The sequence below is a fragment of the Pseudomonas sp. TZ252 genome, from assembly GCF_056110345.1.
Genome location: NZ_CM148566.1, coordinates 2846765 through 2901541 on the forward strand (window position 1 = coordinate 2846765; position 54777 = coordinate 2901541).

A 54777-nucleotide genomic window follows, 5' to 3' on the forward strand; every position below is an offset into this window, starting at 1 on the left:
ATGAAGACGTGGGCTTCCTTGACGTTGCTGGCGTCGCGCGGAATCGCGAAGTTGTCGATGAACAGCCGGATGCCTTCCTTCGGATAGACGTATTCGAGGCTGGCGCGTTGGGCGTGGGCGCGGTGGAAGGCGCCGTTCCACTGCTGGTGCATGGCGACCTCGCCGGCGGCCATGCGCTCGATGGTGCCGTCGCTGTTGTACATGGCCAGCGCCGGCTTTTGCCTGAGCAGCAGGTCGAGGACCTTCTGCGCTTCCCTGGCGTCCTCGGTGCATTCGTCGATGCCGAGGTAGTAGGTGGCGGGAATGAACAGTTCCTCGATGGAGTTCAGAGCCACCACCTTGCCTTTCAGCTCGGCTGGTGGTTCGAAGAACGGCTTCCAGCTTTCTTCCAGCCTGCCGCCCGGCACCTTCGCCGTATCGTAGCTGTAGCCGGTGGTGCCCCAGAGATAGGGAATGCTGTAGTCGTGGCCGGGATCGAAGCCAAGGGTCCGGAAGTTTTCCTTCAGATTGCCCAGGCTCGGCAACTGGCTCTTGTCGAGCTTTTGCAGCAGCCCCTCCTTGACGAATATTTCTATGAAACTGTCCGACGGCACCACCACGTCGTAGGCGCCGCCACCGGCCTTGAGCTTGGCCAGCAGCGTCTCGTTGCTGTCGTAGGCGTCGAGGGTGGCCTTGATCCCGGTGTCCTTCTCGAACTTCTTCAGTAACTCCGGCGGGTAGTAGTCCGACCAGTTGGCGAAGTGCAGGGTGCCTTCGGCGCGAGCCTGGCCGCCCAGGGCTAGACCGGCGGCGAAGAGCAGGGTGAGCGGTGTGCGGTAGGTCATGATGGACTCCTGGCGATCTTCTGTTTTTTCTTCGTGGAGGCAGGTTCTCAGCGGCGGCGTTGGCCGAGGTAGTACGACAGGGCGACGAAGGCGATGGAAATCATGAGGATGATCGAGGAAATCGCATTGATCTTCGGGGATATGCCCATGCGGATGGAACTGAAGATGTACACCGGCAGGGTGGTTGCGCCGGCGCCGGCGACGAAATAGGTGATGACGAAATCGTCCATCGAGATGATGAACGCGAGCATCGCCCCGGACAGCACGCCGGGCATCAGCAGCGGCAGGGTGATTTTCCAGAAGGCCTTCCACGGCGAGGCGTAGAGGTCGGCGGCGGCCTCCGCCAGGCGCGGGTCCAGGCCCTCCAGGCGGGCGCGGATCGGCAGGTAGGCGAAGGGGATGCAGAACACGATGTGGGCGATGAGGATGGTGAACAACGACAGCTTCAGGCCGATGAAGGAGAAGAACATCAGGGTCGCCACCGCGGTGACGATCTCCGGCACCAGCAGCGGCAGGCCGAGAACGCCGTTCATCAGGGTCTGCCCGCGGAAGGCGCGACCGCGCATGCCCAGCGCGGCGAGGGTGGCCAGGACGGTCGAGGCCAGGGTGGCGAGGGTGGCGACGAGCAGCGAGTTCTTCGCCGCGCGGAGGATTTCCGGATCGTTGGCCACCACCGCATACCATTTCAGGCTGAAGCTCTCCCAGAGCGTCGCCGACTGGCCGCTGTTGAAGCTGAGCACTACCAGCACCAGGATCGGGATGTAGAGGAAGGCGAAGAACAGCCAGGCGGCCTGGCGCACGCCGCTGAAGGTCCAGAGTGGATTGCGGCCGTTCATGGCTGGCCTCCGCCGGCGTTGGCCCGGAAGCGCAGGTTGTAGATCAGCATCGCCAGCAGGACGAAGGCCAGCAGGGCGAACGAAAGGGCGGCGCCGAACGGCCAGTTGTGCGCGGTACCGAATTGCAGCTGGATCAGGTTGCCGATCATCAGCGCCTTACCGCCGCCGAGCAATTCCGGAATGATGTAGCTGCCCAGGGCCGGGATGAATACCAGGATGCAGCCGGCGACTATCCCCGGCATCGCCAGCGGCACGATCACCCGGCGCAGCGCTTTCCAGCGGTTGGCGCCGAGGTCGAATGCCGCCTCCACCAGGCGCCAGTCCATCTTTTCCAGGCTGCTGTAGATCGGCAGCACCATGAACGGCAGGTAGGTATAAAGGAGGCCGATGATCACCGCGTTGTCGGTATAGAGCAGCCCCAGCCCGGTGTCGGTCAGGCCGATGCCTTGCAGGCCGGCGTCCACCAGCCCGCCGTTGCGCAGCAGCAGGATCCAGGCGTAGACCCGCACCAGCAGGTTGGTCCAGAACGGCACGGTGACCAGGAACAGCAGCAGGTTGCGCCGGCGTTCCGGTTGCAACGCCAGGTACAGCGCGGTGGGGAAGCCGAGCGCCAGGCAGCCGAGGGTGGTCAGCAGCGACAGCCAGAACGAGCGCTGGAAGATGCCCAGGTAGTCGGCGTTGAACACCAGGCTGTCGTCCAGGTCGCGTTCCCAGAGGAAATTGAGGTAGGCCTCCAGGCTGTGCTGGCCCCATTTCACTCCGCCGTAGTCGCCGGATTGCTGGATCGACACGGCGAACATGATGCCCAGCGGGATCACCAGGAACAGCACCAGCATCAGCATCGCCGGGCTGCTCAGCAGCAGGCGCCGACGCAACTGCCGGCGTTCGGCCGACTGTTGCGCGGTAGGTCGGCCGGCGGTGCTCATTCGGCGAGCACCCGGATGGCGGCGGCGGGAATCCGCACCCGCACCTTCGCCCCCGGACTGTGCGGGCAGCGTGCGCCGTCGCGGTTCTGCTGGCGCACGCGGAAGCCCGGCTGTCCGGCCACGTTCAGGTGGTAGACGGTATCGGTGCCGACATAGACGATGTTTTCCAGCACGCCTTCCAACTGGCCGTCGGCGGCCAGTTCGGTGCGCTCCGGGCGGATCGCCAAGGTCACAGCGCCGCTGCCCGGGGTCGTCGCGGCCAGCCGCTGGCCGTCCGCCAGGCGCACGCCGTCGGCGTCGGCCTGGCCCTCGAGGAAGTTGGTTTCGCCGATGAAGTCGGCGACCGCCCGGTTCAGCGGCGCCTCGTAGATGTCGCTGGGCGTGCCGACCTGCAACACCTTGCCCTTGCTCATCACCGCGATGCGGTCGGACATGGTCAGCGCTTCCTCCTGGTCGTGGGTGACGAAGATGAAGGTGATCCCGGTCTCGTGCTGCAGGCGCTTCAGCTCGATCTGCATTTCCTTGCGCAGCTTCAGGTCCAGCGCCGACAGCGACTCGTCGAGCAGCAGCACCTTGGGCCGGCTGGCCAGCGCGCGGGCCAGGGCGATGCGTTGCTGCTGGCCACCGGACAACTGGTCGGCGCGGCGCTTGCCGACCTCCGGCAGCTTCACCAGGTCGAGCATGCGGCTCACGGTGGCGTCGATCTCGCTGCGCGGGCGGCCCTGCATCTCCAGGCCGAAGCCGATGTTGTCGGCGACGCTCATGTGCGGGAACAGCGCATAACTCTGGAACACCGTGTTGACCGGGCGGCGGAACGGCGGCAGGCCTTCCATGTGTTCGCCATAGAGGCGGATGCTGCCGGAACTGGGCTGTTCGAAGCCGGCGATGAGGCGGAGGAGGGTGGTCTTGCCGCAGCCGGAAGGGCCGAGGAGGGTGAAGAATTCGTTGGCGTGGATATCCAGGGACACATCGTCAAGGGCCTTCAGGCCTTGGCCGGGGGTACCGAATTCCATGCAGATCCGCTCGATGGCTATCGCGCTGGTCATGCTGAATTCCATGCAGTCAAGCAGTTGTTATTGTTGAGGTTTTGCGGTTTCTGGGGCCCGCTTCACCTGCTGCGGTTCGATAATGACCGGGGCGCCGCGGGCGCAGAACGATAGATGCGGCCAATAAGGGATCGAACAGGCCAATCTGGTGGCGCTGGAAGAAGACTGCGGATGCTCTCTTGTCGTCTCTTTCGGACAGGAAACTCGGACCTGTCCGAGTCGCCCGGGCGGCTGGCTGACTTTAAGCTTGGCTTCAGCCTGGAGCCGTAGCTTGCGTAGGAAAGGTCGGGCGCAGCCCGTTTCCATACAGCGTACAGGCTCTATGCTATGACTATCCACGCCCAAACTCCCGAGCCGTTTTCCATGTCCCGAGCTTTCACGCCTCGCCGTCTGCTGCTGGCCGTCCTGCTGGTCGCGCTGTCCGCGCTGGTCCTTCTCGGCCAGAGCTTCCGGGTCTTCGACCGGGCCTGGTTCGCCGTCCAGGAGTGGCGTCACGCCGATGCCTGGAAAGAGCGCTCGATATGGCTGCCGGACTACCGCGTGCGGATCGAGGCGCAGCCCATCGAGGGGTTGAACGACGACGTTTCCGCGCTGACCTTCGATCCCGACCGGCGCACCCTGTTCACCGTGACCAACCAGCCGGCGCAGATCATCGAGCTGTCCTTGCAGGGCAAGGTACTGCGGACCATCCCGCTGACCGGCTTCGGCGACGCCGAGGCCATCGAGTACATCAGCCGCGGCGTCTACGTGATCACCGACGAGCGCCAGCAACGCCTGGTCAAGGTGCGCCTGGAGGACGACACGCGCTTCATCGACGCTGCCGATGCCCAGCAGCTTTCGCTGGGTATCGGCCTCAACGGCAACAAGGGTTTCGAAGGGCTAGCTTACGACGCCGAGGGCAAGCGCCTGTTCGTCGCCAAGGAGCGTGACCCGGTGCGCATCTACGAGATCCACGGTTTCCCCCACACCCAGGCGGACAAACCGTTCGCCGTGCACGTGGTGGACGACCCCGGGCGCGACAAGCGCCTGTTCGTCCGCGACCTGTCCAGCCTGCAGTTCGACGAGGGCACCGGGCACCTGCTGGCGTTGTCCGACGAGTCGCGTCTGGTAGTCGAGCTGGACACCGACGGCGAGCCGGTCAGCACCCTGTCGCTGCTGCGCGGCATGCACGGCCTGAAGCGCAGCGTGCCGCAGGCCGAGGGCGTGGCGATGGACGACCGTGGCGTGCTCTACCTGGTCAGCGAGCCGAACCTGTTCTACGTGTTCAGCAAGGACGAGCCGGCGCAGCCCTGACGCGGCCTACGGGGACGGCAGGAGCGTCCCCTGGCCCGCTCAGAACTGCCAGTTCACCCCGAGCGAATAGCCCGCCTGGTTGCCTTCGCTGTGGGCGAAGCGGCTGTTGGCTTCGGCGAAGACCCCGAGCTGCTCGGTGATCGCCAGTTGCGCGCCAAGCTGGGCGCGGCCGAAATCCTTGTCCACGCCGCCCATGTCGGCGACCCGGACACGCCCGTCGCCGCGGCTGGTCAGGTCCATGTCGTCCAGGCGTCCGTCCGCCAGCTCGCGGACCCAGCGCAGGCTGGCGTAGGGTTGCAGGCGCATTCTCGCGCCCAGCGCCAGCTCGCCGCGCAGGCGCCAGCCGAGACTCGCCTCCAGCGAGTCGTAGTCCTGCTTCTCGTAGCCGAGTGCGGTACGCAGGGCCTCGTCCTCGCGGAAGTCGTCGATGCGGTAGTGCATGTAGTCGAGGCCGGCCAGCGGCCCGCTCCGCAGTTCGCCGAAGCTGAAGTCATAGCCGCCTTCCAGCCGGGCGCCCCAGGACCAGGCCGAGGTGTCGCCCGACAGACGCTGGTCGAGCAGCACCGGCCCGCCGGCGGCCTGGAGGTAGACCGAACGCTTGCTGTCGTAGCGGGTATGCCCGAGGTTCAGCTCGCCGGCCAGCCATTTCGGACCGCCGTCGTTGTACAGGCCGAACAGGCCGAGCTGCCAGGTGTCGCCCTCGATGCGCCCACCATGGTCCAGCTTGTCGCGGCTGCGCTGGAAGGCCAGGCTGCCGCCGAGGGTCAGGGCCTCGCTGTAGCGGTAGTCGCCGAGCAGATGCACGCCGGCGCGCCTGGACTCCGGATTGCCAGGCATGTCGAAACCGCTGTCCGGCGAGACCTCGCCCTCCGCGCCCACCTCGCCGTCGAAGCTGCCTACCGGCCGGTTGCTGCCGAGCAGGGTCAGCCAGCGGCGGTCGTGCAGGCGGGTCAGTGCCTGATGCTGGCGCTGCAACTGGTCTTCCATCTGCCGCGCCAGGGCGCCGCCGGAGGCGGTGGAGGCCAGCAGGTCGGCGTTGGTCAGCTCCAGCACCAGGCGCGTCAGCAGGCGGGAAAAGTTGCGCATGCGTTGCTCGATGCGCTCCTGGCCGAGGGCGTTGGTCAGTACTTCCTTGTTGTCCTCGGCCGGGTCGTGCCAGGTTGAGCCGCCGGGAATCGCCGGGTTGTCGGTCTGCTCGTAGCCGTCCAGGTCGCCCAGTTCCCAGTTGGTCGCCTCGATGAACAACACCGGGATGTCCATCCCGTTGAAGCTTTCGCCGTCGCTGCAGCAGCCGGTACCCGCCGGGTATTCGGCGTTCAGGCCGGGGTTGGTGAACAACGGGATGTCCAGCTCGCGGGCGATGCGCAGGATCTGTTCGCGGTAGGCGCCGAGGGCCGGGCTGGACACGCTGTTGGAGCCGGCATGGGCGTACATCTTGTCGCCGGTGACCAGGCTGTCGAGGTTGATCATTCCCAGCAGGTTGGCGCGCTGGCTGGCGTCGAGGGACTCGACGTAGGCACGCGAACCGCGCAGGCCTTCCTCCTCGGCGCCGAAACCGACCACCTCGAGGCCGTTCTCCAGGGCGATGCCGCCGAGGTTGCGGGCGATCTCGGTGAGCACCGCCGCGCCCGAGGCGTTATCGTCCAGGCCCTGCAGGGTCGGGCGACCGTAGTAGGTGTCGTAGTGCGCGCCGAGTACCAGGAACTTCCCGCTGCTACCGGGCGCCGAGGCGATGACGTTCTGCGAACTGCGGTTGCCGGCCCAGGTGAAGTCCTGGCGACTGGTCTGGTAGCCGAAGCCCAGGCGCGACTGCATCAGTTCGCTGGCGCCGGCGAAGCTGGCGGTGCCGCGATAGCGGCCCGGGTAGTCGGTGATCAGGCGCTCCAGGGTCTCCCCGGCGTATTCCCCGTATTGGTAGGCGTTGGCGCCCAACGACAGCGCGGCACATCCCAGGCCTACAGCGACAGCTAATGGTTTGAACACGGCACTTTCCTCTGTGTCGGTACGATGGTGCATCGAATGATGCTCGCGCCGCGGAAAGCAGGATGCGGACCGTTTCATGTCCCGGTGGCACGAAGTGACGCCTGGTCGACCTGCGGTGTCGCCAGGTTGTAAGAAGCGTCGCTCCTGGCGATGGGCGGGAAGCTTCGTGCTGGACGTAGTGTTACCGGCGATGGCCGGTACTGGGGCGTGACTTCCCGTTTCGGGGCTTGGTAACCGCGAGCGGTCGATTTACAGTGCTCGCCCTGCCGATCTCCTGGATACCCGTCGCATGAACATTTTCCGCGAAGCCCTGCTCAACCGTCGCCTGAAGAAGGCCCTGGCACGTCACGGTTGCCGCATGGCCAGCGGGGTCGAGACGCTGCGCGACGGCACGCAGGTGACGCTGGAGCCGAACGTGAAGCTGGGCAAGGCGAAGATCCATTCGCCGGCACTGGAGGTCGGCGCCTATACCGACGTGGTCAGCGGCTGCGAGTTCTTGGAGGTGGCCAGCATCGGCCGCTTCTGCTCGATCGCCACCGGGGTGGTGATCGGTCAGCCGCGCCGCTCGCATCCAATGCACTGGCTGAGCACCCACGCCTTCACCGCCAATCCGAAGCTGTTGCGCAAGCCGTTGCAGCCCGAGCGCGAAGCGACCCCGGCGCGGATCGGCCACGATGTATGGATCGGGCGCGACGCGCTGATCCTCGATGGGGTGGAGATCGGCACCGGCGCGGTGATCGGCGCGCAATCGCTGGTCAATCGCGACGTGCCGCCCTACGCGGTGGTGGCGGGCTCGCCGGCGCGGGTGCTCCGCTATCGCTTCGCGCCGGAGCTGATCGAGCGACTGCTGGCGAGTCGCTGGTGGGAGTTGCCGCTGGACGTGCTCGGCGAATTGCCGCTGGACGATCCGCAGGCCTGCGTCGAGGCGCTGGAGCGTCGGCCGCCGCAGGCGCGCCAGGAGGCGCGGCGCTTGCGCATCCGGCACAAGCCGTTCGCCATCGAATGGCTGTCCTGAGGCCCGCAGCCGCCGCCGGCGTCGACGGCGGCCAGGGCTGGGTCAGCTTTCGTCGCTGAGACCGGCTTCCGGCGCTGCGCGCTTCACCGACTGCACGCCGGCTTCGGCGTTGGCCTGGCTGGCATAGAGCTGGCTCTGGCCGACGACCTGGCCATTGGTGGCCTTGAGTACGAAGTGGAACTTGCCGTTGCTGGCCGGCTTGACCTCGAAGGCACCGTCGCGCTGGGAGTTCTTGCGCACCGACTCGATGCCGCCGAGCGCCGAGTCCTTGGCCTTGTACAGTTCGCTGGTGAGAATGATCTCGCCGTTGGCGGCATGCAGGTTGAAGTGGAACTGGCCGTCTTTCGCTTTCTTCAGATGGAATTTGGCTGCCATGTCTAGCTCCTTGTTCACAGGGTGAGGCGGATCGCAACGGACCAGCCGTCTGCTGAGACACAGCGTAGCCGCTTTTGTTGCAGTGTCGCCCCGCTCCGGTCATCGGCCTGGGGCGAGCGGGCTCAGGCCTTGAGGGTCTTGACGCCTTCGGCGGTGCCGAGCAGCAGCAGGTCGGCCGGGCGGGCGGCGAACAAGCCGTTGGTGACCACGCCGACGATGGCGTTGATCTTCTCTTCCAGTTCCACCGGGCTGTCGATGCGCAGGTTGTGCACGTCGAGGATGATATTGCCGTTGTCGGTCAGCACGCCTTCGCGGTAGACCGGATCGCCGCCGAGCTTCACCAGTTGGCGGGCGACGTGGCTGCGAGCCATCGGGATGACCTCCACCGGCAGCGGGAACTGGCCGAGGATGGGCACCAGCTTGCTGGCATCGGCGATGCAGATGAAGGTCTTGGCCACCGCGGCGACGATCTTCTCGCGGGTCAGCGCGGCACCGCCGCCCTTGATCAGCTCCAGGCGCTCGTTGCTTTCGTCGGCGCCGTCGACGTAGAACTCCAGCTCGCTGACCGTGTTCAGCTCGTAGACCGGGATGCCATGCTCCTTCAGGCGCTTGGCGGTGGCCTCCGAACTGGCTACTGCGCCGTCGAACTCGGCCTTGTGGCGGGCCAGGGCATCGATGAAGAAGTTGGCGGTGGAGCCTGTGCCGACGCCGACGATGCTCTTGCTGTCGAGGTGCGGAAGAATGTGGTCGACGGCGGCCTGTGCCACTGCCTGCTTGAGCTGATCCTGGTTCATCCCGGGTGCCTGTCTGGTTGCCTGGCCGGCCGTCCCGGCGGCGCAGGCGGAGGGTGCGCGCGGCCGGGGCGGCCCGGCGGGTTTCCGGCACGTCCTGTGCCGCTGCGATACGAAGGGACGAATTATAGCGGCCTGGCGTCCTCCGGTCTTGCCCCGGATGACCGGCAGTCGCGGTGTTTTCCTGCGGCGCGCCGGTAGTCCGCCCGGCGGGCCTGGAGTAGACTCCGGGCTTCCGTGAAGTCCGCCGAACCGCCTCCGATGCTCGAACAATACGTCAAGAAGATCCTCACCTCGCGCGTCTACGACGTCGCGGTGGAAACGCCCCTGCAACCCGCCCGCCAGTTGTCCGAACGCCTCGGCAACCAGGTCCTGCTCAAGCGCGAGGACCTGCAGCCGGTGTTTTCCTTCAAGATCCGCGGCGCCTACAACAAGGTCGCGCAGCTCACCGAGGAGGAGAAGGCCCGCGGGGTGATCGCCGCCTCGGCCGGCAATCACGCCCAGGGCCTGGCCCTGGCGGCCAAGCGGCAGGGGATCAGGGCGGTCATCGTGATGCCCAAGACCACCCCCGAGATCAAGGTCCAGGCGGTGCGCGCCCACGGCGCCAAGGCGGTGCTGCACGGCGACGCCTTCCCCGAGGCTCTGGCCCACGCGCTGAAGCTGGTCGACGAGAAGGGCTACACCTTCGTCCATCCCTACGACGATCCGGACACCATCGCCGGTCAGGGCACCGTGGCCATGGAGATTCTCCGCCAGCAGCCCGGCCGCCTCGATGCGATCTTCGTCCCGGTGGGCGGTGGCGGACTGGTCGCCGGCATCGCCGCCTACGTCAAGTACCTGCGTCCGGAGATCAAGGTGATCGGCGTCGAGCCGGACGAGTCGAACTGCCTGCAGGCGGCCATGGCCGCCGGCGAGCGGGTGGTGCTGGGCCAGGTCGGGCTGTTCGCCGACGGCGTGGCGGTGGCGCAGATCGGCCAGCACACCTTCGACATCTGCAAGGACCACGTCGACGAAGTGATCACCGTCAGCACCGACGAGATCTGTGCGGCGATCAAGGACATCTACGACGACACCCGCTCGATCACCGAGCCGGCCGGCGCGCTGGCGGTGGCCGGGATCAAGAAGTACGTCGAGCGCGAGCGCGCCGAGGGGCAGACCCTGGTGGCGATCGACTCCGGCGCCAACGTCAACTTCGATCGCCTGCGGCATGTCGCCGAACGCGCCGAACTGGGCGAGCGCCGCGAAGCGATCATCGCGGTGACCATTCCCGAGCGGCCGGGCAGCTTCAAGGCCTTCTGCGAGGCGGTCGGCAAGCGCCAGATCACCGAGTTCAACTATCGCTACCACAGCGGCAGCGAGGCGCACATCTTCGTCGGCGTGCAGACCCACCCGGAGAACGACCCGCGCGAGGCGCTGGTGGCCTATCTGCGCGAGAAGGGCTTCCCGGTCCTCGACCTGACCGACAACGAACTGGCCAAGCTGCACATCCGCCACATGGTTGGCGGCCATGCAGTGAAAGTCAGCGACGAGATGGTGTTCCGCTTCGAATTCCCCGAGCGGCCCGGCGCGCTGTTCAACTTCCTCACCAAGCTCGGCGGGCGCTGGAACATCTCGATGTTCCACTACCGCAACCATGGCGCGGCCGACGGCCGGGTGGTGGCCGGGTTGCAGGTGCCGGAAGACGAGCGCCACCTGATCCCGCAGACCCTGGAGGCGATCGGCTATCCGTACTGGGACGAGACCGCCAACCCGGCCTACCAGCTGTTCCTCGGCTGACCCGCGGCGGCTCGCCGACACGGGCTGCTAAGCTTCACGGGCAGGTGATCTCCTTCCTCGGGAACTGAGCCCGCCCCCGGCGCCTCAAACGGGCCGGGAACACGGACAAGGATGCGCTGATGGAACATTTTCTCCAGATCAAGATTCTCCACGGAGTCGCCACCGTGCTGCTCTTCGGCGGCCTGCTCGGCCTGGCGTTCTACGCCTGGCGCAGCTGGCGGACGGGCGACGCGGCGCGGGTCGCGCGCGGTTTCAAGCGGGTCCGCCTGATCGGCTGGCCGCTGCTGGGGCTCAGCCTGCTGGCCCTGCCGGTCAGCGGCTGGTGGCTGGTGCACCTGGCCGGCTGGCCGTTGGGCCAGAGCTGGCTGCTGTTCGGCGCCTGCCTCTATCTGCTCGGCTGCATCTTCTGGCTGGTCCTCGCCGGCCGCCTGGCGCGGGTCCAGCACCAGGCCGGCGCCGCCGAGACGGCGGGGGCCGCGCTGGGCGAGCAGACCCTGCGCGAGATCAAGGTGGGCCTGGTCATGGCCCTGCTCGGTGCGGCCAGCTTCATCGCGGTGGCGGTACTGATGGTCAGCAAGCCGCTCTGAAACGCCAACGAAATGGACTTCACCGGCCTTCGCCGGTTCTGTAGGAACGCATGCGTATTCTGCTGGTAGGCGCGGGAGGTTTCGTCGGGCGGCACCTGCTCCCGGCGCTGCTCGCCGCCGGACACGAACTGCTCCTCACCGCGCGCCGCCCGCCGGTCGATGCGCCTGCCGGCGTACGCTGGCTGGCGCTCGACCTGGAGCGGCTTGCGGAAAGGCCGGACAGCTTCGCCTGGCCCGCCGGGGTCGACCTGCTGATCAATGCCGCCGGCACCATGAGCCTCGACGAGGCGAGCATGGCTCGCGTCCAGGACAGCGGCGCGCGAACACTCTTCGACCTCGCTGCAGCCCATGGGGCGAAGGTCCTGCAGATTTCCGCGCTGGGCGCCGGTGCGCACCCGGACGTGGCCTTCCTCGCCAGCAAGGCGGCGGCCGACCGCCACCTGCTGGAACTGGGCATCCCGGCGCTGGTGCTGCGCCCGTCCCTGCTGCTGGGGCCGGGCGGCGCCAGCAGCGCCTGGCTGGAACGCCTGTCGCCGCTACCGCTGATTCCCTTGCTGGACAATCGCGCGCGCCTGCAACCGCTGCATGTCGAGGACCTGGTCGGCGCGGTGCTGGCCTTGCTGCGCCGCTGGCCGGAGCGGGCGCAGGTGATTCCGCTGGTGGGTCCGCAGGCGCTGACCCAGGGCGAGCTGCTGGACGAGCTGCGCCGCGCCCAGGGTTGGCCGCGCGGCCGCTATGCGGTGCCGCCCGCGGCGCTTCTCGATGCGTTGGGCGGGCTTGGCCGGCGTGCTGGCTGGCGGACACTGAGTCCATCGATGCTGAAGCTGGTGCGCCACGACAACCTGGCCGACCCGGCACTCCTCGATGCGGCCTGCGGCTATCGTTGCGCGCCGCTGGCCAGTCGCCTGCTCGGCTGGCCGCAGGCGGCACGCAGCCTGGCGGCGCTGATGCGGCCGCTGATGCTGGCGGCCCTGGTGCTGATCTGGCTGGGTACCCTGGTCGCCTGCCTGGGGCCGGGTTACGGTTGGGGCCTGCGGATCCTCGGCGAGGCCGGCATCCACGGCTGGCCGGCGAGCCTGGCGGTGATCGCCGGGGCCCTGCTCGACGGTGCGCTCGGCGTCGGCCTGCTGCTCCGCCGCTGGCGCCGGCGCGCGCTGCTGGCGCAGTTCTGGCTGATGCTTGGCTACAGCCTGGCGATCAGCCTGATCCTGCCGCACTACTGGTACGACCCCTACATGGCGGTCGGCAAGAACATCGTGCTGATGGTGGCCACGCTCTGGCTGCTGGGCGACGAACCTCGAGCCAGGGAGGCCCGTGGATGAACCTTTACCTGCTGCTGAAAACCCTGCATATCCTTTCCTCGACCATTCTCTTCGGCACCGGCCTGGGGTCGGCCTACTACGCCCTGCGCGCCTGGCGCAGCGGGCAGTTGCCGGTGATCGCGGTGACCTTCCGCCACCTGGTCGCCGCCGACTGGCTGTTCATCGCCACCACAGCGGTGTTCCAGCCGCTCAGCGGCCTGGCCATGGTGCATGTCGCCGGCTGGTCGCTGGCCCAGGGCTGGTTGCTGTGGAGCCTGGGCCTCTACGTGTTCGCCGGGCTCTGCTGGCTACCGGTGGTGTGGTTGCAGATCCGCGTACGCGACATGGCCGAGGCGGCCTTGCGCGAGGCGCGGCCCATCGAACCGCTGGCGTACCGCTACATGAACGCCTGGTTCATCCTCGGCTGGCCGGCCTTCATCGCCTTCATGGTCATCTTCTACCTGATGGTCAACAAGCCGGTCTGAGAGTCCCCTCGGCGCAACCAGAGCAACGCCAGGACCAGGAACGCCAGGGAGCCGCCCCAGTACAACCAGGCGAAGCCGCCGGGCCGCTCCAGCAGGAGGAAGGCCAGGGCCGGGCCCAGCGCGGCGCCGAGGTCCTGGACGATGGAATAGCGGGTCATGAAGCCGACCACGTCGCCGGCGCGGGCGACGTCGGCGGCGAGGGCGTCGGTCAGGGTGGTGAGGGCGGTGGCGACCAGCATCACCAGCAGGGCGATGGCCAGCCAGGCGAGAATGGGCAGCCTGCTGGAAAGCAGGCCGAAGCCCATTGCGCCGACCAGTAGCGCAGCCACGTAGAAGCGCCGACGCCCGCGCGGGCCATCCGACCAGGCACCGAAGCGCCCGGCCAGCCAGGGCTCCCAGGACCAGCGCAGGGCCTGGATGATCCCGGAGAGGCCGGCGGCGCTGAGCGCCAGGCCGAGCAGGCTGACCTCGGTGCCGAAGCTGCGGGCGATCAGCGCGCTCAGGGTGGCGGCGAGTACGCCCTGGATCAGGAGCGCGGTGGCGAAGCCGCTGAGGATCACCAGGCCGCGCGGCGGCGGGCGCCTGGCGACGCTGGTGGCTGCCGTTGCGGCGGAGGTCCGCGCATGTCCGGCGGGATTCTCCGGCAGGTCGAAACCCTTCGCCAGCAGCGGCAGGCCGAGCAGTGCCAGGAACGCGAAGGACAGCGCCAGCGCCGGCAGGCCGAGGACCGGCACCAGCAGCCCGCCGAGCAGCATGCCGACCAGGCTGCCCAGGCGGTAGAGGCCATTGTACAGGCCCATGGCGCGGCCGCGCTGGTGGTCGGCGGCGCAGTAGACCACCGCCGAGAGCCCGCCGATGCGGAAGAACGACCAGCCGATCCCCCACAGTCCGCGCAGCAGCACCCAGGCCAGGAAACCGCTGGCCAGGCCGTAGCCGGCGGTGCTCAGCACGCCGATGACGACCGCCAGGAGCAGGCCGGTCTTCAGTGCCAGGTGCTTGTACAGGCGGCCGATCAGCGGATTGAAGGGCAGGCGGATCAGGCGGTTGATCGACAGCAGCACGCCGACCTGCCAGAGCGCCTCCAGGCCGACCTCGTGCCAGTAGATCGGCAAGGCGATATAAAGCATCGAATCGCCGGCCAGGCATAGCGCGGTGACCAGGGCGACGATCACGACCGGCCGCAGCGAGCCGGGAGCGGGGGCTGTGTGGGGCATCCTGGGGCCGCCGTGGCGCCGCCCGTCGGACGGCGCGCTTGTCAGTGGGTCAACGCAGGGAAATGATCGGCCAGCCGCGTTTTTCCGCCTCGGCGCGCAGGCGCGGATCGGGGTCGACGGCCACCGGCCGGCTGACCTTTTCCAGCAGCGGCAGGTCGTTCAGCGAGTCGCTATAGAAGCTGGCGCCTTCCAGGTCCAGGCCGTTCTCGTCGAGCCAGCGTTGCAGGCGCACCACCTTGCCGCCCTGGAAGCAGGGCACGTCGAAGGTCTGCCCGGTGTAGCGGCCGTCGCGCATCTCGCACTCGGTGGCGATCAGGGTCTCCACCCCGAGCCGTTCGGCGATCGGGCCGGTGACGAAGCGGTTGGTGGCGGTGATGATCACCAGCCGGTCGCCGGCGGCGCGGTGCTCGGCGAGCAGCGCCTCGCCCTTGGCCAGCACGATCGGCTCGATCACTTCCTGCATGAACTGGCGGTGCCAGGTTTCCAGCTGGGCCATCTCGGTGCGACCGAGGATCGCCTGGGTGAAGGCCTGGTAGGCAAGGACGTCGAGCTTACCGGCGACGTAGTCGGCATAGAAGGCGTCGTTGCGCGCCTGGTATTCGGCGGCGTCGACCAGGCCGCGCTGGCACAGCCATTCGCCCCAGCTATGGTCGCTGTCGCCGGCGAGCAGGGTGTTGTCGAGATCGAAAAGGGCCAGACGCACGGGGTGACTCCATCGGTTGGCGGGTGGCGGAAGGGCCGTGAGAGCCTTTTGCGAAGGCTCCCACCGGGCCTTGGGAAAGCCCCTAGCCTACCGGCTTTTGCCGGCCCTGTATCCTCCCCGCACGAGTCGCAAAGCCGCGCGTTGCCGCTATCACAAGCTTTATGGAACAATGCGGGCACATGCGATTTCGAGGATGTCCCAGCGTGATCGATTCCGATGGTTTTCGCCCGAATGTCGGCATCATTCTCGCCAACGAGGCGGGGCAGGTGCTGTGGGCGCGGCGTATCAATCAGGAAGCCTGGCAGTTCCCGCAGGGAGGCATCAATGATCGCGAAACGCCGGAAGAGGCGCTGTATCGCGAGTTGAACGAAGAAGTCGGGCTGGAGGCCGGGGACGTGCGCATCCTGGCCTGCACCCGCGGCTGGCTGCGCTACCGTTTGCCGCAGCGCCTGGTGCGGACCCACAGCCAGCCGCTGTGCATCGGCCAGAAGCAGAAATGGTTCCTGCTGCGGCTGATGTCCGACGAGGCGCGCGTGCGCATGGATATCACCAGCAAGCCCGAGTTCGACGGCTGGCGCTGGGTGAGTTACTGGTACCCCCTGGGACAGGTGGTGACCTTCAAGCGCGAGGTCTACCGCCGCGCCCTGAAGGAACTGGCCCCGCGCCTTCTGGCGCGGGACTGAACACGGAGACAAGGCCCCGAGCATGCTCAACACGCTGCGCAAGATCGTCCAGGAAGTGAACTCCGCCAAGGATCTGAAGGCGGCGCTGGGCATCATCGTGCAGCGGGTCAAGGAAGCCATGGGGACCCAGGTCTGCTCGGTGTACCTGCTCGACACCGAGACCCAGCGTTTCGTCCTGATGGCCACCGAAGGCCTCAACAAGCGTTCCATCGGCAAGGTCAGCATGGCTCCCAGCGAAGGCCTGGTCGGCCTGGTCGGCACCCGTGAGGAGCCGCTCAACCTGGAGAACGCCGCCGCCCACCCGCGCTACCGCTATTTCGCCGAGACCGGCGAGGAGCGCTACGCGTCGTTCCTCGGCGCGCCGATCATCCACCATCGGCGGGTGATGGGGGTGCTGGTGGTGCAGCAGAAGGAGCGCCGCCAGTTCGACGAAGGCGAGGAAGCCTTCCTCGTCACCATGAGCGCCCAGCTCGCCGGGGTCATCGCGCATGCCGAGGCGACCGGTTCGATCCGCGGCCTGGGCAAGCTCGGCAAGGGCATCCAGGAAGCCAAGTTCGTCGGCGTGCCCGGCGCCCCCGGGGTCGGGGTGGGCAAGGCGGTGGTGGTGTTGCCGCCGGCCGACCTGGAAGTGGTGCCGGACAAGCAGGTCGACGACATCGACGCCGAGATCGCCCTGTTCAAGCAGGCCCTGGAGGGCGTTCGCGCCGACATGCGCGCGCTGTCGAGCAAGCTCGCCAGCCAGTTGCGCAAGGAAGAACGCGCGCTGTTCGACGTCTACCTGATGATGCTCGACGATGCCTCCATCGGCAACGAGGTCAAGCGCATCATCCGTACCGGCCAGTGGGCCCAGGGCGCCCTGCGCCAGGTGGTGATGGAGCACGTGCAGCGCTTCGAGCTGATGGACGACGCCTATCTCCGCGAGCGCGCCTCCGACGTCAAGGACATCGGTCGCCGCCTGCTCGCTTACCTCCAGGAAGAACGCAAGCAGAACCTGACCTACCCGGAACAGACCATCATCGTCAGCGAGGAGCTGTCGCCGGCGATGCTCGGCGAGGTGCCGGAAGGGCGCCTGGTCGGCCTGGTCTCGGTGCTCGGCTCGGGCAACTCGCACGTGGCGATCCTCGCCCGTGCCATGGGCATCCCCACGGTGATGGGGGCGGTCGACCTGCCGTACTCCAAGGTCGACGGCATCGACCTGATCGTCGATGGCTACCACGGCGAGGTCTACACCAACCCCTCCGCCGAGCTGGTGCGCCAGTACAGCGACGTGGTCGCCGAGGAGCGCGAGCTGAGCAAGGGCCTGGCGGCCCTGCGCGAGCTGCCCTGCGAGACCCTCGACGGCCACCGCATGCCGCTCTGGGTCAACACCGGCCTGCTCGCCGATGTCGCCCGCGCCCAGGAGCGTGGCGCCGAGGGCGTGGGCCTGTACCGCACCGAAGTGCCGTTCATGATCAACGACCGCTTCCCCAGCGAGAAGGAACAGTTGGCGATCTACCGCGAGCAGCTCAGTGCCTTCCACCCGCTGCCGGTGACCATGCGCACCCTGGATATCGGCGGCGACAAGGCGCTGTCCTACTTCCCGATCAAGGAAGACAACCCGTTCCTCGGCTGGCGCGGCATCCGCGTCACCCTCGACCACCCGGAGATCTTCCTGGTCCAGACCCGCGCCATGCTCAAGGCCAGCGAAGGACTGGACAACCTGCGCATCCTGCTGCCGATGATCTCCGGCACCCACGAGCTGGAAGAGGCCCTGCACCTGATCCACCGCGCCTGGGGCGAGGTGCGCGACGAGGGCGTGGACATCGCCATGCCGCCCATCGGCATGATGGTCGAGATTCCCGCCGCCGTGTACCAGACCCGCGAGCTGGCCCGCCAGGTCGACTTCCTTTCGGTCGGTTCGAACGACCTGACCCAGTACCTGCTGGCGGTCGACCGCAACAATCCGCGGGTCGCCGACCTCTACGACTACCTGCATCCGGCTGTGCTGCATGCGTTGAAGAAGGTGGTCGACGATGCCCACCTGGAAGGCAAGCCGGTGAGCATCTGCGGCGAGATGGCCGGCGATCCCGCGGCTGCCGTGCTGCTGATGGCGATGGGCTTCGACAGCCTGTCGATGAACGCCACCAACCTGCCCAAGGTGAAGTGGCTGCTGCGCCAGATCACCCTGGACAAGGCCCGGGACCTGCTCGGCCAGTTGCTCACCTTCGACAACCCGCAGGTCATCCACAGCTCGCTGCACCTGGCGTTGCGCAACCTCGGCCTGGGTCGCGTGATCAACCCGGCGGCTACCGTCCAGCCCTGATTTCCCGCGCGCCGGACGCTTCGTCGTGCGGCGCTTACGCTTTCCCCGCAAGCGTATAGACTGCCTGCCATTCGGTAGAGGCCACTGGCCAGTCGAACGTGCGAGGGATTGCCGCAAAATGGACGAACGGGCGTCGAAGCCGCCAGGTCTTCTTCCGCTGTCACGCGAAGACCTTGAGAAAACCCTGCGATATGCCCTGGAGATCGTCAGCGACGGGATCTGGGACTGGAACATCGCGACCAACCAGGTCAGCCGCAGCGCCGGCTGGTACCTGATGCTCGGCTATCCGCCGCATAGCCTGCCGGAGAGCGTGGAGACCTGGAAGAGCATCATCCATCCCGAGGACTATCCGCGGGTGATGGCCAGCTTCCAGGCCTATCTCGACGGCGAAAGCCCGGAATACTGCGAGGAATACCGCTGCCGCACCTACAGCGGGGATTACCTGTGGATCAGCGATCGCGGGCGTTTCGTCGAGTTCGACGAGCGCGGCGAGCCGCGGCGGATGATCGGTGCGCACCACGAGATCCATCAGCGCAAGCTGGTCGAGCTGGAGTTGCAGCAGCGCAACGAGGAACTGTTCGACTGGAACCTGCGTCTCGAGGAACTGGTGGCCGAGCGCACCGAGGCGCTGCACCGGGTCAACCAGGCGCTGGCCTCGAAGATGGCCGAGGCCCAGCGCCTGAGCGAAATCGATCCGCTCACCGAGCTGTACAACCGACGCAAGTTCGAGCAGTGCCTGCACCATGAATGGATGCGCCGGCAGCGCCATGGACGCGCCACGGCACTGGTGATGATCGATGTCGATCACTTCAAGCGGATCAACGACCTGTTCGGCCACTCCACCGGTGATCGCGTGCTGGTCGCCTTCGGCCGCCTGGTTGCCAGCGAGCTGCGCGAGGTCGACGTGCTGGCGCGCTGGGGTGGCGAGGAGTTCATCCTGCTGCTCCCGGAAACCGGCCTGGAGGCCGCGGCGGCCTTGGCCGAACGCCTGCGCCAGCGGGTTCGCTCGCAGTCCTTCGAGATGGGCGAGCGGTTGACCGCCAGCTTTGGCGTCGGCGTGCTGAATGATGGCGAGACCCTCGACCTGCTGCTGTGCCGGGTGGACGACGCCCTCTATCGGGCCAAGCAGCGTCGCGATTGCGTGGCCTGTTGCTGAAGGTCAGCCTGGCGGCAGCACCAGGCTGACCTCGCCGAGCCGGGCGCCGGACGGCCCGAAGCTGCGCTCGATCATCTCCCGCGTGCCGTCGGCGTGTACCCGTACGACGCTGCTGGCGCGAGTGCCGTAGCTCGGGCTGGCGATGAACACGCTGGAGAGCAGGCGTTCCGTGGCCAGACCCACGCCGGTATCCGGCAACTGGCCGTCGGCGGCCGGCGCTGCGTCGGCCAGCAGCTCCAGCAGGGCCTGCGGATGCGGCTCGGCAAGCCGCTCGGCGAGGGCGGCGCGAGCCTTGAGCAGCTTCGGCCAGGGCGTATCGAGGGCCGCGTTGGACAGCCCGTAGATCCCCGCCGGCAGCAGGCGCGGTGGCCCTACGCGGGGGTTGTAGTGCCAGAGCTGATGGCGATCGCCAATGAGCAGGTTGAAGCCGGAATAGTCCGCGGCGCGCCCGGCGACCTGCGCCAGGTAGTCGGCCGGGTTGCCGCCGCCGCGCAGGAAGTCCGCCACCAGTTCGCCACGGGAGCGCTTGCCGAGAGCCTGCGACGGATCGCGGACGTTGGTCAGGGCGGCGAAACGGCCGGCCGGGCCGAGCCCCAGCCAGGTGCCGCCGGCCTCCAGGTCGCGTCCGGCGAATACCCCCTCGGCGTCCTCCCAGGCCGCCAGCGGCAGGCTCGGGCGGGCATAGAATTCGTCACGGTTGGCGGCGACCAGCAGCGGCAGGGCGTGCCCCGGTTGCCAGGCGAAGACGATCAGGCACATGCGCGATCCTTGGGATGGGCTGGCCGTCAGGCTAAAGGCATCCGCCATCGCCGTTCAAGCACGACGCCTGCCGCACGGCGCGCAATTCCGTTACCATGCCGGCTTTCCAACGGGGGCGTGCATGGAGTTTCTCCTCTATATCGTGCTGGGCGCCTGTGCCGGCGTGCTGGCCGGACTGTTCGGCGTCGGCGGCGGCCTGATCATCGTCCCGGCGCTGGTCTTCAGCTTCACCGCGCACGGTTTCGGCGGCGACGTCCTGACCCAGATGGCGGTCGGCACCTCCCTGGCGACCATCGTCTTCACTTCGATCAATTCCATTCTCGAACACCATCGGCGCGGCGCGGTGCGCTGGCCGGTGTTCGCCTGGATGACCCTCGGCATCCTCATCGGCAGTGCCCTCGGCGCGCTGACCGCGGCGCAGATCAAGGGGCCGCTGTTGCAGAAGATAATCGGGGTGTTCGCCATCCTGGTCGCTTTGCAGATGGTTCTCGACCTCAAGCCCAAGGGTAGCCGCGAGGTGCCCGGCAAGGGCGGCCTGACCCTGGCCGGCGCGGTGATCGGCTGGGCCTCGGCGATCTTCGGCATCGGCGGCGGTTCGCTGACCGTGCCTTTCCTCAGTTGGCGCAGCGTGCCGATGCAGCAGGCGGTGGCGACTTCCTCGGCCTGCGGCCTTCCTATCGCCATTTCCGGCGCTCTGTCGTTCATCGCGGTCGGCTGGCACAACCCGCAGTTGCCGGAGTGGAGCCTGGGCTACGTCTATCTGCCGGCGTTGGTCGGCATCGCCGCCACCAGTATGCTGTTCGCCCGCTTCGGCGCGCGCCTGGCGCATCGTTTGTCGCCGCGCGTACTCAAGCGACTGTTCGCCCTGCTGCTGTTCAGCGTGGGCATAAGTTTCCTGACCCCCGATCTCGCTTTTCTGTCGTAGGAGTTATCGATGCTGACGTATCCCCAGATCGATCCGGTTGCGCTGGCCATCGGCCCGCTGAAGATCCACTGGTACGGGCTGATGTACCTGATCGGGATCGGCGGCGCCTGGCTGCTGGCGTCGCGCCGGATGAAGCGCTTCGACCCGACCTGGACCAAGGAGCGCCTTTCCGACCTGGTCTTCTGGGTCGCCTGCGGCGTGATCCTCGGTGGCCGCCTGGGCTACGTGCTGTTCTACAACCTGGACGAGTACATCGCCAACCCGACGCTGATCTTCGAGGTCTGGAAAGGCGGCATGTCCTTCCATGGCGGCCTGCTCGGCGTGATGCTGGCGGTCTGGTGGTTCGGCAAGCGCCATGGCAAGAGCTTCTTCCAGCTGATGGACTTCATCGCCCCGCTGGTGCCCATCGGCCTGGGCGCCGGGCGCATCGGCAACTTCATCAACTCGGAACTGTGGGGCAAGGTCAGCGATGTGCCCTGGGCCATGGTCTTCCCCAACGGCGGCCCGCTGCCGCGGCATCCCTCGCAGCTGTACCAGTTCGCCCTGGAAGGCGTGGCGCTGTTCGTCATCCTCTGGCTGTTCACCCGCAAGCCACGGCCGACCGCCTCGGTCTCCGGCCTGTTCGTGCTGTGCTACGGGATCTTCCGCTTCGTCGTCGAATTCGTCCGCGTGCCGGATGCCCAGCTCGGCTACCTCGCCTGGGGTTGGCTGACCATGGGCCAGGTGCTCTGCGTACCGATGGTGCTGGCCGGCATTGCCCTGATGGTCTGGGCCTACCGCCGCGACGCGGCGCAGCCGAAGGCGGCCTGAGCCGCTTTTCGTGCCCGGAGCGGATAACGTCGCAGGCGTCATCCGCTCCGGGCAGCCGGCTTTCCGCTCCAGGGCGTGCATGGCTTGCGCCGGTCGCGCCGAACTGGCGATGCAGGCTCCGTCGCCGTAGACTTGGCCATCCTTCTGTCATCCCTCGGTGGGAGCCGCCACGTCGGCGCCGCACCGATATCGATCCGAGCCTCCGATGAAACAGTACCTCGACCTGATGCGCCACGTGCGCGAGCACGGCACCTTCAAGAGCGACCGCACCGGCACCGGCACCTATAGCGTGTTCGGCCACCAGATGCGCTTCGACCTGGCCGCGGGCTTCCCCCTGGTGACCACCAAGAAGTGCCACCTCAAGTCGATCGTCCACGAGCTGCTGTGGTTCCTCAAGGGCTCCACCAATATCGCCTACCTCAAGGAGCACGGCGTCTCGATCTGGGACGAATGGGCCGACGAGAACGGCGACCTCGGCCCGGTGTATGGCTACCAGTGGCGCTCCTGGCCGGCGCCGGACGGCCGCCACATCGACCAGATCGCCAACCTGATGGCGATGCTGAAGAAGAATCCGGACTCGCGCCGGCTGATCGTCTCCGCCTGGAACCCGGCGCTGATCGACGAGATGGCCCTGCCGCCCTGCCACGCGCTGTTCCAGTTCTACGTCGCCGACGGCAAGCTCAGCTGCCAGCTCTACCAACGTTCGGCGGACATCTTCCTCGGCGTACCCTTCAATATCGCCAGCTATGCCCTGCTGACCCTGATGGTGGCGCAGGTCGCCGGCCTGCAGCCGGGCGAGTTCATCTGGACCGGCGGCGATTGCCACCTGTACGCCAACCACCTGGAGCAGGCCGACCTGCAGCTGACCCGCGAGCCGCTGCCGTTGCCGAGCATGAAGCTGAATCCCGAGGTGAAGGATCTGTTCGACTTTCGCTTCGAGGACTTCGAGCTGGTCGGCTACGAGGCCCATCCGCACATCAAGGCACCGGTCGCGGTCTGACCCTTCGGCGGAGCCGTCGGCTCCGCTCAACCGAACAGGCGACGGTACCAGGGAAGCGCGCGCCAGTCCCGCAAAGCCCGCTCCGCATCTTCTGCGCGTTGCAGCGCCTGTTCCAGGGCCTGCTCCAGCGGAGCGACCGGATGGCTCATGGCATGGCCATGGCAGAGCTGGAAGTCGTCCAGCAGGTTCGGCGGTAGCGCGAAGGCGCCTTCCAGGCGGGCCTGTTCCTCCGCCAGGTAATAGCCGTTGAGGCCGTCGAAGTGGACGAAACGGTAGCCCGCGGCGAGCAGCGGCGCTTTCCACTCGGGGTCGTGGTCGAATGGAGTTTCCGCGAGGATCAGCCACGGGCGCCAGCGGTTCAGGTCGAGGCCGCGGAGCACCGCGCCTTCCAGCCCTTCGACGTCGATCTTGAGGAAGTGGATCGGCCCTTCGACATGGGCCGCGCAGATCGCGTCCAGGGTGCTGACCTTCACTTCGCGCGGGGTAGCCGTGCAGCCCTCGGCCTGGCGCTGGCGGGCTAGCTCGGGGTCCAGGGTGGAGAGACCCGAGGCGGCCATCTCGTAGAGCGTGGCGCGGCCTTCGCGCTCGCCAATGGCGAGGTTCAGGTTGAGGTCTTCCGGCCGTTCCCGCTCCAGCTCGCGGTGCAGGTGGGGCAGCGGTTCGATGTTGATGCCGCGCCAGCCGCGCTCGTAGAACGCCAGGGTGACCGAGTCGATCCGCGGGTGGTTGGCGCCGACGTCGATGTAGAACCCCCTGGGGAAGAGTTTCAGGGCCCGCCAGAGTCGGACGTCTTCCAGGTTCTGCGCGTAGGAAACGAAGGGCATGGGCCTACCTCTTGGGCGATCGTCGCCCAGTCTGTCATTCCCCGCGCCCGCTCTCCAGCAGTTCGGCCAGCGCGTCGATCTGTTCCTGGCGGTCGCTGCCGCCCACCCGCCTGCCGTTCAGCGACGACCACTCCGGATGCGCGCGCGCCTTGCGCAGCGCTTCCGGCAGCTTGCCTTCGCGCCACTGCTTGTCCTCCGGGGTTTCCAGGCGGATCGCCTCGACCGCCGCGTGGCCGCGCGTTTGCAGGGCTGCCAGGAGCTGCCGTTGGCGCAGCGCGAGCAAGCGCAGCACGGCGTCGTTGACGGTCAGCTCGCGGGCGCCCTTGAGCTTGCCGAGCAGGCGCGAGCCGTAGTGGCCGACGGTCTGCCAGGCGCCGCCGGCGAGGGCACCGAGGGCGGCGGCGGCGCCAAGGGTGACGCCGCCCACCAGCAGGTCGATGCCGGCGCCGGCCGCGGCACCGGCCGCAACCCCGCCGCCGAGGCGGATACCGAGTTGGCGCAGGGTCTCCGGATTGAACAGATCGTCGCCCCAGCGGCCGTCGAGCAGCGGCAGGTCGGCGGCGCGGGCGTCGTCCCTGGCGAAGGCGTAGAGCCGCAGCAACGCTTCCACGCAGGCCTGCTCGCGCTTGCGCACCTGCTGGTGCAGGTCGCGGGTGGCTTCCTGCACGGCGCTTTCGCCGCCGGGCACCAGGCGCCGGCAGGCGGCGACGTCGACCAGCAATTCGGCGATCAGCCGTTGCCCGGCGCGCAGGCGCGCGGCGGCCTGGGTCTCATGGTCGGCGATCAGCCGGTCGAGTTGCGGCCGGGCGCGCTCCAGCAGCAGCGCCAGGCTCTCGTAGAGGCGCCGCTCGCCGTCCAGCGGCGGCGCCACGCTGTCGAAACGCACCAGGGCGTGCAGGCCCAGGCGAGCGAGGGCGGCGCGCCACTCCTCCTCGCGATGCTGCGGGCTGGCGACGAAGTTCAGCACCGGCAGCAGCGGCCGGCCGCAGCCGGCGAGCACCGCCAGTTCGTCGCGATACTTGGCCAGCACCGGTTCGCGGGCGTCGATCACGTAGAGCCCGGCGTCGGAGGCGAGCAACTGGCGGACCACCTTGGCTTCCTGTTCGAAACGCCCGCGCGCTTCGTTGCTGTCCAGCAACCGCGCCATGCGTTCCGGGCCATCGAGACGCTCGCCGGGGCGCTCCAGGGCGTCCAGGTAGTCGAGCAGGGCGATGGCGTCTTCCAGGCCGGGCGTGTCGTAGAGTTCCAGCAGCGCTTCGCCGTCCACCGACAGCCTGGCGCCCTCGACGTGGCGGGTGGTGCTGGGGCGATGGGAGACTTCGCCGAATCCACGGTCGCGAGTCAGGGTGCGCAGCAGCGAGGTCTTGCCGGTATTGGTGTGGCCGACCACGGCCAGGATCAGCGGCTCAGTCATGGCCGGTCTCCAGCCAGGCCAGCGGCGAGGTCTCGCCGTGCGGCAGTTGCAGGCGTTCCAGGGCGGCGTGCCAGTCACCCAGGCGGTCGCTGTCGAGCGCTTCGCCGGGCGGAGCCTGGAGCAGCCAGATGCGGGTGCTGGCGGCGCAGCGGGCGAGTTCGCCGAGCAGTGCCAGGGTGCCGCGGTCCGGCGAGCGACGCGGGTCGCAGGCGATGGCCAGGCGCGCCGGCGGGTAGCGGGTCAGTTGTTCGAGCAGGCGACGGCGCTGCTGGCCGTCGTCGAGGATGCCGGCGTCGGCGACGCCTTCGGCGAGCTTCGGCGGCCAGGGCCGGCGATCGTCCAGCTCCACCGCCACCAGCACCGCTCCGGCGGCTTCCTGGCCGGACTGGCCGCCCTGCGGCTCCGGCAGCCAGTCCGGTGCCGCGTCGCTGACGCCGAGGCGTTCGCTGGCCGGCATCAAGCGTTCGCGCAGCAGGCTGTAGCCTGGGTCGTCGAGGTCCAGGTCGAGGTGGGCCAGGCCGCGTTTCCAGCGCCACAGGCAGAGCAGACCGAGCAGCGCGCGCGGCAGGACCCCATAGACCAGCAGTACGCCTACCAGCCAGCCGGCCCAGGCGTGCCGTGCGGCTTCGCTGGCCAGGGCGGCGTCGCCGCTGGCGCGGATCAGCTCGGCGTCCGGCAACGGGAAGCCAAGCAACGCCGGCAGGGCGCCGAGCGCCTGGGTAAGGGCGATGAAGGTATCGCTGCCGAGAATGGTGGTTTCCCAGACGAAACCGTAGCGGCGGGTCGCCAGCAGGCCGAGGAGCATGGCCAGCGCGGTCAGCAGGCCGAGCAGCCAGAGCCCGTGGACCAGCGCGCCGAGGCCCCAGCGCGCCAGCCGGCGCCGGCCGAGCAGGACCAATAGCGCCGGCGCCAGGTGCGCGGCGCGGGCATCGCGCGCCAGCTTGCCGCTGAGCCACAGCCAGAGCCGGCCGAGCGCGCCCGCGGCCTCGCCGCCGGCGAGCAGGCCGAGGGCCCAGCCGAGCAGGGTCAGCAGGTGCAGGCCGAGTAGGCTGGCCAGCGCCCAGAACACGTTGACCGGGCGCTGGCCATCGCCGAGCGCGGCGAAGGCCAGTCCGGCGCCGCTGGCCAGGGCCAGCACCAGCAGCAGGGCCAGCGCCAGCCGCGAACCCTGGCGCCAGGTCCGCTGGGCGTCGAGCAGGCCCTCGCGGCTGCCCAGCCAGTGGGCGCGGGTGAGAATACGGCGCGGCAGGGAACCGCCCTGGGCCAGCGCCTGGCGAACCGCCTCGCTGTCTTCCAGCGGACCGGCCTGCTCCTCGCGCAGGCGAACGGCCTCGGTCAGCCAGAGGGCGTCGAGGCCGGGATGCGTCGTGTGACTCAAGTCACCTCCTGTGTCGATTTCCCTGCCGAGCGTGAATCGTGCCCGGCCAACGGCGTCTGATCAGCGCCAAACATAGCAAAAAGCGCCCCGGCGGCTCATGCTGGCTTGCCAGCCGGCTGGCGGCGGGGTGTGGGATTTTGACTGGTGCCGTGGCGAAAGCGTTCGGCGCCGGTAGCGAGAGGAACACTGAGATGAAGGTAGTACGCCGATACCCCCTGGCGCTGTTGCTGGGGATGGCGGGCGCGCTGGCCGACGAGTTGCCCGATGGCTCCTTGCTGCAACGCTATGGCGTGCAGGCCGACCAGTTGCCGACCCTGGCGGCGGATCCGCCGTCGCGCAAGGAGGAGAAGGAAACGCCGTCGCGCTTCCGGGTGGAGCCGGAGCAGCCCTTGGTGACCTTTGGCGTGAAGGACCACAAGGGCATGGAACCCACTGGCAACCCGTCGATCGACGCCATGCACGAGCGCGATCGGCGGATCTGCCGGAACATCAGGCGGCAGGCACTGGAGAAAGGCAAGGCACAGCCCTTCGACGGCTACATCGAGTGTCCATGAGGCCGGCGCCCGCGTACGAGCGCCGGTCGGGCTGCGTCAGCGCTGCTCGCGCAGGCGCACGGCGACGTCCGGCTGGTCGCTGAACAGGCCGTCGATGCCGGCGTCGAGGTAGGCCCTGATCTCGCCGGCCAGGTCGCCGCGCGACTGCGGGTTGCCGTCGGCGCTGCGGAACTCCGCCGGAAGGAAGCTGTTTTCCGCGCGGAAGGTGTAGGGATGCACCTTCAGCCCGGCGGCGTGGGCGTCGCCGACGAAGCGGGTCGGCTGGCCGAGGTTGCCGTTGGCATCGCGGGGAATCACGTAGCTCTTGTCCGGACCGACCCCGTAGGCGTAGCGCGCCACCTGGCGCAGGCCCTTGGCGGTGGCCATCTCGGCGTAGGTCAGGCTGCCGCCGGCAGCCTGCTGGTCGTAGGGCTGGCCGCTGCCGTAGAGCTGGACCAGGCGGATGCCGGTGAGGCGCTTGAGTTCCTTCAGGTTGTTCACCTCGAAGGACTGGATGAATACCGGCGCGCGCGGACCGAGGTAGCCGTTGCGGTGCAGGGTCTTCACCAGTGGGCGTTCCATGGCCAGGCCGAGGCGCTGGAAGTGGGTGCCGTGCTTGATCTCGGGGTACAGGCCGATGGTGCGTTGCTGGCTGATCTGCAGGCTTTTCACCAGGTCGATGATCTCCTGCAGGGTGGGGATCTCGAAGGTGCCGTCCAGGCGCGCATTGCCCGGGCGGATCGTGGGGATGCGCTCGATGGCGCGCAGGGTCTTCAGTTCGGCGAGGGTGAAGTCTTCGCTAAACCAGCCGGTGAGTTCCACTCCGTCGACTTTCTGCGTGCGCTTGCGGTCGGCGAATTCCGGGTGCTGGGCGACATCGGTGGTCAGGCCCAGCTCGTTGTCGTGGCGGGCGACCAGCTTGCCGTCGCGGGTCATCACCAGGTCCGGCTCGACGTAGTCGGCGCCCATCATCACCGCCAGGGCGTAGGCGCCCAGGGTGTGTTCCGGTACGTAACCGCTGGCGCCACGGTGGGCGATGACCAGCGGCGAGCGTTCGTCGCTGGCCGGGTGGCGAACGGAGGCCTGGCCCTGGGCCCAGTCGATGGCGCGTTGTACGTTGCCGGTGTCGGCGTGGGCGGCGCTGGCCAGGCCAGCGGCGAGCATCAGGCAGGCGGCGCCGAGGTGGCGGCGCAGGAAGGCTGGTTGCATGACGGGTCCTCGTCGGCGGTTCGGGAGTGTTCCAGTCCAGCAGAGTGACGCAGCCAGGTGATACTTCTTTGCCCGTTTCGCGACATTCCCGTGACAATCGCCGCCAGCGTGACGACGTCGGCGTTTTCCCGGCCAATCCAACGAAAGGGGCGGACGGCCGGGGCAGGGTATAGGGTGACGGCGCTCGCATAACAATAAGAGGATCGGTGATGGCTTCCGCGCAACCTGCCTCCGCGTTTCCCTGCCTGTCGTTGCAACTGGCCTGCCTGTTGCTGGGCGCCTGGCTGGCCTTCGATGCCCACGGCGGCGGCCAGGCCGTGGCGCCGCCGGCCCGTGTCGAAGCGCGTGTGCCGACGGCCGCTACCGATGACTGGGGACGCCAGCCGGACAGCCTGATGAGCGCCGTGCCGCCGCGCACGCTGGAGGCGAGCGTCGGCGCCCGCGGCTCGGGATCGGCGAGTTCGCGACTGTGGATCGCCGATACCGACTTCCGCCTGCACGACGACATCGGTTTCTTCATCCAGCGCATGCTGATCCGCATGGAGCCGACTCGTCCCGGCGCGCCCTTGTCGCTCGACGATCCGACGGCGATGGTGGCGCGGATCCAGGCCGGCGAGATATTCGTCAGCGACGCCACCCTGGCGACCCTGCTCAACCAGGACCTCGCTGCGTCCCGCGCGGCCGTGCGCAACCTCAGTATGAACACCCGCAAGGACGGCCAGGAAGTGCGTGGCGAGTTGTTGCGCAAGGGGCGCTGGCGGCCGCTGCGGATGCTCACCGAGATCGAGCTGAGCGGTCCGCTGGAGGTGACCCTGGTACCCCGGCGGATCTTCGTCGACGGGGTCGAGGTCACTTCGTCGCTGGCGGCGGCCTCGATCGAGATGTCCGAGGTGCTGAAGCTGAAGACCCGGCACATGGAACTGGTCGGCAACCGCATCCGCGTCGACCTCGACGGATTGTTCCCGCCGCCGCGCCTGGACTTCCGCGTCAGTCGCCTGGCCCTGGCCGACGGCGGCATGCAACTCGCCCTCGGCGACTCCCTGGCCGACCTGCAATGGCCGGCATTACGGGCGCCGGACAGCTACATGTTCATCGAGGGCGGCGATATCAAGATGGCGCGCACCGTGCTGGTCAAGGCCTATGCCCTGTTCACCAGCCTCAGCCCGGGGCAGCCGCTGCTGTTCAATCTCTACGACTACCGGCGGCAACTGCAGAACGGCGTGATCCGCCTGCGCGAGGACGGCATGGTGCAGATCGCCGTGTCGCCGGTGAAGGCGCCGGCGCCGCTGGAGGCACGGCTGTGAGCCGGCGTCCGTGGGGCGTACTGCTTGGCTGTTGCCTGTTGGCGGCCAGCGCGGCCCAGGCCGAAAGCGCCATCGACCGGCAGCAGCGCGAACTGGCCCTGCTGCGCGAGGGCTGGTACCGGCAGGTCCCGCCGGCGCCGTTGCCGCTGCCCATGCGTACGGCCGGGCCGGCGGATTCCGGCCAGGATGGCGTCGGCATACTGCTGCGCAACGTGGACATGTACCTGCGCGGCAACATCGGTTTCCACGTGCCCGAGGTGAAGGGCTGGCTGGTGCCGAACCGGGCCGGCCAGCCGGTGGACTTCGACCGTCCGCAGGACATGCATTTCCAGGTGATGGAGGGCGAGGTGCTGCTCAGCCCGCGGCAACTGGCCAACCTGTTCAACGAGCACATCCTCGCCTACGACGGGACCATGTTGAAGGACTTCCGCATGAGCAGTGCGGCGGGACGCCTGGAGGTGGAGGGGCGGGTGCGTCCGCTCGGCGTAGGGCCCTGGCTGCCGCTGCGGCTGGGCGGCGGCGTGGAGGTGGACGCGGCCAGCGGCGCGCTGGTCTATCGGCCCGACCAGTTGAGGGTGATCGGTCTGCCGCTGTACGGGGCGATGAGCCTGGTCGGCCTGCCGATGTCGGCGCTGGTCAGCCTCGATCGGCCGGGGGCGAGCCTGGTGGGCAGCGCCATGCGCCTGGACTACCGCAAGGTCTTCCCGCTGCTGGGCATCGACGGCCACGTACAGGAGGCCTGGCTCGACGACCAGGGGCTGCACCTGCGTTTCTCCCAGGCGCCCGGCCAGCCGTCGCCGGTGTTCAGCCCGCCGGCCGCGGCGGGCCCATCCTTCCTCTGGCTACAGTCGGGCGACCTGAAGATCTTCGAAATCCTCATCACCTACGCCCAGGTGCTGCTGAAGACCGAGACCCCGGACCAGGTGCTGACCTTCAACCTGCAGGACTACCGCAAGGTGCTGGCGACCGGCACCACCCAGGTCAACGAGGATGGCACCTTCTTCATGCAGGTGCCGCCGTATGCCAATCCCTTGTAGGCCGGCCCGCACAGTTGGCCTGGAGTCCGCCGGCGCGAGTGTTTATCCTCGCGCCTTTGTCCTTCCACGATGAGGTAACCCCATGGCACGACCGCTGGCGATGATCGCCGCCCTTGGCGAGAACCGCGCGATCGGCATCGACAACCGCCTGCCCTGGCGCCTGCCGGCCGACCTCAAGCATTTCAAGGCGATGACCCTCGGCAAGCCGGTGATCATGGGGCGCAAGACCTGGGACTCGCTGGGTCGGCCGCTGCCGGGCCGGCTAAACCTGGTGGTCAGCCGCCAGGCCGGCCTGGCACTGGAGGGTGCGGAAGTGTTCGCCAGCCTGGACGCCGCGCTGGCGCGCGCCGAGGCGTGGGCGCAGGCGGAGGACGCCGACGAACTGATGCTGATCGGCGGCGCCCAGCTCTATGCCGAGGCCTTGCCGCGCGCCGCGCGTCTCTACCTGACCCGGGTTGGCCTGGCGCCGGAGGGCGACGCCTTTTTCCCCGAGATCGATGGTGCGGCCTGGCGCCTGGCGTCGAGCATCGAACACGCCGCGGCTGACGATGCGCCTGCCTACGCCTTCGAGGTATGGGAGCGCCGCTGACGGTTCCAGGCGGGGTCAGAGGGTGATCAGCTCCGCCTCGATCTTCTTCCCCGCCACTTCCAGTACGCCGATCCCGATCGGCAAGCTGAAGCGCCGCGGCCCGGCGCTGCCCGGGTTGAGGTAGAGCACGCCGTCGCGCTCTTCCTTCAGCGGCTTGTGCGAATGTCCGGCGACCACCACGTCGATGCCTTCGGCGGCCGGGTCGAGGTCGAGTCGCTTGAGGTCGTGCAGCACATAGAGGGTCAGCCGGCCGATCTTCAGCAGCAGGCGCTCGGGGATGTCCGCCGCCCAGTCCTGGGTGTCGTTGTTGCCGCGCACCACCGAGAGCGGCGCCAGGCGTTCCAGCTCGGCGAGGATTTCCGGCTTGCCGATGTCGCCGGCATGGATCAACTGGTCGCAGCCGCGCAACCGTTCCAGCGCCTCGGGCCGGAGCAGGCCATGGGTGTCGGCGATCAGGCCGATGCGCAACGGGCGGCGGGACTGGGGCATGGGCGCGGGTCCGGGTTGCGGGACGGAAGAGGGTGGCCGACGGGCATGGCCATGCCGTCGATCATACCCAACCATTGGCCGGGTACGAAAACCCTTCGGCGAAAACCGCGACGCCACCCGGAGGTGGCGCCGCGCCTATCAGTGTGCGGCCTTCTGGACCGGGCTTTCCGGCAGGAACCAGTTCAGCAGCAGGGCGCAGATGCCGCCGGTGGCGACCCCGGACTCCAGCACGTTGCGCAGCGCCGCGGGCATGTGCGCGAGGAACTCCGGCACCTGCGAAACGCCCAGGCCGAGGGCCAGGGATACGGCGATGATCAGCAGGGCACGGCGGTCCAGCTGGATGCCGGCGAGGATGTTGATGCCCGAAGCGGCCACCGCGCCGAACATCACCATCGCCGCGCCGCCCAGTACCGGTTCCGGCACCGCCTGGATGACCCCGGCGACGCTCGGGAACAGGCCGAGCAGGACCAGCATGGCGGCGATCCAGAGGCCGACGTAGCGGCTGGCCACGCCGGTGAGCTGGATCACCCCGTTGTTCTGGGCGAACACTGAGCTGGGGAAGGTATTGAAGATACCGGCGAGGAACGAGTTGGCGCCGTTGACCAGCACGCCGCCCTTGATCCGCTGCATCCACAGCGGGCCTTCCACCGGTTGCTTAGACACCTTGCTGGTGGCGGTGACGTCGCCGATGGCTTCCAGGGAGGTGACCAGGTAGATCACCAGCATCGGGATGAACAGCGGCCAGGAGAAGTCCAGGCCGAAGTGCAGCGGGGTCGGTACCTGGAACAGCTCGGCCTGGTGCATGCCGGTGAAGTCCAGGCGACCGAGGTAGCCGGCCAGCGCGTAGCCGACGGCCAGGGCGATGACGATGGCGCAACTGCGCATCCATACCACCGGGATGCGGTTGAGCACCACGATGATGCCCAGCACCACACCGGACAGCAGCAGGTTCTCGCCGTTGGCGAAGGTGCCGTTGGACATAGCCGAGAAGCCGCCGCCCATGCTGATCAGGCCGACCTTGATCAGGGTCAGGCCGATCATCAGCACGACGATGCCGGTCACCAGCGGGGTGATCAGCCGCTTGACGAACGGCAGTATGCGCGAGATGCCCATCTCGACGAAGGAGCCGGCGATGACCACGCCGAAGATCGCCGCCATCACGCTTTCCACCGGCGTGCCCTGCTTGACCATCAGCGCCCCGCCGGCGATCAGCGGGCCGACGAAGTTGAAGCTGGTGCCCTGGACGATCAACAGTCCGGCGCCGAACGGGCCGAAGCGCTTGCACTGGACGAAGGTGGCGATGCCGGAGATCACCAGCGACATCGACACGATCAGATTGGTGTCGCGCGGCGATACGCCCAGCGCCTGGCAGATCAGCAGGCCGGGGGTAACGATCGGCACGATGATCGCCAGCAGGTGCTGGAGGGCGGCGAGCAGGGCGATGGGAGCGCTGGGACGGTCGTCCAGGCCATAGACCAGGTCGTTGCGGGCGCTGGCGTCCGACGGGCTTTGCAGGGAACTCATGGTGGCGGTCCGGGGAAAAAGAGCGCGATTTTACTGGGCGAACGCGGTCTCGCCCAGGCCTGGCTGCGTCGCATGTCGGCGGATAACGCCGGTGGCGTATGCGCCCTGCGGTTGGAGCGTGGGTGAGCGGTAGGGCGAATGACCGCTTGCGGTTATCCGCCATTCGGCGCGCGTACGCGTGAATGAAAAAGCCCGGCGCGGGACCGGGCTTTTTTCGTCGCGGGACGATTCAGCCGTCCAGCAGCGCCTTGTTGCGTACCGCGCCCTTGTCGGCGCTGGTGGCGAGCAGGGCGTAGGCCTTGAGCGCGGTGCTGACGCGGCGGGCACGCGGCGCGGCCGGCTTCCAGCCCTTCTTGTCCTGTTCGGCGCGGCGTGCGGCGAGTTCTTCGTCGCTGACCAGCAGGTTGATCGAGCGATTGGGAATGTCGATCAGCACCTTGTCGCCGTCCTGCACCAGGCCGATGGCGCCGCCGGCGGCGGCTTCCGGGGAGGCGTGACCGATGGACAGGCCCGAGGTTCCGCCGGAGAAGCGTCCGTCGGTGAGCAGGGCGCACTGCTTGCCCAGGCCCTTGGACTTCAGGTAGCTGGTCGGATAGAGCATTTCCTGCATGCCCGGCCCGCCCTTCGGTCCTTCGTAGCGGATGATCACGATGTCGCCGGCCTTCACCTCGTCGCCGAGGATGCCTTTCACCGCGGCGTCCTGGCTTTCGAAGATCTTCGCGCTGCCTTCGAACACGTGGATCGACTCGTCGACCCCGGCGGTCTTCACCACGCAGCCGTCGAGAGCGATGTTGCCGTAGAGCACGGCCAGCCCGCCTTCCTTGGAATAGGCATGCTCGACGCTGCGGATGCAGCCCTCGGCGCGGTCGTCGTCCAGGCTCGGCCAGCGGGTGTTCTGGCTGAACGCGGTCTGGGTCGGGATGCCCGCCGGACCGGCCTTGAAGAAGGTGTGCACGGCTTCGTCGCGGGTCTGGGTGATGTCCCACTGGGCGATGGCGTCGGCCATGCTCGGGCTGTGCACGGTGGGGACGTCGGTGTGCAGCAGGCCACCGCGGGCCAGTTCGCCGAGGATGGAGAAGATGCCGCCGGCGCGATGCACGTCTTCCATGTGGTACTTCTGGATGTTCGGCGCCACCTTGCACAGTTGCGGCACCTTGCGCGACAGGCGGTCGATGTCGCGCAGGTCGAACGGCACCTCGGCCTCCTGGGCGGCGGCCAGCAGGTGCAGGATGGTATTGGTCGAGCCGCCCATGGCGATGTCCAGGGTCATGGCGTTCTCGAAGGCCTTGAAGTTGGCGATGTTGCGCGGCAGCACGCTGTCGTCGCCTTCGCCGTAATAGCGCTGGCAGAGTTCCACGGCCAGGCGCCCGGCGCGCAGGAACAGTTGCTCGCGGTCGGCGTGGGTGGCCAGGGTCGAGCCGTTGCCCGGCAGCGACAGGCCGAGCGCCTCGGTCAGGCAGTTCATCGAGTTGGCGGTGAACATGCCGGAGCAGGAGCCGCAGGTCGGGCAGGCGCTGCGCTCGTACTCGGCGACCTTCTCGTCGGAGCAGGAGTCGTCGGCGGCCACCACCATGGCATCGACCAGGTCCAGGCCGTGGCTGGCCAGCTTGGTCTTGCCGGCTTCCATCGGCCCGCCGGAGACGAACACTACCGGGATGTTCAGGCGCAGCGCGGCCATCAGCATGCCGGGGGTGATCTTGTCGCAGTTGGAGATGCAGACGATGGCGTCGGCGCAGTGGGCGTTGACCATGTATTCCACGGAGTCGGCGATGATCTCCCGGCTCGGCAGCGAATAGAGCATGCCGTCGTGGCCCATGGCGATGCCGTCGTCGACGGCGATGGTGTTGAATTCCTTGGCCACGCCGCCGGCCTTCTCGATCTCGCGGGCGACCAGTTGGCCGAGGTCCTTCAGGTGCACGTGGCCGGGCACGAACTGGGTGAAGGAGTTGGCGATGGCGATGATCGGCTTCTTGAAGTCTTCGTCCTTCATCCCGGTGGCGCGCCAGAGGGCGCGGGCGCCGGCCATGTTGCGGCCGTGGGTGGAGGTTTTCGAGCGGTAATCGGGCATGACGATTTCCTGCGGCTAATCAGGTTCGGGTTATGACTGTATCGTGAGCGTCGAAGGAACCGGATGCAAACGGGGAATAGCCGAGTGTACGGAGTTGGCCGGGGTCTGAATGGGGTCACCATTGGCGACGGCCTGGGCTCACTGCCCGCCGGGGGATGATTGGCGAGGAATGCCCGGATTCTAAGCCCAGAGCGGGCGAATGGGGAAGGCTGGCGGTCGGCGGAGCGGCGCGTCGCGACCCGGCTGGCGTCTTGCGCCGCCCGTCGCGCCATGAGCGGCGGTGGCCGTAGGGCGGATGAACGCAGGCGCTCATCCGCCGGGACGGGCTCAGCCGTTGGGCAGCAGCCGGCAGGTCAGGCTCTTGATGTAGCGGGTTTCCGCGATCGCCAGGTGCACCGGATGGTCGGGGCCCTGGCCGCCGCGCTCGAGCAGCTGGATGTTGCGGTCGAGATGGCGGGCGCTGCCGATCAGGATGTTCTGCAGGTCGTCCTCGGGCAGGTGCATCGAGCAGGAGGCGCTGACCAGGATGCCGTCCTTGCTCAGCAGGCGCATGGCCTGTTCGTTGAGACGGCGGTAGGCGGCCTCGCCGTTCTTCAGGTCCTTCTTGCGCTTGATGAAGGCCGGCGGGTCGGCGATCACCACGTCGAAGCGTTCGTCGGCGGCCTTCAGCTCGCGCAGGGCCTCGAACACGTCGCCCTCGACGCAGGCGACCTTCTCCGCCACGCCGTTCAGTGCCGCGTTGCGCTCGACGCCGTCGAGGGCGAAGGCGGACGCGTCCACGCACATCACTTCGCTGGCGCCGAAGGCGGCGGCCTGGATGCCCCAGCCACCGATATAGCTGAACAGGTCGAGGACCCGCTTGCCCCGCACGTAGGGCGCCAGGCGCGCACGGTTCATGCGGTGGTCGTAGAACCAGCCGGTCTTCTGCCCGGCCAGCACCGGCGCCTCGAACTTCACGCCGTTCTCTTCCAGGGCGACCCACTCCGGCACTTCGCCGTAGGCATTGGCCACGTAGCGCTCCAGGCCCTCGGCGTCGCGCGCGCTGGAGTCGTTCTTCCAGAGCACGGCGGCGGGCTTGAGCACCTGCAGCAGGGCGGCGAGCACCTCGTCCTTGCGCAGTTCCATGGCTGCGGACGCCAGTTGCACCACCAGCACGTCGCCGAAGCGATCGACCACCAGGCCGGGCAGCAGGTCGGAATCGCCGTAGACCAGCCGGTAGAACGGCTTGTCGAAAAGCCGCTCGCGCAGGCTGAGGGCGATGTTGATGCGATGAACCAGCAGCGATTTGTCGAGAACGTGCTTGGTATCACGGGAAATGAGGCGGCCGCAGATGAGATTGTTCGGGCTCAGCGCGACGATGCCCAGCGGCTTGCCGTTGGCCATTTCCAGCACCGCCTGGTCGCCGGCGGCGAAGGCATTCAGCGGCGTCGCGGCGACATCCACCTCGTTGCTGTAGACCCACAGGTGGCCGGCGCGCAGGCGGCGCTCGGCGTTGGCTTTGAGACGCAAGCTGGGCAGGGTCATGGGAAAGGCTCCGGCAAAAGAGCGCGATTATAGCGCAGCGACGGGATTCGCCGCTGCGCGAACGCGGGCCGTTCAGCCGGCGAGGATTTCGATGAATCGACGGTTGAAGGCCGGGATGTCTTCGGGTTTGCGGCTGCTCACCAGCTTGCCGTCCACCGCTACCTCCTGGTCCACCCAGTGGCCGCCGGCGTTGTTGATGTCGTCCTTGAGCGACGGCCAACTGGTCAGGGTACGACCCTGCACCAGTCCGGCGGAGATCAGCAGCCAGGCGCCGTGGCAGATCACCGCCACCGGCTTGCTCGCCTGTTCGGCGCGGATCGCCAGTTCCTGGGCCTTGGCCAGGCTGCGGATCTGGTCGGAATTGATCACCCCGCCGGGCAGCAGCAGGGCGTCGTAGTCGTCCAGGCTGGCGTCTTCGAAGGTGCCGTCGACGCGGAAGGCCTCGGCTGGCTGGTGATGGTTCCAGCCGCGCACCTCGCCGGCCTTGTCGGAAAGAATCCTTACCGTGGCGCCGGCGTCTTCCAGGGCTTTTTTCGGACCGGTCAGTTCGACCTGTTCGAAACCGTCGGTCACCAGGGCGGCGACGACCTTGCCGTGCAGGGATTGGGTCATGGCATGTCTCCCGATATCAGAAGGGGTATTCATTCCGACCCTGGCGGCTGCGGGAAAAGTTCCATGTCCGTTGCCTGGCGCCGCTTTTCCGGTAGAAGCCCGCCCCATGGCGGGGTTCTCCGGGTAAACTGCGCGCACCGTCAACTTTCGCCTCCGTCCTCATGGTCCAAGAACTCACCGCCGAGCAGATCCGCCAGGCCCTGCAAGGCATCAGCGTGCCGCCGCAACCCCAGATCATGGTCGACCTGCAGATGGAGCAGGTCATGCCCAATCCGGACCTGAAGAACATTGCCAGGCTGATCAGCCAGGACCCGGGCCTTTCCGGGGCTCTCCTGAAACTGGTGAACTCGCCGTTCTTCGGCCTGGCCAATCGCATCACTTCGATCCAGCGCGCGGTGAACCTGCTGGGCAGTCGTTCGGTGATCAACCTGATCAACGCCCAGTCGATCAAGGGTGAGATGAGCGACGACACCATCGTCACCCTCAACCGTTTCTGGGACACCGCCCAGGACGTGGCCATGAGCTGCCTGAGCCTGGCCAAGCGGATCGGCTACGAATCGGTGGACGAAGCCTACGCTCTCGGCCTGTTCCACAATTGCGGCATCCCGCTGATGCTCAAGCGCTTCCCGCACTACATGGCGGTGCTGGAAGAGGCCTACGCCGCCGCCAGCGACGAACGCCGGGTGGTGGACACCGAGAACCGCGTGCTGAACACCAACCATGCGGTGGTCGGCTACTACACCGCGCGCTCCTGGCGCCTGCCGGAGCACGTCTGCGAGGCGATCGCCAACCACCACAACGCGTTGTCGATCTTCGGCGACGAATCGGCACGCGATACCCAACTGAAGAACCTGCTGGCGATCCTGAAGATGGCCGAGCACATCTGCGGTTCGCACCGGGTCCTCGGCAACCAGCCGGAAGACCACGAATGGAACAGCATCGGTGCGCTGGTGCTGGACTACGTCGGGCTCACCGACTACGACTTCGAGAACCTCAAGGGCTCGATCCTCGAGCTGGGCGTCGGCCAGGGCAGCTACTGACTGGCCGCGCCGCGGCGCTTCCTGCTAAGGTGCCGCGGTCAACCGGATTGCTGCCGCCATGCCCGAACTACCCGAAGTCGAAACCACCCGCCGGGGCATCGCCCCCTACCTCGAAGGCCAGCGCGTCGAGCGCGTGATCGTGCGCGAGCGGCGCCTGCGCTGGCCAATTCCCGAAGACCTGGACGTGCGCCTGTCCGGACAACGCATCGTCAGCGTCGAGCGCCGCGCCAAGTACCTGCTGCTGGGCGCCGAGGCCGGTACGCTGATCAGCCACCTGGGCATGTCCGGCAGCCTGAGGCTGGTGGAGAGCGGCACCCCGGCCAGTCGCCACGAGCACGTCGACATCGAGCTGGCCTCGGGCATGGCCCTGCGCTACACCGATCCGCGGCGCTTCGGCGCCATGCTCTGGAGCCTGGCGCCACTGGAACACGAGTTGCTGCGCAACCTCGGCCCGGAACCGCTGACCGACGCTTTCGCCGGCCAGCGTCTGTTCGAGCTGTCGCGCGGGCGGAGCATGGCGGTCAAGCCGTTCATCATGGACAACGCGGTGGTGGTCGGGGTCGGCAACATCTACGCCAGCGAAGCGCTGTTCGCCGCCGGCATCGATCCGCGCAAGCCCGCCGGAAGCATCTCCAAGGCGCGCTACCTGCGCCTGGCGGAGGAGATCAAGCGGATCCTGGCGATCGCCATCGAGCGCGGCGGCACCACCCTGCGCGATTTCGTCGGCGGCGACGGCCAGCCCGGTTACTTCCAGCAGGAATTGTTCGTCTATGGCCGTGGCGGGGAGTTCTGCAAGGTCTGCGGCAGCACCCTGCGCGAGATCCGCCTAGGCCAGCGCGCCAGCGTGTACTGCCCGCGCTGCCAACGCTGAAGCGCCGCGCCGCGCATACTCTACCGCCACAAGAAGGGCCGCCACGGTGAGCGGCCTGCCATAAGAAAGGTGCACGATGTCCGGCAATTACCTGCCTCGCAACACCCTGGTCGAGTCGCTCGGCCATGCCATGCTGAAACTCTCCGGCTGGAAGATCGAGGGCCAATTGCCCGCGCTCGACAAGTTCGTGGTGATCGGCGCCCACCACACCTCGAACTGGGACTTCGTGGCCTTCCTTGCCGCCAAGTTCGTCCTGCGCCTGAACGCCCGCTGGTTCGGCAAGCACACCCTGTTCAACGGCCCGCTGGGCGGCCTGATGCGGCGCTGGGGCGGCATCCCGATCCAGCGCCACCTGAAGCTGAATACCGTGGACCAGGCGATCCAGGCCTTCCGCGAGCACCGCGAGTTCATGCTGATCATCGCTCCGGAAGGCACGCGCAAGAAGGTCGACCGCTGGCGCATGGGCTTCTACCACATCGCCCGTGGCGCCGGCGTACCGGTGGTGCCGGCGGCGCTGGACTACGAAAACCGGCGGATCGTCATCGGCGAACCCTTCTGGCCGACCGGCAACGAGGACGCCGACCTGTGCAGCCTGATCGGCTTCTACCGGCCGTTCATCCCGAAAAAGCCGCACTACGCATTCCTCGGCGATTGAAGGCGGTCACGCTGGCACTACCCGCAGCGCTGTTATAGTTAGGCGATATCTGCCCAACCAAAAACCAGAAAGGACCGCCTCCATGAACCTGTTTCGCACCACCGCGCTCGTGCTGGCGCTGACCACCGGGCTCTCGTCCATGCCCGCGCTGGCGGATGCCGTGCAGGAAAACGCCAGCGGCGACCCGATGTACACCGTCGAAGCGCCCCCCGCGTACGCCATGATCGGCGATCTGCTCATCGCCCGTCCCTTCCTGATCGCCGCCACGGCCGTCGGGGCGGTGGCCTTCGTGGTCAGCCTGCCGTTCACCGCGGCCAGCGGCAGCGTCGGCAAGGCCGGCCAGGCGCTGGTGGTCGATCCGGGCAAGGAAGCCTTCGTCCGTTGCCTGGGCTGCACCACCAGCGGCTATAACCACGACGAAAGCTGAGTTTCCAACGGAATGAAAAAAAGCCGGTCATCGACCGGCTTTTTGTTTTCTCGATGCATTGCAGGGGGCACGGAGATTGGGCTAAGTCTTTTCTTCCGCCACGGCAGGCGGCAGCTATAGCGCCGTATCGGCCGATGACAGATGTTCCGCACGGACCGTTCGCGGCACTTGATCGGACTCTCCGATGGTGACAGTGTCCTGCTGACCAGCAAGGTCACAAGGTCGACCAGGGGTGGCCGACCGGCTCAACCAAGATAAGGATTTCGCATATGTTCAGTCAGTGGGTGTTCCTGTCCGTCCTTGCTCTTGCCGTACCCTCGTTCGCCTGGGCGGAGGATGCGGTGTCCGACCTCGCCAAGGAGCAGTCCAAGGCCGAGCAGGGCGACAAGCGCGGCGATGAACTGTTCGCCGAATTCACCCGCCTCCGCCAGGCCGCCGAGACGGGGGAGCCGCAGGCTCTGTTCGATTTCGGCGCCTACTTCTACCAGCAACAGAACTACGCCAGCGCGCGCGAATGGTGGGGCAAGGCGGCCGCTGCGGGGATGGTCCGCGCGCAGATCCAACTGGCCATGCTCTATCGCGATGGTGACGGCGGGCCACAGGACAAGACCGAGGCGGCACGCTGGTTCCGGAAGGCCGCGGAGCAGGGGGATGCCGCCGCCCAGAATGAAATGGGCGTTCTCTACTGGAGAGGCGAAGGGGTCGACCAGGACCGGGTGAAGGCCGGGACCTGGTTCGAACGCGCGGCGGCCAGCGGTAGCGAAGACGCCGAAACCAATCTGGGATGGTTCTACCTGGACGACTCGCAAGGCGTCTATTCCGCCACTTCAGACGAGGAAGCCGCCCTGCTGGACCGTTATGCCGGCAGCCGGGAAAAGGCCTTCCAGTGGTTCTGCAAGGCTGCGACCCAGGGAGATGCTCGTGCCCAGTTCAAGGTGGGCGAGGCCTACTGGAACGGTTCAGGTGCCGGGATGAACAAGCTGCAAGCACGGCTCTGGCTGGAAAAGGCCGCACAGCAGCAGGATGCGGATGCCATTGCCTGGCTGGAGAGCGCCGCGAACGCAGCCTGGTACACCCGCCTGGAAAACTGGATTCATGCTGCGCTGGATGGAGAGCTGTCCGGTGTCGCCGACTGCTCCGGTGCCGCCGATCGCCGGCACTCCGGCCGAGGCATGGAGGGCGCCCCGTCTGACCCGGAGGCGGTGGAAGCCAGTGCGGAGGATGCGCAGCAGGCGGTTGAAGCGGCGAGCCAGTGAGGCACGCCGCCTGGATTGCCAGCCGGACTCGTCGGCGAAATCCCTACGCGGCGCCTATCTGGGTGAGATCGTCGAACATTTTTTGAGCGCTGTCTCTCGTTTGTTCAGTGCGGCCGAGGCTGCGCTTGCGCCTCCAGGGACAGAGACGAGTAGCCGATCCCGCGCGGGTCGCTGGCGGCGTCGACGCGGCCGCTGCGCTTGTCCCAGTAGAGCACCTGCTGGTTGCCGTAGCTGCGCTCCAGGCGTTTGAGCTGATAGCCGCGCCGGCGCAGTTCGGCGGCCTCGGCATCGCTGAAGGCGCGCGGTTCGTACTCGACGACGTCCGGCTTGTACTGGTGGTGGTAGCGCGGCGCGGCGACCCATTGGCCGACCGGGCGGCCGTCGAAGTACTGCAGCATGGAGATCAGCACCATGCTCGGGATGCGGCTGCCGCCAGGGGTGCCGAAGGCGGCGAAGTCGGTCGGGCTTTCCAGGAAGCTCGGGCTCATGCTCGACAGCGGGCGCTTGCCGGCCGCCACCGCGTTCGCCTGGCTGCCGGCCAGGCCGTAGCTGTTGGCGCCCTGGGTGTCGGCGGCGAAATCGTCCATCTCGTTGTTCAGCACCACGCCGGTATCGGGAACGGTGAAGGCGGCGCCGAACGGCAGGTTCACCGAGAGGGTGGCGGCCACCGCGTTGCCCTGGGCATCGATCACCGCGAAGTGGGTGGTGTGGTCGCCTTCGCGCCAGGCCGGCGCCTCCGGCAGCGCCGAGCTGGGCGTGGCGCGGCGCGGGTCGATGCCGGCGGCAAGGCGCTTCAGGTAGTCCGGCGCCAGCAAACTGGGCAGCGGGTTGGCGACGAAGTCCGGGTCGCCGAGCAGGCCTCGATCGCGGTAGGCACGGCGCAGGACCTCCAGCACGTAATGGGCGCGCTGTACCGGCTCGGCCTTCTGCCACGGCAGCTGTTCCAGCATCTGCAGGCTCTGCGCCAGGGCGACGCCGCCGGCCGAGGGCGGCGGTGCGCTGATCAGTTCGCGGCCGTTGGCCAGCTTCACCTCCAGCGGGCGGCGTTCGATCACCCGGTAGTCGCGCAGGTCGGCCGCGCTCCAGATGCCGCCGCCGGCGCGGACCCCGGTGAGCAGCTTGTCCGCTGTCTCGCCTTCGTAGAAACCGATCCGCCCGTAGCGCCCGAGGCGTTCCAGGGTACGTGCCAGCTGCGGTTGGCGGAGCAGGTTCCATTCGTCGGGGATTCCGCCCTTGTCGAGGAAGATCCGCGCGGTTTCCGGGTCCTTGCGCATCGCTTCCAGGCGCATGGCGGCGCGGTCACGGTAGATCCGGTCGACGGATACGCCATCCACCGCCAGGCGGATCGCCGGCACCAGATTGTCGGCCAGGGGCTTGCGTCCGTAGCGGCTGCTCAATTCGACCAGCGCCGCCGGCAGGCCGGGGATCGCCGCCGCCAGCGGGCCGTCGACGGACAGCCTGGGGTCGACCTTGCCATTGCGCCGGTACATGTCGGCGTAGGCGGCCTTCGGCGCGCGCTCGCGGGCGTCGAGGAAGCGATAGGTCGGCTGCGCACCGGCCTGGCGCAGAAGGAAGAATCCACCGCCGCCGAGTCCCGAGCCGTAAGGCTCGGCTACCGCCAGGGCAGCGGCGATGGCCGCCGCAGCGTCGAAGGCGTTGCCGCCATTGGCCAGGGTTTCCAGGCCGGCGACGGTCGCGGCCGGATGTGGCGTGGCGACGGCGGCCTGCTGCGGTGCGTGGGCGTTGCCGCGAAAGCTGTCGGCATGCGCCGCGAGGCTGAGCAGGGACAGGCCGCAGGCGGCGACCAGGGTACGGACGGGCAGGTTCAGGAAGGACATGGCGGCTCACTGTTCAGCGGCGTTCGCGGGACGGGGCCGCGAACGCCTCAGACTGGATTGCCAAGGATAGCCAAAAGCGCGTCGGACGGGGCGCGAACCGTCCCTGAAGGACAGGCGCCGGCGGGGATCAGGCCTTGCCGGTGATCTTCCGGTATTTCTCCATCAACTGGTCCTTGCTCTCGACATTGGCGTCGTCAAGGGGAATGCAGTCCACCGGACAGACCTGCTGGCACTGCGGCTCGTCGTAGTGGCCAACGCACTCGGTGCAGAGATTGGGATCGATCACATAGATTTCTTCGCCTTGCGAGATCGCGCCGTTCGGGCATTCGGGTTCGCAGACGTCGCAATTGATGCAATCGTCAGTGATTTTCAGGGACATCTAACAACTCCAACCGCGACGGACAGCCACGGCATCGGTAACGGGAATAGCGGAATTGTGCCGCATCGGCGCCCGCAGTGCACGCGGGACGCCGACGGGAGGCCGGCGGAGAGACGCGGATCAGCGCTTGAAACGTTCCGCCAGGGCGTCTGCCACGGCCGGATGCACGAACTTGCTGATATCCCCGCCGAGAGCGGCGATTTCCCGGACCAGCGTCGAGGAAATGAAGGAATACTTCTCCGACGGGGTGAGGAACATGCTTTCCACGTCGGGGGCGAGCTGGCGGTTCATGTTGGCCAGCTGGAACTCGTACTCGAAGTCGGAAACCGCGCGCAGGCCGCGGAGGAAGACATTCGCCTTCTGCTCCTTGACGAAGTGCGCCAGCAGGGTGGAGAAGCCCACCACCTCGACGTTCGGCAGGTGCTTGGTGACCTCCTGGGCCAGCGCAACCCGCTGTTCCAGGCTGAACAGGGGGTTCTTCTTGGGGCTGGCGGCGACCGCGATGATCACATGGTCGAAAAGCCGTGAAGCACGTTCGATCAGATCGCCGTGACCCTTGGTGATGGGATCGAAGGTGCCTGGGTACAGCACTCGGTTCATCGCTACGTCCTGGCAGGGTTTCGTAAGGGAATCGGATGGTAGCGCAGGGATGCCCGTGCGGCCAAGACGCACGGGCCATCGGCCTTTAGCCCATAGGTCTGATGGCGCCGGGCCGGCTGCCGCGGCGCGCGGCCGGCCCGGCGGCGGCGGTTCAGGCCCTGGCCAGGCGTTCGGCCAGCGCGCTGGCCAGTTGCGCGGTAAGACCGTAGACCGAGAGCTGCGGGTTGGCGCCGATGCTGGTGGGGAACAGCGAGCCGTCGTGGATCGACAGGTTCCGCAGGTGGTGATGGCGGCCGAGGCTGTCGGCCACCGCCACGGCCGGGTCTTCGCCCATGGCGCAGCCGCCCATGACGTGGGCGCTGCCCAGGCGCGTGCGGTAGATCTCCAGGCGCAGGCCGTCGATGATCCCGCGCGCCTCCTGCAGGTTCTTCGCGCTACGCGCGTCGCTGTGCACCGGCCGCACTTCCCGGGCGCCGGCGGCGAACTGGATCTCCGCCATGGTATGGAAGGCACGGCGGATACCGTCCCAGGTGTAGTCGGTCATCCGGTAGTCGAGCACTGGGGTGTCGTCGCCGCGCAGGCCGACCGAGCCCTCCGCGCTGTCCGGGTGGAAGCCGTCGCGGAGCAGGGCGAGCATCATGTTGGTATGCGGTAGCTGTTCCATGCGCAGGGCGTTGTCGCTGCCGAAGCCGCCGAGCAGCACCGAGGCCAGCGACGGTTGCAGCGGCGGCACCTCCAGTTTGTAGGACATGCGTCCGGTGACACCGTCGTCCCATTGGAAATGGTCGGAGTAGATCGACTGCGGTGCGCCGTAGAAGGGGTTGATCACCCGGTCGAACAGCCCCGCGCTGAAATTCACCGTGTGCAGGAAGGTGCGCTTGCCGACCCGCTGGCTCGGATCAGGCGCCTTCGAGCGGAGAAGAATCGCCGGGGTGTTGATGCCGCCGCCGGAGAGCACGTAGTGCCTGGCCCGGACCCTGATCCGGCGGCCGTTGGGCGCCACGCAGCGCTCATCCATGCCCAGGCATTCGAGGCCCGTCACCTTGTCGCCGTCCAGCAGCAGCCGGTTGGCGCGCGCCAGGTAGAGCAGCTCGCCACCCTTGTCGAGGGTCGCCGGGATGGTGGTGACCAGCATCGACTGCTTGGCGTTGACCGGGCAGCCCATGCCGCAGTAGCCGAGGTTCCAGCAACCGAGGACGTTGCGCGGGATGACCTTCCAGTGATAGCCGAGCTTCTCGCAGCCCAGGCGGATCACGTCGTTGTTGGCATTCGGCGGCAGCGCCCAGGGCGCCACGTGCAGGCGCTGCTCCATTTTCTCGAACCAGGGCGCCATGTCCTCCGCGCTGTGGCCCTTGACCCCGTAGACCTGGGCCCAGTGCTGCAGGGTCGGTTCCGGGGTGCGGAAGCTGCTGGTCCAGTTGATCAGGGTGGTGCCGCCCACGGCGCGGCCCTGGAGGATGGTGATGGCGCCGTCCTTGCTCATCCGGCCGATGCCTTCCTGGTACAGCTCGGGGTAGGCGTCGGCCTCCTGCATCTTGAAATCGCTGCTGGTCTTCAGCGGGCCTTCTTCCACCAGCAGCACCTTCAGGCCGGCGGCGCTGAGGATTTCCGCGGTGGTGCCGCCGCCGGCGCCGGTGCCGACCACGACCACGTCGGCCTCCAGCTCCAGGTCGTCGTCCAGGCGCGAGCCGTTGTAGGTTTTCCAGCCGCGGGCGAGGCCCTCGGCGAACAGATCGGGTACAGGCATGAATGCACTCTCAGGCTAGGCGGCTTCGGGCTCTTCGTATTGTTCCGGGGGCGGCTCAAGCGATCTTCGGCGGTCCGGGGTAGCCACAATGGGCCCACGCCTCGGGGCGGGCGTACCAGGCCATCATCGCCAGTTGCATCAGCGAACTGTGGCCCATCCGCAACAGGCCGATGAAGCTGTTTTCCCAGCGCGAAAGGAATGCCCGCACGTCGTCGCCGCTGGCGTTCTCCCAACTGCCCCAGATACCGGTGAGCGGGCCACGGGTGAGCGGCAGGGCGAGCACGTCGAAGAGTTGCTGGGTGAGCTTGAACATCTCCGGGGAGAGCCGCGCCAGGTTGTGGTCGAGGCTCTGGATCGCGCCCTCCACGGCTTTCGGCATCTGCTCGGCGGAAACCGCGCCGAGCAGCATCACCGGCAGCAGCGCACGGAGGAACGGCAGGTCGGATTCGCGGACCTTTTCCAGGCCGCTCGCCGGTTTCTCCGCCGAACAGCCGGTGAGGCTGGCGGTGACGCCCGCGGTGGCGAGGAAGGCGCCGCCGATCAGGCCGACTTTCATCAGGCTGCGTCGGGACAGGCCGGCGCTTTCAAGGGTGGTGTCGCTCATTGTTGTTATGTCACCTGCAGCGTAGGAATGAGGGGGCGCCGCACGCGCCCCGGTTCAGCGCACGAACAGCTTGTAGACGAGCTTCTGGATCGACTTGCCGTAGGGGGGGTAGATCATTCGCGCGGCGTTGAAGCGCGGCTTGCTGAACACGCCCTTGGCCTTGCTGAAGGTGAGGAAGCCTTCGTGGCCATGGTAGTGGCCCATGCCGGAGGGACCGACGCCACCGAACGGGATGTCGTCCTGGGCGACATGCAGCAGGGTGTCGTTCAGACACACACCGCCTGAGTGGGTCTCGTGCAGCACGCGCTGCTGCTGCGCCTTGTCGTAGCCGAAGTAGTACAGGGCCAGCGGTCGCGGGCGCTGGTTGACGTAGGCCAGGGCGTCTTCCAGGCGCTCGTAGGGGATCACCGGCAGCAGCGGGCCGAAGATTTCCTCCTGCATCACTTTCATGTCGTCGCTGACGTTCAGCAGCAGCGTCTGCGGCAGGCGCCGTTGCTGGCCTTCGGCGAACAGCGGGACGAGGGTCGCGCCCTTCTCGCGGGCGTCGTCGAGATAGCCCCGGAGGCGGCCGAGCTGGCGCTCGTTGATGATCGCGGTGTAGTCGGGGTTGTCCGAAAGACGCGGGAAGAAGCCCTGGACCACCTCCTTGTACTGACTGACGAATTCCTCGACGCGCCGGCTCGGTACCAGCACGTAGTCGGGCGCGACGCAGGTCTGCCCGGCGTTGAGGCTCTTGCCGAAGGCGATCCGCTCGGCGGCGTCCTTCATCGGCACGCTGTCGGAGACGATCGCCGGCGACTTGCCGCCCAGCTCCAGGGTGACCGGGGTCAGGTTCTCGGCGGCGGCGCGCATCACGTGCTTGCCGACGCTGGTGGCGCCGGTGAACAGCAGGTGGTCGAACGGCAGCTTGGAAAAGGCCACGCCGACGTCTACCTCGCCTAGCACCACGGCGACCTGGTCCTCGGGGAAGATCCGCGCCAGCAGGTCCTTGAGCAGGCGCCCGGTGGCCGGGGTCGACTCGCTCATCTTGATCATCACCCGGTTGCCGGCGGCGAGGGCCCCGGTCAGCGGGCCGATGGAGAGGAACAGCGGATAGTTCCAAGGCACGATCACCCCGACCACGCCCAGCGGCTGGTACACCACCTGGGCCGAGGCCGGCTGGAATTGCAGGCCGACCGCGCGGCGCGCGGGCTTCATCCACTTCTTCACGCGCTTGGCGGCGTAGTGGATGCCGTGCAGGCTGGGCATGATCTCGGCGAGCAGGGTCTCGTCGGCGGAGCGCGCGCTGAAGTCCCGGTCGATGGCCTCGATCAGTGCCTGCTGTTCCTTGAACAGCAGGTCGCGCAGGGCCTTCAGCCACTGCACGCGCTGCGTGGCGTCGGGCATCGGCTGCGCCAGGTAGGCGGCGCGCTGGCGGGCGAAGAGGGCTTCGAGCTGGTTGATTTCCTGCTGGCTCTGCTGCAGGTAGGCGATATCGGCGACCATGGGCTGGCTCCTCGGCGAAGCGTGGGCGGCTGCGTGGCCGCGCGTCTGTCGTTATGGCGGACCTGGTTCGGTCCGATGAATTTCGCTGCGTCGCTGGATTTCTAGAGTAAATACTCTAAAGTGTCAAACAGCATGCCTGCCAGCCCGGCGCTTGCGTACCCAACGAAAGGCGGGCCGGTCGCCGGCCGCCACCCCGGGGGCTGACCCGGGCGGCCAGCTTTGTGTACCTTCTACGCTGTCACGGCGGGGCGCGCCCCGCACTGTTACCCGAACGAGCCCGTCGTCCCCATGGCACCACGCATCAAGACCCGCGATCGCATCGCCCAGGCCAGCCTGGAACTGTTCAACGCCCAGGGCGAGCGCAGCGTCACCACCAACCATATCGCCACCCACCTGGGTATATCGCCTGGGAACCTCTACTACCACTACCCGAACAAGCAGGCGATCATCGCCGAGCTGTTCGCCGAGTACGAAAGCCACGTCGAGAGCTTCCTGCGCCTGCCCGAAGGGCGGGGTCTGACGGTGGACGACAAGACCTTCTACCTGGAAGCGCTACTGGCCGCGATGTGGCGCTACCGCTTCCTCCATCGCGACCTCGAGCACCTGCTGGAAAGCGACCCGGAGCTGGCGGCGCGCTACCGCGCCTTCGCCCAGCGTTGCCTGGTCAACGCCAAGGCGATCTACCGGGGCTTCACCGAGGCCGGCATCCTGCGGATGAACGAGACCCAGCTGGAGGCCCTGACCCTCAACGCCTGGATCATCCTCACCTCCTGGGTGCGCTTCCTCTGCACCACCCTCGATCTCGACGGCGACCTCAGCGAGGCGCAACTGCGTCGCGGCATCTACCAGGTGCTGGCGCTGGAGAGCGGGCACATCGAGGCGCAGGCCCAGGATGCGGTGGACGGGATTTCCGAGCGGCTCTACGTGCCGCTCTGATCGCGCAGGGTTTTCTCCAGCACCTGCTGGATGTGGATGCCGTGGCGGCGGAAGAAGGCTTCGGTACCGAGGGTGGCGTCGGTGAACAGGTAGGCGCCGCGGTGATCCTCGGCGAAGCGCCGCAGCAGGGCTGCGCCGACGCCGCTGCTCTGTGCGCCGGGCAGCACGGCGATTTCCGCCAGCCAGACGCGAATCGGTGTTTCTTCCTCGGCGCGCAGCAGGCCGACCAGGCGGCCGTCGCGTTCGGCCAGCAGGGAATACCCGGAATGCTGGTACAGCGTGCGTAGCTCGGCAGGCGGCATGCGCCGGTCCCAGCCGACCGCCGCGTGGATCGCCAGGATCGCCTCGCAGTCGGCGTCGTCGAGCATCGGGTTGTGCCGCAGCGTCAGTTCCATTCGCCCCCCTTTTTCCTTCAGCCTGTTCCTATTCTGCCGCCCGTCGCCGGACGCCGGCCAGCTCAGTGCTGCCGCAGGCGGGCCTCCAGCCAGTCGGGGATGCGTCGTTCCAGGTAGTAGGTGGGCTGGCGCGGAGAGCCGTCGACGAAGCCGACGTGACCGCCGCGGGCGTGCAGCTCCAGCTCGGTGCAGGGTGCCAGTTCGCTGCGATCGGGCAGGCTGCGGGCGAACACGAAGGGGTCGTCGCTGGAATGGATGATCAGGCTCGGCGTGCGGATGTCCGGCAGGTAGTAGCGGCTGGACGCGCGCCGATAGTAATCCCTGGCGTCGGCGAAGCCGTGCAGCGGCGCGGTGACCCGGCCGTCGAAGTCCCAGAAGGTGCGCATGCCCTCCAGCGGACCGAGGCGTTGCAGGGCGGCCAGGCCTTCCGCCTGGCCCTGCTCGCCGAACAGCCGCTGCTTGTCCTGCACGTAGGCCAGCATGGCCTTCATGAAGTGCGCCTGGTAGACCCGGGAAAAGCCCAGGCCGATGCGGTCGGCGCACTCGTCCAGGCGGAACGGCACCGACACCGCGACGCCGCCGAGCAGCGGGCAGTCCCCAGCGGTTTCGCCCAGGTACTTGAGCAGCACGTTGCCGCCCAGCGAATAGCCGACCGCGTACAGCGGCGCTTGCGGGCGCCTGGCGCGCAGGTGCGCGACCACCTCGGCGAGGTCGTCGCTGACCCCGGAATGGTAGCCGCGCGGCAGGCGGTTCGGCTCCCCCGAGCAACCGCGCCAGTTCAGCGCCACGCTGGCCCAGCCGCGCTCCAGCAGGGCGCGCTGCAGACCGAGGATGTAGTGCGACGAGGATGACCCGGTGAGGCCGTGCAGCGCCAGCACCAGCGGGGTCTCGGCATCGTGCGGGCCGGCCCAGTCGAGGTCGATGAAGTCGCCATCGGCCAGCCACAGGCGTTCGCGCTGCCGTTCCAGGGTCGGCCCGCGGCGGAAGAACGGGCTCCACAGGGTCTGCAGGTGCGGATTGGGCAGCCACCAGGCGGGCTGGAAGGTCGGGGACGCGGTCATGCGCAGGTCATGGGCGGTGGTGGTGTGGCCACCAGCTTACCAGCCGAACTCGTCGGCGAGGTCCTCCGCCCGCTGGCGCGAACCGAGGATCGGTTGCAGTTCGTCGACGAGCTGCTGCCGATAGCGGGGCGCGACGCTGCAGTCGTCCAGCAGGATGTCCTCGCCGGCGCCGCTCCAGACCTCGCCGAAGCAGGCCAGGCTGGCCGCCATCTGCCACAGGTCGTCGAAGCACGGCGCCGGGTCCCAGCCCCTGCCGCCATGCAGGTCGAAGAGTATGCGCCCGCTGCCGGTCTCGAGGATGAACGGGTCGGCGCCCTGGTCGGCCACCACCAGCCAGTCGTCCTGCCAGCCCGACAGGCGCTCGCCGCTGATGCCGTGCCAGCGATAGCCGGCCTGGCGCTGCCAGAGGCGGGCCAGGGACGGCAGGAAAAATGGGTTGCCGGCACTCTCCAGGGTGCAGTCGAGTGGGCCGACCTCGCGGTAGAAACGCTCCAGCTCGGCGGGCAGGGCGATATCGCCCTGCCAGTCGGCGGCGGGTTGCGCCGCGCAAGGCTCGCCAAGCGCCAGCAGGCGTTGGCGAATGCTCGCGGAAGCCGGGCTCATCCTCAGGCTCCCCGCTGCCAGAGCGCGTAATGTACGTTGCCGGCTTTCTTTTCCCGGTGCAGCCGCCAGTTTCCGGGCAGGCCGAGGGACGAGGGGACGCTCTCGCTCTCGGTATAGATCCAGGCGTCGGGGTTCAGCCAGCCGCGGGTTTCGAGCAGGCGGCAGGCGTCCTGCAGCAGGTTCTGATGGAACGGCGGGTCGAGGAACACCAGGTCGAAGGCGCTCGGAGCCTGGTTTCCCAGGTAGCGCACGGCATCGCCGAGGACCAGTTGGGCGGTGCCGCACTTGAGCGCGTCGAGGTGGTTGCGCAGGGCCGCCACCGCTTCGCCGTTGGTATCCAGGGCCAGCCCTTCGCGGGCGCCGCGCGACAACGCCTCGAGGAACAGCGCGCCGCTGCCGGCGAAGGGATCGAGCACCCGTGCGCCTTCGACATAGGGTGCCAGCCAGTTGAACAGGGTCTCGCGGACCCGGTCCGGGGTCGGTCGCAGGCCGGGCCCGTCGGGAAAGACGAAACGCCGGCTGCGCCATTCGCCACCGATGATCCGCAGCTGTCCCTGGCCGCCGTGGCGGCCGGGGGCTTTCGCAGTAGGTTTGCTCATCAATGCTCCGGAACGCCGCTGGGTTGCTGGGCCGGCTTGGCGGTGGGTGGCGGCAAGGGTTTCTGCGGCACGCTCGGGCCGGCGCTGACGATGACGAAAGCGTCGGCGTCCAGGTGCTTGGCCATGGCGCTCCTGACCTGTTCGACGCTGAGTCCCTCGACCTGCTTGAGGAAGCTTTCCAGGTAGTCCAGCGGCAGGCCGTAGAAACCGATGGCGCCGAGCTGGCCGACGATGTCGGCGTTGCTCGCGGTGGACAGCGGGAAGCTGCCGGCCAGTTCGCGCTTGGCGTCGTCCAGTTCCTTCTGGGTCGGGCCGTTGGCCAGGTAGTCGCGGACGATGTCCTGGACCAGCTTCAGCGCCCCCTCGCTGAGTTCGGCGCGGGTCTGGAAGTTGATCATGAACGGACCGCGTGCCTGCATGGCGGTGAAGCCGGAATAGATGCCGTAGGTCAGGCCGCGCTTTTCTCGCACCTGGTCCATCAGGCGGGTGCCGAAGCCGCCGCCGCCGAGGATCTGGTTGCCCAGGTAGAGCGCCGCGTAGTCGGGATCCTGGCGGTCGATGCCAAGCTGGGCGAGCATCAGGTGGGTCTGCTCGGAGGGGAAGTCGATGTGCGTCAGGCCGGGCTTGGGCGTTTCCGGCTGGACGGTCTTGGCCAGCGCCGGGCCCTGGGGCAGCGCCTTGGAGACTTCCGCGGCGATCGCTTCGGCCTCCTGCCGCGAGAGGTCGCCGACCAGCGCGATGACCACGTTGCCGGCGGCGTAGGCCTTCTTGTGGAACGCCTGCAATTGTTCGCGGCTGATCGTTGGAACGGACTTTTCGTCGCCGTCGCTGGAGTGCGCGTAGGGATGCTCGCCATAGAGGCGCTTGAACAGCTCCAGGCCGGCCAGCTTGCCGGGGTTCTGCTTCTGGTACTCGAAACCGGCCAGGACCTGGTTCTTGATGCGTGCCAGAGCGTCCTCGGGGAAGGTCGGCTGGCCGATCACCTGTTCGAACAGCTTCAGCGCCTGGGTCCGCTTGTCGGCATCGGACAGGCTGCGCAGGCCGGCCACCGCCATGTCGCGGTAGGAGCCGTTGCTGAACGAGGCGCCGAGGTCCTCGAAGCCGGCGGCGATGGCAGTGGTGTCCTTGCCCGGCACGCCTTCGTTGAGCATGGCGTTGGTCAGCATCGACAGGCCGGGGGTGCCGGCGTCCTGGCTGCTGCCGGCGGCGAAGGTCAGGCGCAGGTCGAACATCGGCAGTTCATGGGCTTCGACGAACAGTACCTTGGCACCTTCGGCGGTCTTCCATTCCTGGATGTCCAGCTTGCGATGGACCGGCGCCTGCTTGGCGACGTCCTTCAGCGACTGCAACTGGTTTTCCTCGACCGCCGCGGCATGGGCCGCCGCCGGGGTCTGGGGGGGACGCGCGACGAAATAGGCCAGCGCGGCCAGCAACGCGATGACGATCAGGCCGAGCAGGCCATAACGCAGCCCTGTGCGCTCACTCATGACGGGCCTCCTTTTCCTCGGCCTTCACAGGCAGCACTTGCGCCAGGGTCAGGCGCGACGGGGTGAAATAGGTGCGGGCGGCTTTCTGGATATCGTCCGGAGTCACTGCCTTGAGGGCCTCCAGGTCCTGGTCGATCAGCTTCCAGGACAGGCCGACGCTTTCCAGCTGGCCGATGCTGCTGGCCTGGGCGGCGATGGAGTCCTTCTCGTAGACCATCCCGGCGATCATCTGCGCGCGCACGCGCTCGATCTCCGCGGCGCTGGGCGGGTTCTGCTTGAGGTCATCGAGCTGCTTCCACAGACCGGCCTCGACCTGCTCGAGGGTCTTGCCCTTCTGCACGTTCGGCGTGGCCGAGAGGACGAACAGGCTGTCGCCGCGGTTGAACGCGTCATAGTAGGTGGAGGCGCCGGCGACCAGCTCCTCGCCGCGCTCCAGGCGCGAGGCCAGGCGGGCGCTGTAGCCGCCATCGAGCAGCGCGCCGATCAGGCGCAGGGCGTTGACTTCGCGAGGGTTCTCGCTGCTGCCCAGGCTGGGCACGTTGAAGCCCATGATCAGGTTCGGCAGCTGGGTGCGTACGTACAGCTTGAGCCGGCGCTCGCCGGGCTCGGCCAGTTCCAGCGGCTTGCGCGCCGGCGGCAGCTGGCGCCAGGGGATCTCGCCGAAGTAGCGCTTGGCGAGGGTCTTGACCTCGTCGGCGGTGACGTCGCCGACCACTACCAGGGTGGCGTTGTTCGGCGCGTACCAGGATTCGTACCAGTGGCGCAGGTCGTCGATGGTCATGCGCTGCAGGTCGGCCATCCAGCCGATGGTCGGGGTGTGGTAGCCGCTGGCCGGGTAGGCGGCGGCCTTGAAGCGCTCGAAGGCGAGGGCGTTGGGATTGTCGTCGGTGCGCAGGCGGCGCTCCTCCTTGATCACCTCGATCTCGCTCTTGAACTGGTCGGCCGGCAGGCTCAGGTGGGCCATGCGGTCGGCTTCCATCTCCAGCGCCACCGGCAGGCGGTCGCGGGCCAGGACCTGGTAATAGGCGGTGTAGTCGTCGGTGGTGAAGGCGTTCTCTTCCGCACCCAGGTCGCGCAGCACCCGCGAGGCTTCGCCCGGGCCGAGCTTGCGGCTGCCCTTGAACATCATGTGTTCGAGGGCGTGGGACAGGCCGGTGAGCCCGGGTGTCTCGTAGCTGGAGCCGATCCTGTACCAGAGCTGGGAAACCACCACCGGGGCGCGGTGGTCTTCACGCACTATGACCTTCAGGCCGTTGTCGAGGCTGAACTCGTGGGTGGGCTGGGTTTCCGCCGCCTGGGCGAAAAGCGGGAGACAAAGGCTGGCTAGGAGCAGGCCGACGCGGCGGCGAGCTGGGGTTTTCATGGTGATCTGGACCTTTCGTGCCGCCACCGGGGTCTCAGGTCACTGCGGGGCAGGACCCTTAGCCCCGTCGGGCGAGGAGATGCTAGGATACCCATCCGTTTTCCGGGCGGCCACGTCCCGTGCCGCTCCCTTGAGA

Annotated in this window: 53 protein-coding genes (1 of these 53 running past the window's edge); 22 read left to right on the plus strand and 31 right to left on the minus strand. The window is 67.8% G+C overall.

Features of this window, described 5'->3' with window-relative positions; genetic code table 11:
- The 4 genes in view from ACYAF3_RS13080 to ACYAF3_RS13095 are tightly spaced (at most 47 nt apart) and all read right to left on the minus strand, a layout consistent with a single transcriptional unit that may run on beyond the window.
- Positions 1-824, minus strand: the 5' portion of a protein-coding gene (locus tag ACYAF3_RS13080) for an ABC transporter substrate-binding protein (RefSeq protein ID WP_003084365.1). Its footprint begins 220 nt before the window's first position; only the first 824 of its 1044 coding nucleotides appear in the window; it begins with the start codon at positions 822-824; the stop codon falls past the left edge of the window.
- 47 nt (positions 825-871) lie between these two features.
- On the minus strand, positions 872-1660 hold the full coding sequence (locus ACYAF3_RS13085; protein ID WP_003112952.1) for an ABC transporter permease: 789 nt from the start codon (positions 1658-1660) through the stop codon (positions 872-874).
- Complete coding sequence (locus ACYAF3_RS13090) at positions 1657-2586, minus strand: ABC transporter permease (protein WP_003112953.1); 930 nt, start codon at positions 2584-2586, stop codon at positions 1657-1659. Before ACYAF3_RS13090 ends, ACYAF3_RS13085 begins: the two co-directional genes overlap by 4 nt.
- Positions 2583-3632 carry an ABC transporter ATP-binding protein gene (locus ACYAF3_RS13095; protein WP_003112954.1) on the minus strand — a complete coding sequence of 350 codons (1050 nt, stop codon included), beginning with the start codon at positions 3630-3632 and terminating at the stop codon, positions 2583-2585. The genes ACYAF3_RS13090 and ACYAF3_RS13095 overlap by 4 nt, the downstream gene beginning before the upstream one ends.
- Positions 3633-3959: 327 nt before the next feature.
- Here ACYAF3_RS13095 and ACYAF3_RS13100 point away from each other — a divergent pair, with 327 nt between their 5' ends.
- On the plus strand, positions 3960-4925 hold the full coding sequence (locus ACYAF3_RS13100; protein WP_003118774.1) for an SdiA-regulated domain-containing protein: 966 nt from the start codon (positions 3960-3962) through the stop codon (positions 4923-4925).
- Positions 4926-4964: 39 nt separating this feature from the next.
- Here the strand turns inward: ACYAF3_RS13100 and ACYAF3_RS13105 are convergent, their stop codons facing one another.
- Positions 4965-6908, minus strand: a complete 1944-nt coding sequence (locus ACYAF3_RS13105) for an autotransporter outer membrane beta-barrel domain-containing protein (protein ID WP_031653087.1) — start codon at positions 6906-6908, stop codon at positions 4965-4967.
- Positions 6909-7197: 289 nt separating this feature from the next.
- Here ACYAF3_RS13105 and ACYAF3_RS13110 point away from each other — a divergent pair, with 289 nt between their 5' ends.
- A complete protein-coding gene (locus tag ACYAF3_RS13110) occupies positions 7198-7923 on the plus strand; it encodes a CatB-related O-acetyltransferase (protein WP_003084381.1) in 726 nt (241 codons plus the stop codon).
- A gap of 42 nt (positions 7924-7965) precedes the next feature.
- On the opposite strand, the gene ACYAF3_RS13115 is transcribed toward ACYAF3_RS13110, so the two are convergent.
- Both ACYAF3_RS13115 and rpiA read right to left on the minus strand, forming a co-directional pair.
- Positions 7966-8298 carry a YegP family protein gene (locus ACYAF3_RS13115; protein WP_003117874.1) on the minus strand — a complete coding sequence of 111 codons (333 nt, stop codon included), beginning with the start codon at positions 8296-8298 and terminating at the stop codon, positions 7966-7968.
- 122 nt (positions 8299-8420) lie between these two features.
- Positions 8421-9092, minus strand: a complete 672-nt coding sequence (gene rpiA, locus ACYAF3_RS13120) for a ribose-5-phosphate isomerase RpiA (protein WP_003158446.1) — start codon at positions 9090-9092, stop codon at positions 8421-8423.
- A gap of 258 nt (positions 9093-9350) precedes the next feature.
- Between rpiA and ilvA the strand changes: the two genes are divergently transcribed.
- The 4 genes from ilvA (at position 9351) to ACYAF3_RS13140 (ending at position 13238) form a co-directional block, all read left to right on the plus strand.
- Positions 9351-10865 carry a threonine ammonia-lyase, biosynthetic gene (gene ilvA, locus ACYAF3_RS13125; protein WP_003110582.1) on the plus strand — a complete coding sequence of 505 codons (1515 nt, stop codon included), beginning with the start codon at positions 9351-9353 and terminating at the stop codon, positions 10863-10865.
- A gap of 119 nt (positions 10866-10984) precedes the next feature.
- On the plus strand, positions 10985-11452 hold the full coding sequence (locus ACYAF3_RS13130; RefSeq protein WP_003112958.1) for a DUF2269 domain-containing protein: 468 nt from the start codon (positions 10985-10987) through the stop codon (positions 11450-11452).
- Positions 11453-11502: 50 nt separating this feature from the next.
- A complete protein-coding gene (locus ACYAF3_RS13135) occupies positions 11503-12774 on the plus strand; it encodes an SDR family oxidoreductase (RefSeq protein WP_003158447.1) in 1272 nt (423 codons plus the stop codon).
- The gene (locus ACYAF3_RS13140) at positions 12771-13238 is read left to right on the plus strand and encodes a DUF2269 family protein (RefSeq protein ID WP_003158448.1); all 468 of its coding nucleotides are present in this window, start codon (positions 12771-12773) and stop codon (positions 13236-13238) included. The genes ACYAF3_RS13135 and ACYAF3_RS13140 overlap by 4 nt, the downstream gene beginning before the upstream one ends.
- Here ACYAF3_RS13140 and ACYAF3_RS13145 read toward each other — a convergent pair.
- Both ACYAF3_RS13145 and ACYAF3_RS13150 read right to left on the minus strand, forming a co-directional pair.
- A complete protein-coding gene (locus ACYAF3_RS13145; protein ID WP_003158450.1) occupies positions 13211-14452 on the minus strand; it encodes an MFS transporter in 1242 nt (413 codons plus the stop codon). The genes ACYAF3_RS13140 and ACYAF3_RS13145 overlap by 28 nt on opposite strands.
- Before the next feature lie 49 nt (positions 14453-14501).
- The gene (locus ACYAF3_RS13150) at positions 14502-15155 is read right to left on the minus strand and encodes a histidinol-phosphatase (RefSeq protein ID WP_003110585.1); all 654 of its coding nucleotides are present in this window, start codon (positions 15153-15155) and stop codon (positions 14502-14504) included.
- Between the two features lie 203 nt (positions 15156-15358).
- Here ACYAF3_RS13150 and ACYAF3_RS13155 point away from each other — a divergent pair, with 203 nt between their 5' ends.
- The 3 genes from ACYAF3_RS13155 (at position 15359) to ACYAF3_RS13165 (ending at position 19296) form a co-directional block, all read left to right on the plus strand.
- A complete protein-coding gene (locus ACYAF3_RS13155) occupies positions 15359-15838 on the plus strand; it encodes an RNA pyrophosphohydrolase (RefSeq protein ID WP_003084400.1) in 480 nt (159 codons plus the stop codon).
- Between the two features lie 22 nt (positions 15839-15860).
- Entirely contained in the window at positions 15861-18140 is a 2280-nt protein-coding gene (gene ptsP / locus ACYAF3_RS13160) for a phosphoenolpyruvate--protein phosphotransferase (protein ID WP_003084404.1), read from the plus strand.
- A 118-nt stretch (positions 18141-18258) separates the two neighbouring features.
- The gene (locus ACYAF3_RS13165; RefSeq protein ID WP_003112961.1) at positions 18259-19296 is read left to right on the plus strand and encodes a sensor domain-containing diguanylate cyclase; all 1038 of its coding nucleotides are present in this window, start codon (positions 18259-18261) and stop codon (positions 19294-19296) included.
- Between the two features lie 3 nt (positions 19297-19299).
- On the opposite strand, the gene ACYAF3_RS13170 is transcribed toward ACYAF3_RS13165, so the two are convergent.
- Positions 19300-20055: an NRDE family protein gene (locus ACYAF3_RS13170; protein WP_003112962.1), complete on the minus strand. Its 756-nt coding sequence runs from the start codon at positions 20053-20055 to the stop codon at positions 19300-19302.
- A 121-nt stretch (positions 20056-20176) separates the two neighbouring features.
- On the opposite strand from ACYAF3_RS13170, the gene ACYAF3_RS13175 reads away from it, so the two are divergent.
- The 3 genes from ACYAF3_RS13175 (at position 20177) to ACYAF3_RS13185 (ending at position 22790) form a co-directional block, all read left to right on the plus strand.
- Complete coding sequence (locus tag ACYAF3_RS13175) at positions 20177-20980, plus strand: sulfite exporter TauE/SafE family protein (RefSeq protein ID WP_003110587.1); 804 nt, start codon at positions 20177-20179, stop codon at positions 20978-20980.
- A gap of 9 nt (positions 20981-20989) precedes the next feature.
- Positions 20990-21790: a prolipoprotein diacylglyceryl transferase gene (gene lgt, locus ACYAF3_RS13180; protein ID WP_003112963.1), complete on the plus strand. Its 801-nt coding sequence runs from the start codon at positions 20990-20992 to the stop codon at positions 21788-21790.
- 205 nt (positions 21791-21995) lie between these two features.
- On the plus strand, positions 21996-22790 hold the full coding sequence (locus ACYAF3_RS13185; protein WP_003110588.1) for a thymidylate synthase: 795 nt from the start codon (positions 21996-21998) through the stop codon (positions 22788-22790).
- A gap of 26 nt (positions 22791-22816) precedes the next feature.
- On the opposite strand, the gene ACYAF3_RS13190 is transcribed toward ACYAF3_RS13185, so the two are convergent.
- Genes ACYAF3_RS13190 through ACYAF3_RS13200 form a run of 3 tightly spaced genes read right to left on the minus strand, consistent with a single transcriptional unit; the run spans position 22817 to position 26406 of the window.
- Positions 22817-23614: an FkbM family methyltransferase gene (locus tag ACYAF3_RS13190; protein WP_003112965.1), complete on the minus strand. Its 798-nt coding sequence runs from the start codon at positions 23612-23614 to the stop codon at positions 22817-22819.
- Between the two features lie 34 nt (positions 23615-23648).
- Positions 23649-25028 carry a GTPase/DUF3482 domain-containing protein gene (locus ACYAF3_RS13195; RefSeq protein WP_003117881.1) on the minus strand — a complete coding sequence of 460 codons (1380 nt, stop codon included), beginning with the start codon at positions 25026-25028 and terminating at the stop codon, positions 23649-23651.
- Complete coding sequence (locus tag ACYAF3_RS13200; protein ID WP_128669579.1) at positions 25021-26406, minus strand: DUF2868 domain-containing protein; 1386 nt, start codon at positions 26404-26406, stop codon at positions 25021-25023. Before ACYAF3_RS13200 ends, ACYAF3_RS13195 begins: the two co-directional genes overlap by 8 nt.
- A gap of 191 nt (positions 26407-26597) precedes the next feature.
- On the opposite strand from ACYAF3_RS13200, the gene ACYAF3_RS13205 reads away from it, so the two are divergent.
- Entirely contained in the window at positions 26598-26960 is a 363-nt protein-coding gene (locus tag ACYAF3_RS13205; RefSeq protein ID WP_003102907.1) for a hypothetical protein, read from the plus strand.
- Between the two features lie 36 nt (positions 26961-26996).
- Here ACYAF3_RS13205 and ACYAF3_RS13210 read toward each other — a convergent pair whose 3' ends face one another.
- Positions 26997-28148 carry a glycerophosphodiester phosphodiesterase gene (locus tag ACYAF3_RS13210; RefSeq protein ID WP_003102904.1) on the minus strand — a complete coding sequence of 384 codons (1152 nt, stop codon included), beginning with the start codon at positions 28146-28148 and terminating at the stop codon, positions 26997-26999.
- A gap of 209 nt (positions 28149-28357) precedes the next feature.
- Here ACYAF3_RS13210 and ACYAF3_RS13215 point away from each other — a divergent pair, with 209 nt between their 5' ends.
- The 3 genes from ACYAF3_RS13215 to ACYAF3_RS13225 all read left to right on the plus strand — a co-directional run bounded on the left by ACYAF3_RS13215 (position 28358) and on the right by ACYAF3_RS13225 (position 31078).
- Positions 28358-29452, plus strand: coding sequence for a hypothetical protein (locus ACYAF3_RS13215; RefSeq protein WP_003102900.1), 1095 nt, complete (start codon positions 28358-28360; stop codon positions 29450-29452).
- Positions 29449-30489: a hypothetical protein gene (locus tag ACYAF3_RS13220; protein WP_019371366.1), complete on the plus strand. Its 1041-nt coding sequence runs from the start codon at positions 29449-29451 to the stop codon at positions 30487-30489. The genes ACYAF3_RS13215 and ACYAF3_RS13220 overlap by 4 nt, the downstream gene beginning before the upstream one ends.
- An 82-nt stretch (positions 30490-30571) precedes the next feature.
- The gene (locus tag ACYAF3_RS13225) at positions 30572-31078 is read left to right on the plus strand and encodes a dihydrofolate reductase (RefSeq protein WP_003084430.1); all 507 of its coding nucleotides are present in this window, start codon (positions 30572-30574) and stop codon (positions 31076-31078) included.
- Positions 31079-31093: 15 nt separating this feature from the next.
- Here ACYAF3_RS13225 and ACYAF3_RS13230 read toward each other — a convergent pair whose 3' ends face one another.
- The 5 genes from ACYAF3_RS13230 to pfpI form a co-directional block, all read right to left on the minus strand.
- Positions 31094-31567 (minus strand): metallophosphoesterase family protein, encoded by a 474-nt coding sequence (locus ACYAF3_RS13230; RefSeq protein WP_003102894.1) that lies wholly within the window; start codon positions 31565-31567, stop codon positions 31094-31096.
- 138 nt (positions 31568-31705) lie between these two features.
- Positions 31706-33091, minus strand: a complete 1386-nt coding sequence (locus ACYAF3_RS13235) for a nucleobase:cation symporter-2 family protein (RefSeq protein WP_003084433.1) — start codon at positions 33089-33091, stop codon at positions 31706-31708.
- A gap of 229 nt (positions 33092-33320) precedes the next feature.
- Positions 33321-35159, minus strand: a complete 1839-nt coding sequence (gene ilvD / locus ACYAF3_RS13240; RefSeq protein ID WP_003084436.1) for a dihydroxy-acid dehydratase — start codon at positions 35157-35159, stop codon at positions 33321-33323.
- Between the two features lie 327 nt (positions 35160-35486).
- Complete coding sequence (locus ACYAF3_RS13245; RefSeq protein ID WP_003102882.1) at positions 35487-36683, minus strand: class I SAM-dependent rRNA methyltransferase; 1197 nt, start codon at positions 36681-36683, stop codon at positions 35487-35489.
- Between the two features lie 72 nt (positions 36684-36755).
- Positions 36756-37295: a protease PfpI gene (gene pfpI / locus ACYAF3_RS13250; protein WP_003102879.1), complete on the minus strand. Its 540-nt coding sequence runs from the start codon at positions 37293-37295 to the stop codon at positions 36756-36758.
- 215 nt (positions 37296-37510) lie between these two features.
- Here pfpI and ACYAF3_RS13255 point away from each other — a divergent pair, with 215 nt between their 5' ends.
- The 5 genes from ACYAF3_RS13255 (at position 37511) to ACYAF3_RS13275 (ending at position 41544) form a co-directional block, all read left to right on the plus strand.
- Positions 37511-38335 carry an HDOD domain-containing protein gene (locus ACYAF3_RS13255; protein WP_003118789.1) on the plus strand — a complete coding sequence of 275 codons (825 nt, stop codon included), beginning with the start codon at positions 37511-37513 and terminating at the stop codon, positions 38333-38335.
- A 58-nt stretch (positions 38336-38393) separates the two neighbouring features.
- Positions 38394-39206 carry a bifunctional DNA-formamidopyrimidine glycosylase/DNA-(apurinic or apyrimidinic site) lyase gene (gene mutM, locus ACYAF3_RS13260; protein ID WP_003102876.1) on the plus strand — a complete coding sequence of 271 codons (813 nt, stop codon included), beginning with the start codon at positions 38394-38396 and terminating at the stop codon, positions 39204-39206.
- Positions 39207-39282: 76 nt separating this feature from the next.
- Positions 39283-39861 carry a lysophospholipid acyltransferase family protein gene (locus tag ACYAF3_RS13265; RefSeq protein ID WP_003084450.1) on the plus strand — a complete coding sequence of 193 codons (579 nt, stop codon included), beginning with the start codon at positions 39283-39285 and terminating at the stop codon, positions 39859-39861.
- 82 nt (positions 39862-39943) lie between these two features.
- Positions 39944-40288 carry a hypothetical protein gene (locus tag ACYAF3_RS13270; protein ID WP_003084452.1) on the plus strand — a complete coding sequence of 115 codons (345 nt, stop codon included), beginning with the start codon at positions 39944-39946 and terminating at the stop codon, positions 40286-40288.
- Between the two features lie 269 nt (positions 40289-40557).
- Positions 40558-41544, plus strand: a complete 987-nt coding sequence (locus ACYAF3_RS13275) for a tetratricopeptide repeat protein (RefSeq protein WP_003118791.1) — start codon at positions 40558-40560, stop codon at positions 41542-41544.
- 104 nt (positions 41545-41648) lie between these two features.
- Here ACYAF3_RS13275 and ggt read toward each other — a convergent pair whose 3' ends face one another.
- From ggt to ACYAF3_RS13305, 6 genes are all read right to left on the minus strand, one after another.
- Positions 41649-43382, minus strand: coding sequence for a gamma-glutamyltransferase (ggt, locus tag ACYAF3_RS13280; protein ID WP_003118792.1), 1734 nt, complete (start codon positions 43380-43382; stop codon positions 41649-41651).
- A gap of 127 nt (positions 43383-43509) precedes the next feature.
- Entirely contained in the window at positions 43510-43761 is a 252-nt protein-coding gene (locus ACYAF3_RS13285; protein ID WP_003084462.1) for a YfhL family 4Fe-4S dicluster ferredoxin, read from the minus strand.
- Between the two features lie 120 nt (positions 43762-43881).
- The gene (gene coaD, locus ACYAF3_RS13290) at positions 43882-44361 is read right to left on the minus strand and encodes a pantetheine-phosphate adenylyltransferase (protein ID WP_003084466.1); all 480 of its coding nucleotides are present in this window, start codon (positions 44359-44361) and stop codon (positions 43882-43884) included.
- A 151-nt stretch (positions 44362-44512) separates the two neighbouring features.
- Positions 44513-46108, minus strand: a complete 1596-nt coding sequence (locus tag ACYAF3_RS13295; RefSeq protein ID WP_003102870.1) for a GMC family oxidoreductase — start codon at positions 46106-46108, stop codon at positions 44513-44515.
- Positions 46109-46163: 55 nt separating this feature from the next.
- The gene (locus ACYAF3_RS13300; protein ID WP_003084486.1) at positions 46164-46712 is read right to left on the minus strand and encodes a hypothetical protein; all 549 of its coding nucleotides are present in this window, start codon (positions 46710-46712) and stop codon (positions 46164-46166) included.
- Positions 46713-46766: 54 nt separating this feature from the next.
- Positions 46767-48197 carry a coniferyl aldehyde dehydrogenase gene (locus ACYAF3_RS13305; RefSeq protein ID WP_003102868.1) on the minus strand — a complete coding sequence of 477 codons (1431 nt, stop codon included), beginning with the start codon at positions 48195-48197 and terminating at the stop codon, positions 46767-46769.
- A gap of 288 nt (positions 48198-48485) precedes the next feature.
- Between ACYAF3_RS13305 and ACYAF3_RS13310 the strand changes: the two genes are divergently transcribed.
- On the plus strand, positions 48486-49133 hold the full coding sequence (locus ACYAF3_RS13310; protein ID WP_003084488.1) for a TetR/AcrR family transcriptional regulator: 648 nt from the start codon (positions 48486-48488) through the stop codon (positions 49131-49133).
- Here ACYAF3_RS13310 and ACYAF3_RS13315 read toward each other — a convergent pair.
- From ACYAF3_RS13315 to ACYAF3_RS13340, 6 genes are all read right to left on the minus strand, one after another.
- Entirely contained in the window at positions 49118-49528 is a 411-nt protein-coding gene (locus ACYAF3_RS13315) for a GNAT family N-acetyltransferase (RefSeq protein WP_003102866.1), read from the minus strand. The genes ACYAF3_RS13310 and ACYAF3_RS13315 overlap by 16 nt on opposite strands.
- Before the next feature lie 62 nt (positions 49529-49590).
- The gene (locus tag ACYAF3_RS13320; RefSeq protein WP_003084490.1) at positions 49591-50589 is read right to left on the minus strand and encodes a hydrolase; all 999 of its coding nucleotides are present in this window, start codon (positions 50587-50589) and stop codon (positions 49591-49593) included.
- Positions 50590-50625: 36 nt separating this feature from the next.
- Positions 50626-51192, minus strand: coding sequence for a hypothetical protein (locus ACYAF3_RS13325; protein ID WP_003084491.1), 567 nt, complete (start codon positions 51190-51192; stop codon positions 50626-50628).
- A 2-nt stretch (positions 51193-51194) separates the two neighbouring features.
- A complete protein-coding gene (rsmD, locus tag ACYAF3_RS13330; RefSeq protein WP_003102864.1) occupies positions 51195-51791 on the minus strand; it encodes a 16S rRNA (guanine(966)-N(2))-methyltransferase RsmD in 597 nt (198 codons plus the stop codon).
- Positions 51791-53278 carry a M16 family metallopeptidase gene (locus ACYAF3_RS13335; protein ID WP_003459246.1) on the minus strand — a complete coding sequence of 496 codons (1488 nt, stop codon included), beginning with the start codon at positions 53276-53278 and terminating at the stop codon, positions 51791-51793. Before ACYAF3_RS13335 ends, rsmD begins: the two co-directional genes overlap by 1 nt.
- Positions 53271-54668 (minus strand): M16 family metallopeptidase, encoded by a 1398-nt coding sequence (locus tag ACYAF3_RS13340; RefSeq protein ID WP_003084498.1) that lies wholly within the window; start codon positions 54666-54668, stop codon positions 53271-53273. The genes ACYAF3_RS13335 and ACYAF3_RS13340 overlap by 8 nt, the downstream gene beginning before the upstream one ends.
- Positions 54669-54777: the final 109 nt, after the last annotated feature.

Coding starts and splice junctions, on each gene's coding strand:
- rpiA (WP_003158446.1), bottom strand. CDS start 9,092: ATGAACCAGGATCAGCTCAAGCAGGCAGTGGCACAGGCCGCCGTCGAC.
- ACYAF3_RS13140 (WP_003158448.1), top strand. CDS start 12,771: ATGAACCTTTACCTGCTGCTGAAAACCCTGCATATCCTTTCCTCGACC.
- ACYAF3_RS13195 (WP_003117881.1), bottom strand. CDS start 25,028: ATGACTGAGCCGCTGATCCTGGCCGTGGTCGGCCACACCAATACCGGC.
- lgt (WP_003112963.1), top strand. CDS start 20,990: ATGCTGACGTATCCCCAGATCGATCCGGTTGCGCTGGCCATCGGCCCG.
- pfpI (WP_003102879.1), bottom strand. CDS start 37,295: ATGACCCAATCCCTGCACGGCAAGGTCGTCGCCGCCCTGGTGACCGAC.
- ACYAF3_RS13185 (WP_003110588.1), top strand. CDS start 21,996: ATGAAACAGTACCTCGACCTGATGCGCCACGTGCGCGAGCACGGCACC.
- ACYAF3_RS13085 (WP_003112952.1), bottom strand. CDS start 1,660: ATGAACGGCCGCAATCCACTCTGGACCTTCAGCGGCGTGCGCCAGGCC.
- ggt (WP_003118792.1), bottom strand. CDS start 43,382: ATGTCCTTCCTGAACCTGCCCGTCCGTACCCTGGTCGCCGCCTGCGGC.
- ACYAF3_RS13170 (WP_003112962.1), bottom strand. CDS start 20,055: ATGTGCCTGATCGTCTTCGCCTGGCAACCGGGGCACGCCCTGCCGCTG.
- ACYAF3_RS13315 (WP_003102866.1), bottom strand. CDS start 49,528: ATGGAACTGACGCTGCGGCACAACCCGATGCTCGACGACGCCGACTGC.
- ACYAF3_RS13110 (WP_003084381.1), top strand. CDS start 7,198: ATGAACATTTTCCGCGAAGCCCTGCTCAACCGTCGCCTGAAGAAGGCC.
- ACYAF3_RS13270 (WP_003084452.1), top strand. CDS start 39,944: ATGAACCTGTTTCGCACCACCGCGCTCGTGCTGGCGCTGACCACCGGG.
- ACYAF3_RS13245 (WP_003102882.1), bottom strand. CDS start 36,683: ATGACCCTGCCCAGCTTGCGTCTCAAAGCCAACGCCGAGCGCCGCCTG.
- ACYAF3_RS13205 (WP_003102907.1), top strand. CDS start 26,598: ATGAAGGTAGTACGCCGATACCCCCTGGCGCTGTTGCTGGGGATGGCG.
- ACYAF3_RS13135 (WP_003158447.1), top strand. CDS start 11,503: ATGCGTATTCTGCTGGTAGGCGCGGGAGGTTTCGTCGGGCGGCACCTG.
- ACYAF3_RS13190 (WP_003112965.1), bottom strand. CDS start 23,614: ATGCCCTTCGTTTCCTACGCGCAGAACCTGGAAGACGTCCGACTCTGG.
- ACYAF3_RS13130 (WP_003112958.1), top strand. CDS start 10,985: ATGGAACATTTTCTCCAGATCAAGATTCTCCACGGAGTCGCCACCGTG.
- ptsP (WP_003084404.1), top strand. CDS start 15,861: ATGCTCAACACGCTGCGCAAGATCGTCCAGGAAGTGAACTCCGCCAAG.
- ACYAF3_RS13115 (WP_003117874.1), bottom strand. CDS start 8,298: ATGGCAGCCAAATTCCATCTGAAGAAAGCGAAAGACGGCCAGTTCCAC.
- coaD (WP_003084466.1), bottom strand. CDS start 44,361: ATGAACCGAGTGCTGTACCCAGGCACCTTCGATCCCATCACCAAGGGT.
- ACYAF3_RS13230 (WP_003102894.1), bottom strand. CDS start 31,567: ATGCCCCAGTCCCGCCGCCCGTTGCGCATCGGCCTGATCGCCGACACC.
- ACYAF3_RS13295 (WP_003102870.1), bottom strand. CDS start 46,108: ATGCCTGTACCCGATCTGTTCGCCGAGGGCCTCGCCCGCGGCTGGAAA.
- ACYAF3_RS13300 (WP_003084486.1), bottom strand. CDS start 46,712: ATGAGCGACACCACCCTTGAAAGCGCCGGCCTGTCCCGACGCAGCCTG.
- ACYAF3_RS13100 (WP_003118774.1), top strand. CDS start 3,960: ATGACTATCCACGCCCAAACTCCCGAGCCGTTTTCCATGTCCCGAGCT.
- ACYAF3_RS13145 (WP_003158450.1), bottom strand. CDS start 14,452: ATGCCCCACACAGCCCCCGCTCCCGGCTCGCTGCGGCCGGTCGTGATC.
- ACYAF3_RS13275 (WP_003118791.1), top strand. CDS start 40,558: ATGTTCAGTCAGTGGGTGTTCCTGTCCGTCCTTGCTCTTGCCGTACCC.
- ACYAF3_RS13090 (WP_003112953.1), bottom strand. CDS start 2,586: ATGAGCACCGCCGGCCGACCTACCGCGCAACAGTCGGCCGAACGCCGG.
- ilvD (WP_003084436.1), bottom strand. CDS start 35,159: ATGCCCGATTACCGCTCGAAAACCTCCACCCACGGCCGCAACATGGCC.
- ACYAF3_RS13235 (WP_003084433.1), bottom strand. CDS start 33,091: ATGAGTTCCCTGCAAAGCCCGTCGGACGCCAGCGCCCGCAACGACCTG.
- ACYAF3_RS13165 (WP_003112961.1), top strand. CDS start 18,259: ATGGACGAACGGGCGTCGAAGCCGCCAGGTCTTCTTCCGCTGTCACGC.
- ACYAF3_RS13175 (WP_003110587.1), top strand. CDS start 20,177: ATGGAGTTTCTCCTCTATATCGTGCTGGGCGCCTGTGCCGGCGTGCTG.
- ACYAF3_RS13320 (WP_003084490.1), bottom strand. CDS start 50,589: ATGACCGCGTCCCCGACCTTCCAGCCCGCCTGGTGGCTGCCCAATCCG.
- ACYAF3_RS13285 (WP_003084462.1), bottom strand. CDS start 43,761: ATGTCCCTGAAAATCACTGACGATTGCATCAATTGCGACGTCTGCGAA.
- ACYAF3_RS13225 (WP_003084430.1), top strand. CDS start 30,572: ATGGCACGACCGCTGGCGATGATCGCCGCCCTTGGCGAGAACCGCGCG.
- ACYAF3_RS13095 (WP_003112954.1), bottom strand. CDS start 3,632: ATGACCAGCGCGATAGCCATCGAGCGGATCTGCATGGAATTCGGTACC.
- ACYAF3_RS13265 (WP_003084450.1), top strand. CDS start 39,283: ATGTCCGGCAATTACCTGCCTCGCAACACCCTGGTCGAGTCGCTCGGC.
- ACYAF3_RS13335 (WP_003459246.1), bottom strand. CDS start 53,278: ATGAGTGAGCGCACAGGGCTGCGTTATGGCCTGCTCGGCCTGATCGTC.
- ACYAF3_RS13310 (WP_003084488.1), top strand. CDS start 48,486: ATGGCACCACGCATCAAGACCCGCGATCGCATCGCCCAGGCCAGCCTG.
- ilvA (WP_003110582.1), top strand. CDS start 9,351: ATGCTCGAACAATACGTCAAGAAGATCCTCACCTCGCGCGTCTACGAC.
- ACYAF3_RS13325 (WP_003084491.1), bottom strand. CDS start 51,192: ATGAGCCCGGCTTCCGCGAGCATTCGCCAACGCCTGCTGGCGCTTGGC.
- ACYAF3_RS13210 (WP_003102904.1), bottom strand. CDS start 28,148: ATGCAACCAGCCTTCCTGCGCCGCCACCTCGGCGCCGCCTGCCTGATG.
- ACYAF3_RS13215 (WP_003102900.1), top strand. CDS start 28,358: ATGGCTTCCGCGCAACCTGCCTCCGCGTTTCCCTGCCTGTCGTTGCAA.
- ACYAF3_RS13305 (WP_003102868.1), bottom strand. CDS start 48,197: ATGGTCGCCGATATCGCCTACCTGCAGCAGAGCCAGCAGGAAATCAAC.
- mutM (WP_003102876.1), top strand. CDS start 38,394: ATGCCCGAACTACCCGAAGTCGAAACCACCCGCCGGGGCATCGCCCCC.
- rsmD (WP_003102864.1), bottom strand. CDS start 51,791: ATGAGCAAACCTACTGCGAAAGCCCCCGGCCGCCACGGCGGCCAGGGA.